This is a genomic window from Nocardiopsis ansamitocini (assembly GCF_030268225.1).
In the GTDB taxonomy this organism is placed as follows: domain Bacteria; phylum Actinomycetota; class Actinomycetes; order Streptosporangiales; family Streptosporangiaceae; genus Nocardiopsis_D; species Nocardiopsis_D ansamitocini.
The window spans coordinates 57,497-115,167 of sequence record NZ_BSQG01000008.1 but is presented as its reverse complement, the minus strand read 5'-3'; the positions used below and the strand labels follow the sequence as shown (position 1 = coordinate 115,167).

Genomic DNA, 57,671 nt, shown 5'->3' with positions numbered 1-57,671 from the left:
GATGATCACGATGAGCACCGCCGGGATCACCCAGCCCTGCGACAGCACGGGGTCGTCGACGGGCTGGTTCTGCTGGAAGTTCTGTTTGGCCGGCACGCCCTGGGGCGGGGGCATCCGGTTGTAGATGGTGTTGGGGCCGGTCGCCGGCGGCCGGGCCACCCCCGGGGGCAGGCCGCCGGTCATGTTGGGGTGCTGGGGCTGCTGGTGGTGCGGCCTGGGGGTGAAGCCCCCGCTGACATGCTGCGGACCGGACTGGGGCCGGGCAGCGGGACCGCCCTGGTTGGGGAAGGGCGTCTGCGGACCGGTGCGCGGCGGGGCCAGGTAGGCCGCGGCGTTGGGTCCGCTGCCCGTGTTGTGCTGGGCGACCTGCTCCCCCTCGGCGACCACCTGCTCCGTGGACGCCTCGGCCTCGTCGTGGCCGAGCAGGCGCATGAGGAGCCGCTGGGCGCTGGGGCGCTTGTCGGGGTCCTTGTCGAGGCAGTCTTCGACGATGCCACGGATCTCGGCGGGAACGCCGTCGATGCTGGGCGGAGCGCTCACGACCCGGTGCACGACAGCGGGAACGCTGTCCGCTCCGAAGGGTGCGCTGCCGGTGGAGGCGAACGCGATCACGCAGCCCCAGGCGAAGACGTCGACCTTGTCGGTGATGTTCTTGCCCGCGATCTGCTCGGGCGCCATGTAGGAGGGGGTGCCCACGATCGAGTTGGTCATGGTGGCGGTGCTGTCGGAGACCCGGGCGATACCGAAGTCGATCACCCGGGGGCCGTCGGGGCCGAGGAGCACGTTGCCGGGCTTGAAGTCGCGGTGCACGATGCCCGCCTTGTGGATCGCGACCAGCGCAGTGGCGGTGGACACCGCGAGCCGTTGCAGGGAAGCGCCCTTGCGCGGCCCCTCCGTGGACACCGCTTCCTGGAGGTCGGGCCCCGGCACGTACTCGCTGACCACGTAGGGCGGCTCGGCTTCGAGGTTGGCCTCGTGGACGGCAGCGGTGCAGAAGGAGGCGACCTTCTGCGCCGCGCGGACCTCCTTCTCGAAGCGCTTGCGGAGGTCGGTGTCCTGGGCCCACTGGTCGTTGAGGACCTTGATGGCGTACTCGTCGCCCGAGGAGTCGTGCCCGAGGTAGACGATTCCCTGGCCACCCCGCCCGAGACGGCCGACAACGCTGTAGTCGCCGAACGAGGTGGGGTCGCTCGGCAGCAGCGATTCGGGACCGGGCATCGATCTCCTCCAGAACGGTCGTGGACGGCGCTATCGCACGACCAGAGTATTTGTCAGCGGTTCCACGGCATATGCCACGGCCAGATACAGACTGGCGTAATCGGTTAGAGCGATCAAACCAGCCAAACGTTCCATTGGTCCGGCCCCCTTCGCGGCGATCTCCGTCACCGCGGCCCCCGCGCCGAGGGCACTGAGCCGCGCACCGTCCAGCGCGGCTGCGTCCTGAGGCGCGGCGTGGTCGTCCTTCAGCAGGACCACCCGCGGCCGGAGTCCGGCCCCGGTCTCGGGGTCGTCGAAGATGCTGCGCTCGCCGGCCGGGAACAAGGGGCCCGACAGGGTCGCGGCCTGCGTCTCGACGGCGCCCGGGGTACCGGCGGCCAGCGCGGGATAACGCGCGTCGGCGGCCAACTGGGATGCGAAGCGTCGGGCCGCCAGGGCGGTGACCGGTGAGGTTCCCCAGATCACCGGCAACGAGCCGGCGAGTTCCAGCGCCAGGACCTTGGCGGGGTTGGTGGAGGTGTCGACCCCCGGGGCGCAACGGTGCGCGGCGTCCTCCAACGCGACCGCGGTGGCCTCGTAGCCGTCCTCGGGCACGGTGCGCAGCCCCGCCGTGCCCACCGCGGTGAGCAGCGCGGTGGCGACCGCCCACAACAGCGTGCGCGGCTCCCCCGACAACGGGACGGCCGCATAAGGGGCGCGGACCTGCTCCGCGGGACCGGCGAGAGGACCTCCGGGAACACCGACGGCGAGGAGGCGGCAGCCTCGGCGAGCCGCCTCGACCACCACGGCCACGGCACCGGCGTCGTCCTGTCCGGAAGCGACCGCGACCACGACCACGAGGTCGTAGGCGCCGACCCAACCGGGCAGCCTTGTTCCCTCCACGGTGGTCACCGGTACCGGCAGCCCCGTGCCCAACAGGACCTCCAGGACGTCACCACTGAACGCGGTGATCCCGGTTCCCACGATGACGACGGAACGCGGTCGCCCCTCCTGGGCGAGAACGTCCAGACCTGCTTCCAGTACGGCCGACCTGGACCGGCGCACCTGGGCAGCCCCCGTGGCGGCCTGGCGCAACAGCCCTCCAGGATCGAGGCGGGGGTCGGTCGCGACGTCGTCGAGCCGGTACTCCTCGAATTCCACTGGCTTCTTTCCTCGTGTTTCACGGCGGGGACGGGGCCCCGGGTGCTCATCGGTGTGCCCCGGGTGCCCGTCGTTATGCCGGTGCTAGCCGATCTGGCGTGCCTCGTCGACCAGCAGCACCGGAATGCCGTCCCGGATCGGGTAGGCAAGGCCGCTCTCGTCGCAGACGAGTTCGCCGGCTTCAGCGTCCAACCGAAGCGGGGCCTTGCTCTTGGGGCAGGCCAGAATGTCCAGCAGCCACTCGTCGATCTTGGTGGTCATGTCCTCGGTCACTTCCTCGATGGTGGTCGATGGGGAGCGGGTACGGCGCGGTCTAGGCCCGGACGATGGCCAGGACCTCGTCGCGCAGCCGTGCCATCGCCGCGTGGTCGGGGCCCTCCGCGTTGAGCCGCAGCAGCGGTTCGGTGTTGGAGGCCCGCAGGTTGAACCACGAACCGTCGGAGAGGGTCACTGTGAGGCCGTCGAGGTGGTCCACCGAGGCGACGTCCTGGCGGTCGGCGTAGGCGGCCTCGACGGCAGCTGCGCGCTCGGCCTGGTCGGCGACCTCGGAGTTGATCTCACCGGAGTCCGCGTAACGAGCGTACTCCGCGGTGATCTGCGACAGCGCCCGCTCGTCGGTGCCCAGCACCCGCAGCACGTGCATCGCGGCGAGCATGCCGGTGTCGGCCTTCCAGAAGTCCCGGAAGTAGTAGTGCGCCGAGTGCTCGCCGCCGAAGATGGCACCGGTCTCGGCCATGGTGGCCTTGATGAAGGAGTGGCCGACCCTGGTGCGCACCGGGACACCGCCGTGCTCGCGCACGACCTCGGCGACCGCGGAAGAGGTGATCAGGTTATGGATGATCGTGGCGCCCGGGTCCTTGGCGAGCTCCTGGACCGCGACCAGCGCGGTGATCGCCGAGGGCGAGACCGGTTCCCCGCGCTCGTCCACCACGAAGCAGCGGTCGGCGTCGCCGTCGAAGGCCAGCCCCAGGTCGGCGCCGCTCTCGCGCACCCTCGCCTGGAGGTCCACGATGTTGGCGGCGTCCATGGGGTTGGCCGGGTGGTTGGGGAAGGTGCCGTCCAGCTCGAAGAACAGCGGCAGGATCTCCAGCGGCAGTGCCTTGAGGATCTGGTCGCCCAGCACCGCGGGCACGGTGTAGCCCCCCATTCCGTTGCCGGCGTCCACGACGACCTTGAGGGGGCGGATGCCGGACAGGTCCACCAGGGAACGCAGGTGAGCGGCGTAGTCGGCGAGCATGTCGCGCTCGGTGACGGTTCCGACGGGACCGTCGTGGGCGGGGACTCCCTGCTCGGCGAGGCGCCGGATGTCGTCGAGGCCGGTGTCGGAGCTGATCGGCGCCGCACCCGCCCGGCACATCTTGATCCCGTTGTACTGGGCCGGGTTGTGGCTGGCGGTGAACATGGCGCCGGGAATGCCGAGGCTTCCGGAGGCGAAGTAGAGCAGGTCGGTCGAGCCGAGTCCGGCCATGACGACGTTCACCCCCTGCGTGGTGACGCCCTCGGCGAAAGCCTCGGCCAGTTCCGGCGAGGAGGGACGCATGTCGTGGGCGATGACGATCTGCTCGCCACCCACTGTCCGGGCGAAAGCCGCTCCGATCGAACGGGCGATGCCGGCGTCGAAGGTGTCCGGGATTACTCCACGGATGTCGTATGCCTTGAAGATCTGACCGAGGTCACCCACAGCAGCTCCGGATGTGTCGATGTGCGCCCGTTGAAGAGTCCGCGGACCGCGGTCGGTCCACGGAGACAAACGTACAAGACCCGGATGACGGCAGCCGTGCGCTCCGAGCGGCGGCACCGGGTTCAGGCGTCGCGGGACGGCCTGTGGACCGACGGTCGGGGACGCTCTTCCGGGCGCGGCGGATCGGATTTGACGACACGCAGGTGGCCGCGGCGGTTGGTCTCGACCCCCTGACCGGTGGGGGCGGGCGGCCTGATCGCGGGCGGGCGGCCCGCCTCGCGCACGGCGTTGGCCAGGGCTTCGAGATCATCGCTGCCCGGACCACCGCTGGTGTTGTCGGCCGGCAGGCGGACGACCTCCCAGCCGCGCGGGGCGGTGAGCCGGTCGGCATGCATCGCGCACAGGTCGTAGCAGTGCGGTTCGACGTAGGCGGCGAGCGGGCCGAGCACCGCGGTGGAGTCAGCGTAGACATAGGTAAGCGTGAAGACGGCTGGCTGCCTGCACGCTGTGCGTGAGCAGCGTCGGACAACGCTCACGAGGACAGACGGTATCCCTTTCCGGGCCGCTGCGCTAGCTTCTACGCCCCTCCCGTGCCGGTTGTGCACGCTCCGGGATGGATCAGACACGTCGATGCCTCCCCGGGGCTGCGCTTTGGTGTGTCGATGGCATAGTCTCGATATGTGCGACGACTGCACCTTTCCCACACCGAGGCCGGACGAGTTCGGCGCAGAGACCGCCGCGGACGTGGTGTGCGCGGCCCACTGACACAACCCGAACTCCCGATCACCAGAACCCGCGCCCAGGTCTTCGACGACCTCGTCCTGGACGCCGTCGAACGGCTCGAACGCGTTTGGGCCCGGGAACTCGCCAACGTCGAGTTCCTTGTCGAGGACGTCCCGCGTGTGCCGCCCGGCGTCACCTCGGAGGACGGTATACCGTTCTCCCGCTTGGAGGCGTCCGCGTCCGGACAGGCCCGGATCATCGTCTACCGACGCCCCGTCGAGATCCGCACGAAGGAACCCGAGGAGATGGCACTGCTCGTCTACGACACCGTTGTCGAGGAAGTGGCCAACCTCTTGGGCCTGGAACCGGAGACGGTCGACCCCGAGGCGTGACCCCCCTCGCCCGGGCGCGGGGCCCGAACTACCGCGATCAGGCAGCGGGTGCACCGTACTGCTCGACCATGGGGCCGCCCGGCGTTGTTCGCTCGAAGGACCGACGCCGGGTGACCGGATCGGGCCGCGCCCTTCCACCGATCGGCACCGCGCGCCCGCGACGGGTCGCGGTGCCGAGCCATGGAGCCGGGCGTCCTCCCCGAACCCGGGACACCGCTCCGGACGGCCGTTTCACCCCCGGGCGGGTCAGGGCACGATGCTCGTGAGGCTGTCCGCGACCCTGGGCAACGGAACCTCGGACGGGGCGGGCGGGAGCGGCAGGATACTCAGGGATCCGTCATGGGCGAGACTGCGGGCGGCATGGACCGGACCGCCTTCGAGGGCCTCGACGACCCAGGTGGTACCGCCCCCGGTGGGGTCGAGCTCCGGTTCGACGGTGGTCGCCGCTTCCACGGTCAGGACCACCGGCTCCCCGGCGACCCCGTCCTTGTCGATCGGGGTGAGGCGTACCACTGCGGCCTCCTGCGGAGCCCCCAGCAGCAGTGAGGTCGTCCCCTTGCCCGTTGCCGGGGCGACGGCCCGGGCGTTGGGGCCGCTCTCCAACGGATCGACGGCACTGGAGTAGGCGACGTCATCGCCCCCGGACCGTTCCACCGCGATCCCTGCGACCACCGGCCGATCGCTCTCCACCACCACGGTGGCCGGCCGCTTGTCCAACGGCCCCTCCAGGCTCAACCGGGCCGACGCCGCCGGAGGCACGTCCAGCGACGTCAACGACTCGTCCTCGACGACGCCGTCCGGGGTGGTCAGCCGGACCTTCACCGTCGCCGGGTCATCACCGGGGGCGGTCACGATCAGACGCTTGTTGCCTCCCCCGCCTACGACACCCGGGATGACGTGCCGGGTGGCGGGCTCGGCGGTGGCGGGCACCCAGGCGGCCCCGCCCTTGCTTCCTTCGGCGAAGAGCGCCGCGGCGACCCGACCGGAGTTGGTGCGTACGTGCACCGCGACCGCGCCGGTGGTCTCCACCAGCGGCATGAGGGACAGCTCCAGGTCGTCGGCGGGGCCGATCTGGACACCGCGGGTCTCGGGAGCGAACGCGGGCCCGTCCGTGGCGAACAGGTCGACGTTGACCGTTGCGGCGCTGGCGTCGGCGTTGGACAGGTGCAGCCGCAGTTCGTCGAGGTCCCTGCCCCCAGGCGCGACGAACCAGGTGCTCAGCGAGGGTTCCACGCAGCGGACCTCGGTGACGGCGGAGCCACCCGTGCTGGTCTGGGTCACCTCAAGCCCTGCCGCAAGCACACCGTCGGCGCGCACGAGGGTCCCGGACGCGTCTTCGTCGTCGGCCGCGACATCGGTGGACGACCACGGCACTCCGGCCTCCAGCAGCGGCTCGGTGGGCTCCGCGCCGGGCCGGTTGGGCGCCGCACCGAGGCTGCCCGCCTCGTCGGAGCCCTCGGCACCGGGCGCGAAGGCTGCCACCTGGGTGGCACCGCTTCCCTGGGGAGGCGGACAGACCCGCAGCGCCGACTCCACCCTCGTGAGCACGGGGGCGGCATCGGCGGGGGCCACGACGTTGAGCGACAAGTGGGCCGCACCGAACAGCGCCGCCAACGCGACCATGACGAGGCCGAGCAGCGCGAAACGGTTCTCGACGATCAATCTCACGTGGAGCTCCCTCGCTGTCGGGCGCGGCGTCCGCCGCGGTGGCCGCGGCCATGGGTGCGGCGGGGGGCCTCTGCTGCCTCGTCGTTCTCGGTCTGCTCCGCGGAGGTGTCCTTGGCGGGACGGCGGCGGGCACGCGGTCGACGCGGACGGGGGGTGGACTGGGCGGCCTGCTCGCGCAGGTCGTCCTCGGTGCGCGCGCCGGGCAGCGCGAGCACGAGGACGACGAGGACGAGGAGTCCTTGGACGAGCAGCCATACCTGGCGGGCGATCCCGACCCGGGTGATCTCCAACCGCCCCCCGGCATCGGACAGCTCGAACTCCTGCATTCCGAACTCGTTGGCGGAGCCCTTGAGTTCGACGCCGTCCACGGTCGCTCTCCAACCGCCGTCAGCGGGTTCGGCGAGCACCAGGCGGCTTCCCTGCTGCCCGCCGGGGACGGTGGTGGAGACGTTCACCGGGCCGGACTGTAGAACGGTCGCCCCGCTGTCACCGTCACCGTCGGTGGCGGTGAGCAGGCGCAGCCGTCCGGTCTCGGCGGTGAGCCGCCACAGCGCGAAGTCGTCGCCGAGTTGGAGCCGGCGCACCCCGGGCAGCGCGTCCACCGTGTCGACCAGCGTGAGGTCGGTGGTCGTCCCGACCTCCGGGGAGGCGACGAGCACGAAGCGGATCCCGAACTCCGACAGCAGGTCGGCACCGTCACCGCCCCGGCCTGCGACGAGCGCGGCCACCACTTCGTCGAGCTGGGCGCTGGAGGCCGGGTCCGCGGGGATCTGGGGTTCACCCAACCGGGGCTCGCGACCGCGCAGGACACTGTAGGTGACGGTCCGATCCTCGGCCGGGGTGATCACCAGGGTGCGGGGCTGGGTGCCGTCATCGCTGTAGGAGGCGAGGAACGGTGGGACGGAGGGCGGCGCGTCGCCGCTGAGCGGCCCCTGTACTCCGTTCCACATCCAGACCCCGGCCGAGGCGATCGGCGTGGCCAGGGCGAGGGCCGCCACTCCCCCGGCGAAGAGCCGGCGGGTCCCGCCCAACGACCACAGGTCGCCGAAGGACTGCGCTGCGGTGGCCGCGGACAGCAGCATCGCGGTGGCCGCGAAGGCCAGGGCGACACCGGGCCAGGCGGTGGCATCCTGGGTGCTGTAGGGCAGGGTGATGGTGATACGGCTGAGCACGATGGCGATCAGGATGCCGAACAGCGCGATGCACCAGCCGACTGCGACCAGCATCCGGCGCCGGCGCAGCAGCAGCGCGCACAGTGCGGCAGCGACGAAGCCCCCGGTGATCCAGATCGGCGGCAGACCCGGGCCTCCGGGGGAGAGCAGCAGCAGGGCTTCCGCCGAGATCCGGGGATCGGCGATGTCGGCCCGGTTGAGGCCGGCCTCCAGCAGCCACAACGAGGGGTGCGCGAACAGGTCGAGGGTCCACGGCAGCAGGAGCACCAGCGGCACGGCCAGGACGATGCCCAGGCTCGCGTAGAGCCGTCGGCCGACGTGGCCGAAGGTGATCGCGATCAGCACCGCGGTGACCAGGGCGAGTATCCACACCAGTGGGACGAAGGCCGTCGCGAGCGCCAGCAGCAGGGCAAGGGCCCAGGCGGCGCGGCGCGACCGGCGCGGCGGGCGGGTGAGGATGTTGGTCGCCAGAAGCCCCAGGACCGGGAACAGTGCGTGCACCAGGGCGGTACCCAGGCGGCCTTGGGCGACGGCGCCGGTGGCCACCGGCAGCAGGGCGTAGGAGGCCGCCATCCACAGTTGGGCCGGCGGGTAGTTGAGGACGCGGCGGGCCAACAGGTAGGCGGTGAGCCCGGCGAGCGGTACGCAGCCCAACAGGATGACGGTGACCGCGAGCCAGGGCTTTCCCAGGGCGATGGTGGACAGCAGGGCGAGGATGCCGATGTAGGGCGGGGCGATGGCGTCGGAGCCGATCCCGACGTCGTGCCAGGTGGCGGTATACATCGCCCAGAGATCGGCGGCTCCGCCGTTGACCGGTGGCAGCGCGCCGCCGGCGAGCGTGCCGCCCAGCAGGAGGGACCGCTCGGCAACCAGGGCGATCACGGTGAGGCCGACGACCAGGAGGACGCCGGGGTGGGTGATCGCGCGCCGCAGCAGACCGGAGTCGTCGCGGAGCGGATCGTCGTCCGTGCCGGGTGCGACGGTGACGGCCTGGTGACGTCCCGCCGTGTCCAATGCCTCGGTGTCGCCGCCCAGCAGGTTGGCGACGGCGTCGGTGAACTGGCGCATGGCAACGCCGTGCGCCAGGTAGGGCTGGATGGCGCTGTAGGTGCGCCGTCGCCCCTTGCGGCGTCTGGCCCGGGCCATCATGAGCCGGAACGGCATCACGAAGAACACCGACGTGATGGCCAGTGCCTCGTCCAGGGCGTTGGCGGGCTGCTTGGCGACGATGTAGGTCAGAACGCGCAGCGCCGACCCGAAGGAGTTGCGCAGCAACGCGAACAGCATCGCCCCGAACGGCAAGTTGGCGAGCAGGACGTAGAGGGCGTTGCGGCGGTCGACGCGGCGCGGGTGGTCGACGGTCGCGTTGATGCGGCGGCGCCGGCGGGCGGCGGCCTCCGCGTGGTAGGCGACGGCGTCGGTGACGATGCGGACCCGATGGCCCGCTCCGCCCACCCGCCAGCAGAAGTCGATGTCGTCACGGAACAGGCGCAGCGCCGGGTCGAAGCCGTTGAGGTCCTCCCAGACGTCACGACGCACCAGCATCCCGGCACTGGAGACCGCCAGGACCTGGCGGTTTCCATCGTGCTGGCCGTGGTCGAACTCGCGGGGCTCCAGACCGGTCTCGCGACGTCCAGCACCGTCGATGGTGACGCCGACCTCGATGAGCCGCCGACGGTCGAACCAGTCCCGGAGCTTGGGTCCGAGGACGGCGGCGCGCGGGTCGTCGGCGGCTGCGAGCAGGAGTCGCTGCAGCGTCTCGGGCTCGGGCGTGCAGTCGTCGTGGATCAGCCAGACCCACTCGACGGCGTCCTTGGAGGAGGGGAACTCGGTTCGGGAGCGCGGATGGTCCAGCGCGGCCTGCACGGCTTCGCCGTAACCGGCGGCGCGGTCCATCCGGATGATCGACTCGGGCGCGATGAACTCGGCCAGGATCTTGTTGCTTCGATCGCGGCTTCCGTTGTCCACTCCGACGACACGCTGTACCGGGCGCGTCTGGGAGCGCACCGCCTCCAGGGTCTCGGGCAACCAACGGGCACCGTCATGGGTGACCACTACGGCCGTGACGATGTGGCGTGTGGGGTCCAGGGGTAGCACTGCTGGTGTTCGCCTCGAAGTAGCAGGGAGAGAGGACACAAACGGTCATTGCGGGCAGACCACTAACGGCTGATCACGATACGCCAGTCCGGGAGCGGCCATGGTGGTCGCCGTCGTTTTGGGCCCATCGGGACACCTCCCACCCCCTCCGACCGGTCACTCAGCGTGCTGTTCGCACACCAGGCGCACCCGATCAAGGATGGCAAAGAGAAGATAAAAAAGACGTGCGCCCTGGACAAAGCTCCCAGGGCACACGCCTACGCACTGACGACCCGTTACAGCATGTCAATCAGAAAATCGAAATCCTGTCCGGCGGCTTTCTTCAACCTCCGGCGCTCTCGTTCGGAGAGTCCCCCCCAGATACCGAACCGCTCATCATGCTCAAGCGCGTATTCCAGGCACTCCGTACGTACCTCGCACGAGTGGCAGACCTTCTTGGCCTCCCGCGTCGATCCGCCCTTCTCGGGAAAGAACGCCTCGGGATCGGTCTGCGCGCACAAGGCACGCTCTTGCCAGCCCAGATCTTCATCCGAACCGTGCGTCAGCGGGATAACCTCGCTCACGCGCACCTCCTATTGCCCCCCTAGATGTACCTTCCCATTCGGCCCCCGGGAAGGTGGAATCACACCTTGAAATTACACGCGCGCGTCTTGCTATACGTCAAGCGCGTTGCGTGGTAATCCCCTGAATATCATGTAACGAACAGTCACTTCGCTTCGCGGTGACCGGATCCAGCGGATTACCACGCCCTATTCGCGGTGTTCTGGGAGCCTGCGGGCGTCAGCGGGGGTCGCCGTCGCGATACGACCCCTTCCAGTGGTCATCCCCTTCGGAACCAGGGCGTCGCTGCTGGTCAGAAGGGTAATTGTCACCATAGGCGCTCGGGGCCTCCGAACCCCGCCCCGGGTACGCACTCGCCCCGTAGGACCCCTGCTGTCCCGATTCGGACCTCGCTGAGGCTTCAGGACCGTTCTGGTCGTCGGAACGGAAAAATGCGTCCAACGGCGTGTCGCGGCGCTGGTTGGCGGCCGGTTGGTCGGTGGGCGGCTGGTCGGAGATCGGGGTCTGCTGGTACCAGCCGTGCTGGATGGCGTCCTGGGCGGCCCGCTCGACCGAGCGGTCGTCCGCCCCAGGGTAGGAACCGGCCGGCGGCGGACCGGGGACCGCGTCCTGCACGATCGTGGCGTCGGCATCTCCGTACGCACCCTGGCCCGTGTCGTAGCCGGGGTAAGCGGGCTTCTGGTCGCCGTATCCGGCAGAAGGGGCCTGCTCACCGTATCCGGGCTGCGCCGACGGCTGGTCCCCGTACCCCGGCTGGGCCGGCTGCTGATAGGCGTCGTACGACTGCTGCTGGCCGTAACCGGCGGGCTGGCCACCGCTCTGGCTGTAGCCGCCGGTCTGGTCGGGGCCGTAGGCCTGCTGGGCACCGGTCTGGGGGTAGCCCCCCTGCTGCTGCTCCCCGTACCCCTGCTGGCCGTAACCGCTCGGCGGCTGCTGCCCCGCACCATAGGCCGGCTGAGCACCACTGGGCTGCGCATACCCCGGCTGCTGGGGCTGCTGGTACTGCTCCCCGTACCCCGGCTGGGCCGGCTGCTGGTAGGGGTCATAGGGCTGCTGCTGGGCGTAGCCGCCGGTCTGGTCGGGGCCGTAGGCCTGCTGGGCACCGGTCTGGGGGTAGCCCCCCTGCTGCTGCTCCCCGTACCCCTGCTGGCCGTAACCGCTCGGCGGCTGCTGCCCCGCACCATAGGCCGGCTGAGCACCACTGGGCTGCGCATACCCCGGCTGCTGGGGCTGCTGGTACTGCTCCCCGTACCCCGGCTGGGCCGGCTGCTGCTGCGGTGCCACCGGGTACCCCTGACCGGTCAGGTTGGGGTTCTGCGGGGCGAAGGACTGCTGGGCCCCCGTGGCGGGATAGGCGGCCGGGGGCTGCATCGGGACACCGGGGTGAGCGGCCGGAGCGTTGCGCGGGACCAGGTCGGTGTCGCCGAAGACCCGGAACACGAACAGGCCCACGACGGCCAGGAACGCCAGGTAGCCGGCCATCAGGAAGAAGTGGCCAACGCCATCGGCGAAGTTCGCGGAGGCGATGAACCCCATGATCAACGAGATGAATCCGAACACCGCCCCTGCTCCCAGCAGGATCATGGCGGTCAGCACGATCTGGAAGGTGCGCGGCGACCTGGTCGGCGCGGTGACGGCGAGCAGCACCCCGCCCAGGAGCAGGGCGACCGTCACCGGGTTCGCGAAGTGGTTGCGGCCGATGTCGCGCATCACCCAGGTGGCGTCGTAATCGGCACCGAATATGGAGACGAGCGCACCGAGCATGATCGCGCCCGCGGCGCCGATCAGCGCCCAGGCTGCGGGCTCGCGCAACCGCTGGATGGCTTCGTTGTTCAAGAGGTTCCCCTCCGCTGCTGCTTCTCTGTCGCGTCGGTGGAAGCTTTGCATATCGTTGGTTTCTTAACTGAATCGGACAAGATCCGATAGGAGAAATGGCCAAAAATTGCGAATCAGCAATCCAAGCCAATGGGTCTGCACAGGTTCGACCGACACGCGCAACAGCCGCGCGGCTCGGCCAGGGCACGCATTGATGGGCCTGCGCCGCCTCGCGCGGATCCGGTCTTCGGCGCAGACGCGACGCCCCGAGCACCGGGGCGCGCTTCTCAGCCACCCCGTCACCGTGTCCTGCGACCAGCGGAGCCGGGGCACGACACGCATACCCCACCACCCTGCCAGACTTGTCCCCATGCGGATAGTCGTGCTGGCTGGTGGGATCGGAGGCGCGCGGTTCCTGCGCGGCCTCAAGGACGCGCTGGACAATCGGGAGGCCCCGACCACAACCGGAACCGAGATCACCGTCATCGGCAACACCGGTGATGACATCACCCTTTTCGGTCTGCGAGTGTGCCCGGATCTGGACACGGTGATGTACACGCTGGGCGGCGGCATCAACGAGGAACAGGGCTGGGGACGCGCCGACGAGACGTTCTCCGTGCGGACCGAACTGGCCGCGTACGGGATGCAGCCGCAGTGGTTCGGGCTCGGCGACCGGGACATGGCCACGCACATCGTGCGGGCGCAGATGATGGCGGCCGGCTACCCCCTCTCCGCGATCACCGAGGCGTTGTGCGACCGCTGGCAGCCGGGTGTCCGGCTGCTGCCGATGAGCGATGACCGGGTGGAGACGCATGTTCTCGTCAACGAAGGCGAGGGGCAGCGCGCCATCCACTTCCAGGAATGGTGGGTGCGCCACCGGGCCGCGATCGACGCGGAGTCGATCGTGAGCGTGGGCGCGGCGGACGCCAAGCCGGCGCCGGGTGTACTGGAGGCGATCGACACGGCGGACTTCGTGGTGCTGCCCCCCTCCAACCCGGTCGTCAGTGTCGGCTCCATCCTGGGCGTGCCCGGCATCAGGGAAGCCGTGGCGGCCACGACCGTGGTCGGTGTCTCCCCCATCATCGGGGGCGCCCCCGTGCGGGGCATGGCCGACGCCTGCCTGAAGGCGATCGGCGTGCGGACCAGCGCGGAAGCGGTCGCCGCGCACTACGGGGCCGACCTCCTGGACGGCTGGCTGGTGGACGAGGCCGATGCGCACACGCGGGTACCGGGCATCGAGGTGCGGGCGCTGCCGCTGTACATGAGCACCCCCGAGACGACCGAGGCCATCGCGGCCGCCGCGCTGGACCTCGCCGGGGAACTGTCCGGCGTCGACACCGGGCGGAGCACCCGATGATCGCGATCGAAGGAATCACCGGGCTGCCCGAGGTACGACCGGGCGACGACCTGGCCGCGCTGCTGGCCGACGCCGCCGACCTGCGCGACGGTGACGTGCTCGTGGTCACCTCCAAGGTGGTCAGCAAGGCCGAGGGGCGCATCACCACGATGGACCGCGATGCCGCCATCGACGCCGAGACCCAGCGGGTGGTGGCCAGGCGCGGACGGACCCGGATCGTGCAGACCCACCACGGACTGGTGATGGCGGCGGCCGGCGTCGACTCCTCCAACGTGGAGGCCGGCCACGTACTGCTGCTGCCGGAGGATCCCGACGGGTCCGCGCGGCGCATCCGGAGCGGTCTGTGGGAACGGTCCGGGGTGAGCGTCGCGGTCATCGTCACCGATACGTTCGGGCGCCCCTGGCGGGTGGGCCAGACCGACATCGCGATCGGCGCTGCGGGGATCGACGCCCTGGAGGACCTGCGCGGGACCACCGACACCCACGGCAACGTGCTGGAGGTGACGCTAAGCGCGGTGGTCGACGAGATCGCGGCGGCGGGCGAACTGGTCAAGGGCAAGGCCACGGGTGTCCCCGCAGCGATCGTGCGGGGCCTGTCGCACCTGGTGACCGAGGACGACGGCGACGGGGCCCGGGTCCTGGTGCGCAGCGCGGACCAGGACATGTTCCGCTACGGTTCGCGCGACGTACTGCACGCCCGCCGCACGGTCCGCACGTTCGGCGAGGCCCCGGTGGATCCCGAGGCCGTGCGCCGCGCGGTGGCGGCGGCGATCACCGCACCGGCCCCGCACCACACGACCCCGTGGCGGTTCGTGCTGGTGGAGTCGGCCGCCGAACGGACCCGGTTGCTGGACGCGATGGCGGACGCATGGATGGCCGACCTGCGTCGCGACGGCTTCACCGACGCCTCAATCGCGCGCAGGGTGCGCCGTGGCGACGTCCTGCGCCACGCCCCGTACCTGGTGGTGCCGTTCCTCGTCGCCGAGGGGGCCCACTCCTACCCCGACGAGCGGCGGGCATCGGCCGAGCAGGCGATGTTCCTGGTGGCGATGGGCGCCGGCGTGCAGAACCTCCTGGTGGGGCTGGCCATGGAAGGGCTGGGGTCGGCCTGGGTGTCCTCCACGATGTTCTGCCCGAACGTGGTGCGCGAAGTGCTCGACGTCCCCGCGCACTGGCAGCCGATGGGGGCTGTCGCGGTAGGCCACCCGGCAGCTGCCCCAGCCGAGCGCGCTCCCAGAGACCCCGAGGAATTCATCCAGGTCAGGTGAGTGTTGCAGGTGAGGACGCCCCGGTAGCGGCCTCACCTGTGACACGACAGCAGCATGGGAGAGTGGAGGCCTTCGGCCACGACGGAGGTCCGGATAGTTGAGTGCAGAGCACTACGTCCTCGCCGGCCTGGTCATCGTGCTCATGGTGTTGGCCGGCCGGGTGATCGCACCTCGCCTGCGACTGCCGGACGCGATCGTTCTGGTCCCGCTGGGGTTCGCGGTGAGCTTCGTCCCCGGCATGGAGAGCATCCATGTCGATCCCGACGTGGTGCTGTTGGTCTTCCTCCCCCCACTGATCTACAACGCGGCGTTCTTCTCCGCGCCGAGGGAGATGCGCGCGGAGGCGCGGCCGATCGTGGCCTTGGCGGTGGGAATGACGCTGGTGACGGCGTTCGCCGTGGCGGCGGCAGCGGTCTACCTGCTACCCGACACCGCCTGGCCGGCCGCGATCGCGTTGGGCGCGGCCGTCGCGCCCACCGATGCGGTGGCGTCCTCTGCGGTGCTCAAGCGGGTGGGCGCGCCCAAACGGGTGATGACCATCCTGGAGGGCGAGAGCCTCATCAACGACGGTGTGGCCCTGACCCTGTTCAGCCTCGCCGTGACGGCGATGGCCGTGCCGCTGACCCCGGTGGACGGCGTGGTGGAACTGGTCAAGGTGGTCGCGGGCGGGCTCGCGTACGGGTTTGTCGTGGCGGTCGCGGTGACCTGGGTGCGCACCCGGCTGCACGACGACAACACCCAGCTCGTTGTCGCGCTGCTGACCCCGTTCATCGCCTACGTCCCCGCCGAGCTGATGGGTTTCTCGGGGGTACTGGCCGCGGTGATCGCGGGCTTCTACCTGGGCACCAGGGGCTCCGGTCTCCTGCCGCCACGCGTGCGGGTGACCGGGCAGACCGTCTGGAAGGGCCTGGTGATGCTGCTGGAATCCGTGTTGTTCGTACTGCTGGGACTGCAGCTGCACGAGGTGCTCACCGACGTTGCGGGGCTGCCGTTCGGCCAGCTGGCCGCGGCAGCGGTGGCGGTGATCGTCGCGGCCATCGGGGTGCGGATGCTCTGGGAGGTCGTGGTGTCGCCGGTGATGCGGCGCCTTCCCGGTCGCCTGCGGCTGGACTCTGGACCGCTGGCCCAGCGGGTGGTAATCGGGTGGAGCGGGATGCGCGGGGCGATCTCGCTGGCCATCGCGTTGTCACTGCCGTTGACCCTGGAGGGCGAGGAGTTCGGCGACCGCAACCTGTTGATCTTCATGGCCGCCTCGGTCGTCCTGGCCACCCTGATCGGACAGGGGATGACGCTCCCGCTGCTGCTGCGCCGCCTGGGGGTCAGGACCGACAGTCGGGTGCTCCAGGAGATCGCCTCGGCGGAGACGGCGATGGGCCGCGCCGCAATGGACAGGTTGGACGAGCTCATCGCGGACGAACGGGTGGACGCGGACACCGCCCGGGCCCACCGGCAGATGCACGAGCTCTTGGTGACCCGGGCGCGGGAAGTACTGGCGGATGCCGACACCGACCCCTCCACGCTGGACCGGGCCAAGGAGACCTTTGTGGTGCGCCGGGAGGTCGGCGCAGCCCAGCGGTTGGCACTGACCCGGCTCTACCGCAAGGGCGAGATCGGCCACGACGTCTACCAGAACCTCCAGCGCGAGCTTGACCTGAAAGAACCGCCGCTCCCCTAGGCCGTCGCCGGGCCCCTGGACCGGCCGCGGGCCGGCCGTCCCTACTCTTCGCGAGCGCGCCGAGACGGCTCCGGGCCGACGCCCTGCCGGGAGGCCCGAGGAAGCTCGCTAGCCTGGATGACGTGGCCATACGAGATCTCCGACCGACCTCCGCGGGCGAACTGTTCATCGGCGGGGCGGCGCGGCGCGGCACCGTCGACAGCCGCCGGCTCCCCCTCTACGCGGCCGGTGAGATCGATGTGCCGTTCGTCATCAGTGGCCAGGACGAGGTCATCTCCCGCGACACGCTGTGGGAGAAGCATTCGCATCCGACGCACGAACTGCTCTGGAACCAGCGGGGTGCGTCCTCCGCGGCGATCGGCATGCGGGTCTGGACGATCACTCCGACGGTGGGTCTGTGGATCCCGGCGGGCATCCCCCATTCCGGATGGACGCCCACAGGAACGTGGCACCGGGCCGCGCAGTTCAGTATTCACGCGGTGCCGTCGATCTCCGACGATCCGGTCGCGGTGGACATCACACCTTTGCTGGGGCTCCTGCTCGGCCGGCTCAACACCGACGGCCTCACCGCGGATTCACGGGCGAAGACCGAGGCGATCGTCCTCGACCTGATCGCTCCGGCCCAGCATGAGCTGTTCCTGCAAATCCCCGAATCGTCACTGCTGGCACCAATCGTCGCCGCCGTGCGCGCCGATCCCGCCGAGACGACGACCCTGGCCACGTGGGCGACGCGGCTGGGCGTCAGCACCCGGACCCTGACCCGGGCGTTCCGTTTCGAGACCGGCCTCGGATTCAGCCAGTGGCTTGCCACGGCCCGCGTGCAGCACGCGGTGTCGATGCTCACACGAGGGGACGAGATCGACGAGGTCGCGGCGTGTGTCGGGTACCACTCGGTGAGCGCGTTCAGCACGGCGTTCCGGCGGATCGTGGGGATGAGTCCCGGGCGGTTCCGCGCGCAGTGACGCACCGGTCGTGCCCCCTCGCGGGCAATTTTTGTCCGTTTCGCGAAAAAAATGTCACATCTGCGTGATTGCGCAGCAACCAAATGCACCCTAAGTTCGGTTAGGCAACCCTTATTTTCGCCATCGTCTTGGTCGCGGAAGCACCTGCTTCCATGCACCGCATCGAGGCGTTTCGCCCGACCGGTCTCTCACCGCCGCATGCCGTTCCTTGTTCGCCCCGGGCGTCACGAGGCTCCGGCCACGTCAGTGCTGTGCCTGCGGCCAGACGGTCAAAAACGGAAGGAAACCATGCCCCGCGTTTCAAGGCTGGCCGCGCTCCCCACCGCTGCGCTGCTCATCGTCGGGATCGCAGCCTGCTCGTCCTCCCCTTCCGATTCCGGTCAGGAGGGTGGCGGCTCCGACGACTGGGCGGCCATCACCATCGAGCACGCTCTCGGCACGACGACCATCGAGTCCAAGCCCGAGCGGGTCGCGACGGTGAACTGGGCCAACCACGAGGTCCCCCTGGCGCTGGGGGTCGTACCGGTCGGCATGGCAGCCGCCAACTTCGGCGACGACAACGACGACGGCATTCTCCCGTGGGTCGAGGAAAAGCTCGACGAGCTGGCCCCGGACGAACAGCCGGTGCTCTTCGACGAGACCGACGGGATCGACTTCGAGGCGGTCGCCGACACCCAGCCGGACGTGATCCTCGCCGCGTACTCCGGGTTGACCCAGGAGGACTACGACACGCTGAGCGAGATCGCTCCCGTCGTCGCCTACCCGGAGACCGCGTGGGGCACCCCGTGGCGGGAGATGATCGAGCTGAACAGCCAGGCCATCGGCATGGCGGACGAGGGAACCGAGCTCATCGCCGACCTCGAACAGCAGATCGACGAGTCCGTCGCGGAGTACCCGCAGATCAAGGACAAGGCGACGATGTTCCTCACGCACGTCGACACCACGGACCTGAGCGAGGTCAGCTTCTACACGACGCATGACACGCGCACCCTGTTCTTCGAGGACATCGGCCTGAAGACCCCCGAAAGCATCGCCACGGCCTCCGCCGAAACCGACCGGTTCGCCCTTACCCGCAGCGCCGAGCAGGCGGACGCGTTCAACGACGTCGACATCATCGTCACGTACGGCGGCGACGAACTCGTGAGCGTTCTGAACGACGACCCGCTGCTGTCCCAGATGCCGGCGGTGGAGAACGGTTCGGTCGTCAACCTCCCCGGGGACAGCCCCCTGGGCACGGCCGCGAACCCCACTCCGCTGTCGATCGCCTGGATCCTCGAGGACTACCTGTCCCTCCTCGCCTCGGCAGCTGACGAGGCGCAGTGACGAGGAACGGTTCCCTGTCCGTTTCGGGCGCCGCACGACGGCGGCGCCCGAAACGCGGCAAGACCCTTTGGCTGATCGTGGTGCTCGGTGCGCTGGTCGCGCTCATGTGCGCCTCGGTCACCGTCGGATCACGCAACGTCGACTGGTCCGACATCGTGGCGGCCTTCGGCGGCTCGGTCGAAGGCTTCGGCCAGGCCGCGGTCGCCAAGCGCATCCCCCGGACACTGCTCGCCGTCATCGCCGGCGCGGCGCTGGGCGTGTCGGGTGCGGTCATGCAGGGGGTGACCCGAAACACCCTGGCCGACCCGGGCATCCTCGGCGTGAACATGGGGGCCTCCCTCGCAGTCGTCACCGGTATCGCCTCCTTCGGGCTGGCGTCCGCGACCAGTTTCATCTGGGTCGCGATCGTCGGCGCGGGGGTCACCGCGGTGTTCGTCTACGCGATCGGATCATTGGGCCGGGGCGGCGCGACACCGCTCAAGCTCGCCCTCGCCGGAACCGCGACCTCTGCCGCCCTCGCATCGTTCATCAGCGCGATCGTGCTCCCGCGCAACGACATCGTCGACGGGGTCCGCTCCTGGCAGATCGGCGGTGTCGGCGGCGGGACGTTCGACAGTATCTCCCAGGTCCTTCCCTTCCTCGCGGTCGGTTTCGCCATCTGCCTGCTCTCGGCACGGGGGCTCGACCTGCTCAGCCTCGGCGACGAACTCGCCGCCGGCCTGGGAGAGCGCGTCGCGGTCGCGCGGGCGAGCGCGGCCCTCGGTGCCGTCGTCCTGTGCGGCGCGGTCACCGCCGTCACCGGACCGATCGCCTTCGTCGGCCTCATCGTGCCGCACGTGTTCCGCCTGCTCGTCGGTGTCGACCACCGGTGGCTCCTGCCCTTCTCGGCGCTCGGCGGTGCCGCTCTCCTGACAGCCGCGGACGTGGTCGGCCGTATCGTGGCGCGGCCCGGACAGGTCGACGTAGGGATCGTGACCGCGTTGATCGGCGCCCCCCTCTTCATCTACATCGTCCGCCGGCAAAAGGTTCATGAGCTGTGAGCATCGCAACCGTCGAGACTGTCGCCCACGGCCGGAAGCGCAGTGCGCGCCGACGGCGCGTCGTGATCGGAGTTCTCGCCACCCTGATCGTCCTCGCGTTCGCCGCGACCCTGATGATCGGAAAGACGTTCTATCCTCCCGGCGACGTCGTGCGGGTGATCCTCGGGGAGAACGTGCCGGGCGCTTCGTTCACCGTCGGACGGCTCCGGTTGCCCCGCGCGGTCCTCGCGGTGGTGGCCGGGGCGTGCTTCGGACTCGCCGGCGTCACCTTCCAGACCATGCTGCGCAACCCGCTCGCCAGTCCGGACATCATCGGCATCAGCTCGGGCGCGAGCGCGGCCGCGACCTTCGCGATCGTGATGCTCTCGCTCGACAAGACCGGCGTGTCGGTCTTCGCGATCGTCGCCGGGCTGGCGGTCTCCTTGCTCGTGTACGTACTGGCGTTCAAGGACGGAGTCGTCGGGACGCGCTTCATCCTGATCGGCATCGGTATCGCGGCGATGCTCGACAGCCTTACCACCTACATCCTGGACCAGGCGGCCGAATGGGACGTCCAGGAAGCGATGCGGTGGCTGACCGGCAGCCTCAACGGAACCAAGTGGAGCGAGGTCGTCCCGGTCGTCATCGCGCTGCTGGTGATCGCTCCGGTGCTCCTCTCCCAGGCGGGCAACCTCACCATGTTCCAGCTGGGCGAGGACACCGCGTCGGCGCTCGGGGTCCGGGTCGACCGCACCCGGCTCGTCGCGATCGTCGGAGCGGTCGGGCTCATCGCCTTCGCGACCGCCGCTGCGGGGCCGATCGCATTCGTCGCCTTCCTCTCCGGCCCGATCGCGGCGCGCCTCGTCGGCCCGAACGGCTCCCTCCTCGTTCCCGCCGCACTGGTCGGAGCGCTCCTCGTACTGGTGGCCGACTTCGCCGGACAGTTCCTTTTCGGCACCCGTTACCCGGTCGGGGTCGTCACCGGCGTACTCGGCGCTCCCTACCTCGTGTACCTCATCGTCCGGACCAACCGCGTGGGAGGCTCCCTGTGACCACGGCTCATTCACTCCTCGTCGAGGAACTGACACTCGGCTACAAGGACCGGGCCGTCATCGACTCCCTCGACCTCGCCATCCCCGCCGGGCAGATCACCGCGATCGTCGGGGCCAACGCGTGCGGGAAGTCGACCCTGCTCCGCTCGATGTCCCGACTCCTCGCGCCCCGGAGCGGACGGGTGCTCCTCGACGGCAAGGAAGTCCACCGCCTTCCGTCGAAGCAGGTCGCCCGGACCCTCGGCCTGCTGCCGCAGTCGCCGATCGCCCCGGAGGGGATCACGGTGAGCAATCTCGTGGGCCGGGGGCGGCACCCCCACCAGAAAATGCTGTCCCGCTGGAGCAAGGAGGACGACGAAGCCGTCGCCGCCGCCCTGGAGGCGACGCGGACGGTCGAGCTCGCCGACAGGCCCGTCGACGAACTCTCCGGCGGGCAGCGCCAACGCGTCTGGATCGCCATGGCCCTGGCCCAGCGCACGGACCTTCTCCTGCTCGACGAACCCACCACGTTCCTCGACGTCAACCACCAGGTCGAGGTCCTCGATCTGCTCACCGACCTCAACCACTCGTCCGGAACAACGATCGTGCTGGTTCTCCACGACCTCAACCTCGCCGCACGCTATGCCGACCACCTCATCGCACTCGCGTCCGGCCGGCTCCACGCCGCGGGCCCGCCCGAGGAGGTACTCGTCCCCGAAACGGTGCACGCCGTGTTCGGGCTGCACAGCCAGGTCATCACCGACCCGACGTCGGGGAAGCCCCTCATGCTGCCCATCGGCAGGCATCACAACGCGGTCGGGGCCGGTCGCTGAGGAGCAGGAGGCACCGGCCCTGACGTCCCGGCCCCGGGCAGCGCTTGAGGCGCTGCGCCGGGGCCGGTGTCCGTCCGGCCCTGACGGGGCCGACAACCGCCCGGTGGGGGATGAGAGACGTACGGCACAAATATTGAAAACTTTCCTTCCAATTGCATTGACCGCACAGCCCTGTTTCTTTTACGTTTATTGACAATTCGAGACTGTCCGAATCTGGACGCCCTGCGAAGACAACCGACGGCGCTCGGATGCGTCCGCCCCGGCCTCCCACCGGCGGCCCGAACCCGCATCGCGCCGTCGTCGACCAGATCACGTCGTACCCGCCCGACGATGAGGAGTAAGCCGTTGCCCCCCAAGGCACTACGCTCAGTAGTCGCAGTAGCCGCTTCCGCATTAATGGTCATGGCCGGGCTGTCCGCGCTCTCGGCGCCTGCCCACGCGGCTCCCGCCCCGCAGGAGCCCGTCACCACCGCGGCCGACGGCCCGTGGCTGACCGGCTACTGGCACAACTTCAACAACGGCTCGACCGTGATGAAGCTCAGCGAGGTTCCCGAGGCCTACAACCTGGTTGCGGTCGCCTTCGCCGACAACCTGGCCGGCACCCCCGGCGGCATCACGTTCAACCTGTCCAGCGGTGAGCTCAACGGTTACACCGACCAAGAGTTCAAGAGCGACATCGCCGCCGCCCAGGCCCAGGGCCGCAAGGTGATCATCTCGGTGGGCGGTGAACTCGGCAACGTCAGCGTCAGCAACGCCACCGAGGCCACCAACTTCGCCGACACCACCTACGCCCTGATGCAGGAATACGGGTTCGACGGCGTCGACATCGACCTCGAACACGGCATCAACGCCCAGTACATGACACAGGCGCTGAACTCGCTGTCGGACAAGGCCGGCCCCGAGCTGATCATCGCCATGGCACCGCAGACCATCGACTTCCAGTCGGAGTCGGCGCAGTACTACCAGTTGGCGAGCAACATCAAGGACATCCTGACCATCGTCAACATGCAGTACTACAACTCCGGCTCGATGCTGGGGTGCGACGGCCAGGTCTACAGCCAGGGCACGGTGGACTTCCTGACCGCCCAGGCGTGCATCCAGCTGGAGATGGGGCTGAGCCCCGACCAGGTCGGCCTGGGCCTGCCCGCGGTACCGTCGGCGGCCGGCGGCGGCTACCAGTCCGCCGACAACGTGGTCAAGGCACTGGACTGCCTGGAGAACGGCACCAACTGCGGTTCCTTCACCCCCTCCACCCCCTACGGTCCGATCGGCGGAGCCATGACCTGGTCCGTCAACTGGGACGCGACCAACAACTACACCTTTGCCACGACGGTCGGCCAGCGCCTGAGCACCGGCGGCGGACAGCCCAACCCCGGACCCGGCCCGGACCCCGAGCCCAGCCCCGAGCCTGAGCCTGAGCCCGGCGACTGCACCGCCCCCGCGTGGAGCGCCGGAACCATCTACGTCGGCGGCGACCGTGTCTCCCACGGCGGCAAGACCTGGGAAGCCCGTTGGTGGACCCAGGGCGAGTCCCCCGCCCCCAGCGAGTGGGGCGTCTGGAAGGACCTCGGCGCCTGCTGACCAGAGGCCGCCGAAACCCCGGTTCGGACCCGGCCTGCCATCCAGGTCCGAACCGGATGAGACCCCGCCGTGGCGCGCCGAGCCCCTAGGGCCCAGCGGCTCGGCGAACGCGCCCCCCTCCTCCCGGGGGGGCCCGCGCGGCGGGGTCGCCTTGATCGGCCCCTGGACTCCTCAATGGCCCTTGAGGAGTCCAGGGGTTCTTCGTGGACTCACACCACGGGCAGGCGGGTCCTGCGCACACTGGCGGCGACGCCGTCACTGGCCGCTGCGACGGCCTGCCGCTCCGCGTCGACCTCGCCGTACAGGGTGTCGCGCTGGCGCAGCGGACGCCCGGTCGGTTCGACCAGAGCGCGGATGTCGCTGATGGTCTTGAACGAACCGTTGTCGGAGCCCGCCATCCTGCTGATGGTCTCCTCCATCAACGTGCCGCCGATGTCGTTGACACCGCCGCCGAGCAGGCGACGGCAGCCGTCGTCGTCGAGCTTGACCCACGAGCACTGGATATTGTCGATGTGGCCGTGCAGCAGCAGCCTGGCCAGTGCGTGCACCGCGCGGTTCTCCCGCTCGGTGGGTCCGGTCCGGGCCAGCCCGGCGAGGTAGATCGGTGCGTTGGTGTGCACGAACGGCAGCAGCACGAACTCCGTGAAGCCGCGTCGGCCGTTGCGCTGGACCGCGCGTTCCTGTAGGGAACGGATCAGCTTGATATGGGCCACCCAGTGCTCGGGCGTGTCCACGTGCCCGTACATCATCGTGGAGGTGGTGGGGATGCCCAGGTCGTGGGCGGTGGTGATCACCTCGACCCATTCCCGGGTGGGCAGCTTGCCCTTGGTCAACACCCAGCGGACGTCATCGTCGAGGATCTCGGCGGCGGTGCCGGGGATGGAGCCCAGTCCGGCCGCACGGGCGCGGGTCAGCCATTCCGCCACGGGCAGGTTCGTCCTGGCCGCGCCGTTCATCACCTCCATGGGGCTGAAGGCGTGGACGTGCATATCGGGTACACGATCACGAACCGCGCCGGCGATGTCGAAATACGCGGTCCCCGGCAGGTCCGGATGGATTCCGCCCTGCATGCAGACCTCGGTCGCACCCGCCTGCCACGCCTCCGCCGCACGGTCGGCGACCTGGTCCAGCGAGAGCGTGTAAGCGTCGGCGTCGGTGCGGCGCTGGGCGAAGGCACAGAATCGACAACCGGTGTAGCAGACGTTGGTGAAATTGATGTTGCGGGTGACCACGAAGGTCACGTCGTCGCCGACGGTGTCGCGGCGCACCTGGTCGGCCAGACCCGCCAACGCCTCCAGTTCGGGGCCGTGGGCGTACAACAGGGCCAGCGCCTCGGTATCGGTCAGCCCGGCCGGATCGGTCTCGGCCCGGCTGAGCGCGGCTTTGATCTCGGGGTCGAAGCGGCGCGGCTCGCCCACCCCCAGCGCGGGCCGCGCGATGCGCCCGCGCAACTGGTCCCAGTCGCCGTAGACCGCGTCGAAGTCGCCGCGACGGTCGCCGGTGCGCCCTTCGGTGTCCACTTGGACGTGGAGTTCGGTGCGGCCGGTCGCGGTCATCCCGCTCTCCGGCTCCTGCCAGGGGCGGCCCTGGACCTGCGCGTCCTCGCGGGCAAGACCGGTGGAGGGGTCGGCCAGCGCCGCGACGTGGGCGAAGAGCCGCGGGTCCAGCCACGGCTCGCCCTGGAGCACGTACTCGGGATAGATCGTGAGACGCTCGCGCAGGTCGAAGCCCGCTTCCGCGGTGCGCTGGGCCAGTGATTCGATCTGGGGCCAGGGCCGCTCGGGGTTGACGTGGTCGGGGGTGAGGGGGGAGACCCCGCCCCAGTCGTCGATACCGGCGCGCAGCATCAGGGCGAACTCGTCGCCGATCAGGTTGGGCGGGGCCTGGATCCGGGCCTTCGGCCCCATGACGACGCGGGTGACGGCGATGGTCGCGGCCAGCTCGGCCAGCTCGGCGTCCGGCCGGTGCATCATCGCGGTGTCGGGTTTGGCCCGGAAATTCTGGACGATCACCTCCTGGACGGCGCCGTACTCGCGGGCGGTGGCGCGCATGGCGAAGATCGCGTCGGCGCGCTCCGCCACGGTCTCGCCGATCCCGATCAGGATCCCGGTGGTGAAGGGGACGGTGGAGCGGCCCGCGTCCTCCAGTACGCGCAGCCGCACCGCCGGGTCCTTGTCGGGGCTGCCGTAGTGGGCCTGTCCCCGCTCGGTGAACAGACGCTCGGAAGTGGTCTCCAGCATCATCCCCATGGAGGGGGCGACGGGCTTGAGGCGCTGGAAGTCGCTCCAGCTGAGCACGCCCGGGTTGAGGTGGGGAAGGAGACCGGTCTCCTCCAGCACCATGATGGACATGGCGCGCACGTAGGAGAGCGTGTCGTCGTAACCCTGCTCGTCGAGCCACTGGCGGGCCTGGGACCACCGGTCCTCGGGGCGGTCCCCCAGAGTGAACAGGGCCTCCTTGCACCCCATGGCCGCGCCCTGGCGGGCGATGTCCAGGACCTCGTCCGGGGAGAGGTACGGGGCGGGCAGCCGTCCCGGGACGGTGGCGAAGGTGCAGTAGTGGCAGCGGTCACGGCACAGGCGGGTCAAGGGGATGAACACCTTGCGGCTGTAGGTGACGATCCCGGGACGCCCCACAGCCTCCAGTCCGGCGTCCCGGACACGTGCGGCGTGCCCCAGCAGCGTCTCCAGATCCGCTCCCCTGGCGTGCAGCAGGACCTCCGCCTCGGCACGGTCCAGTGCCTTTCCGTCTCTCGCCCGGGCCAGCGCGCGCCGCATGGCCGAAGGGGACGGGGCGTCTTCGATTTTGGCGTTTCCAGCACCACTCATAGGCGCACGATACGTGGCAGGGGCCGACGACGCGCGCCGCAACCCCATCTCCCGGACGCCTGATTGCCCACACCGACGCCCCGGGCCCGGGCGGGGCGCCGATCGACCGCGGGCGGTTCGTTCGGGGCCGCCGGGGGCCGGTGGAGCCGGCCCGCCCCCCGCGTGCAGGCGGCGGTCGCGGGGGCCGCCGCCCAACCTGCCCTCAGTCCTGCGCCGCGGCCTCGACCTTCCCGGCCAGGGCCGCGGCCTCGGCAGGCTCCAGGACGATCCCGAAGACGTCGGCCAGGACCGTCGACACCTCGGCCGGCGCGAGCTCGACGGCCTCCTCGCCACCGGCGCGCGACGTCACCAACCGCGTTCCGCGCAGGACGCTGCGTTCCCCGGCGCTGGTGCGCTGCGCCGTGAGGCCGCGCACGAACGGCGAGTCGGGGTGGGTGGCGGTGTAGTAGTTGCCGACCTCGTGGTCGACGCGGTAGCGCGGCTCCAGCGTGAAGGAGTAGAGATCGGTCGTCTGCTCGTCCGTGGTGGTGCGCAGCACCCACTCCCCGGCGTCCACGCGGTGCACCGAGAAGCCCCGATCGCCCTGCTGCTCCCGGGCACCGTCCGCGAGCCTGATCGGCTCCAGCAGCCCGGTGCCGCCGAAACCGACGTCCGCGACCCAGGCCATGCCCTGGAGGTCCACGACCGCGAGTACCACGTGCGTGGCAGGACGCAGCCCGTGCGCGCCCACGCTCACCCGCGCGGCGAGGCAGGCCACACCGAACCCGACCCGCTCGGCGACGGCGGCGAAGAGGCCGTTGTGCTCGTAGCAGTAGCCCCCGCGCTCCCTGCGCACCAACTTGTCCTGCACCGACTTCAGGTCGAGGCGGGGCTGCTCACCCAGGAGCACCGAGACGTTCTCGAACGGAATGGCGGCCAGGTGGGCGCGGTGCAGCCCGCGCAGCGTCTCCTCGGTCGGGGCGAGCGGGCCCCGGTAGCCGATCCTGGCCAGGTAGGCGTCGAGGTCGAGGTCGGCCCCGCCCCAACTCCGGTCGGGGTCGGGGGCAGGGGTGGAGCGTGCGGTCACCAGGTTCTCCGTACACGACGTAGTGTCAGCCGGACGGCGATCCGGCCACCTCCAAACGGTAGTCGGCCGAGCGCGTGAAGCGGCACCGCGGCCACCGGGTCGCGGTGACCCGCTCAACCGGGGATCGACGGGCACCGCCGGAACCCGCCGCCCTTGCTACGGTTTCGTGTGTCGTGCGCGCCGACGCCCAGTCGTACCCGGCGCCCGCTCCCACCCCCGAATCCGAAAGCCGCCCATGCGATCTCATCCCCCCTCCCCCGCCGCCCGGTGCGCCCTGGCCGCCGGTGCCTTCATGGTGGCCGGCTCGCTGCTCACCGGATGCAGCACGATGCCCTTCGACCTGGACTTCTTCGACGGCGCATCAGCGGAGCCCTCCGGCGAGGCCGCCGCGCCCTCCACGGAACCCAGCGCAGAGGAGGCCCCGTACGCGGTACCCGAGTCCTGCGCCGATGTCGGCGCCACGGAACTGGTCGGCTCGCTGGTGCCGGAGAACACGACCGTCGAGGAGGAGGCGGGCGAGGTGTCCGGCGCGGACGAAGCGCGGCAACTGTCGTGCGTGTGGTCCGGCGGCCAGGCGGCCGACCCGTCGGGAGCGGCGGAGGAAGAACCCGGCGACGAGGCGGCGGTGACCCGTGTCGAGTCCATCGCGCTCGTCTTCACCATCAACGTCGACCCCAGCGACCGGGCCGAAGTGGTGCAGGCAGCCGGCGGCGAGGAGGAAATGAACTGGGAGGTCGACGTCGACGTGGACGTGGACACCTACCGCACCGATGACACCGACACCCTGGGCGGGGAACTGAAGTCCGTCTCGACCGTGGACGGCTCCAACCGGCAGCTGCACCTGTCGCTGCCCGGCGAGTTCCACGTGTCGGTCATCGCGGTGTCCTCCGACGCCACCCAGGAGGACATGGAGCGGATCCTCGTCCAGGCGGTGGAGCAGGCCCGCCGTTAACGACAGGCCGGTTCGGGTCGGCCCCCGCGCGGGGGCCGACCCGAACAGCGGGATCACTCGCCGACGGGGATCTCCGGGATCTCCCCGAAGGGACCGGCCCGCAGGGTGAGCTCCTCGACTCCCTCACCGGGTGCGGGGAAGACCGCCACCAGCTCGTAGGTGTTACCGGGCTGGAGTTCGTGCACCTCTTCGGCGAAACCGTCGTACTTGCCGTTGCCGAAGTTCATCTGTGCGACGTAGCGCACCAGGCCGGTGTCGGGCTCCAGGAGCTGGAAACCGCCCAGGGTGCCCTTGCTGAACTTCTCCGGGCCGCCCGCCTGGAGGGACTCAAGCCCGCCCATGTCGGGGTCGGCCGGCTCATTCGTGGTGTTGGTCAGGGCCACGGTCCCGATCAGGTAGGAACCGTCGCGGCGCAGCGGGTAGACGTCCAGGCGCACCCCCTCGCGTTCCACACTCGCCACGATGTCGCCGTTGTCGTCGGTGAAGGGCGCGGGCCAGCCGACGGTGCGCTGGGCGACGCCCAGTCCGTCGTCGTCGGACTCCTCCTCCACGTCGGGTGCTCCACCGAGCTTGTAGGCGAACTCCACCCGCCGGTTGCGGGCGCGTGCCTGCTCGTCGTCGGGGCCGCCCTCCCGCGCGACCGGCTCGGTGCTGCCGCGCCCCTGCACCTCGTAGTCGTAACCCGGACCGATCTCCTCGGCCAGCAGGTCGCGCACCGTCTCGGCGCGCCGGACCGAAAGCGCCTTGTTGTAGGAGTCGCTGCCCAGTCCGTCGGTGTGCCCGATCACGGTGATCTTCGGGTCGTCGGGGTCGACGTTGCGCACCAGCGACTTCGCCGCCTGGCGCACGACATCGGCGGCCTCCTCGGTGAGGTCGGATTCGTCGAACTCGAACATCACGTCGGAGTGCAGCGAGATCGTCTCGGTGTCCCCGTCACGGGTGATCGAGGCGATCTCGGAGTCCACGAAGCTCTCCACCCACCCCTCGTCGGCCACCGCGTCGTCGTCGGGGCGGCGGTTCTCGAAGGTGAGGTTCTCCCGTGCCGGGGGCGGTTCGGCGAGCGAGAGATGGTCGGCTCCGTTGGGCGCCTCGGGGTCGGGGCGCTCCTCCTCGACGTCCTGGATCGGGATGCCCGTCATGGCGCCCAGTCCGCTGCCGATGAAGGTGACCTGCTCGACCCGTTCGGGGATCGGCGGGAAGTACCTGCGGTACTCGTTGACCGCGCCGTCGTGCACCGGGTACAGCCCGGGCGGGCCGGGGCTGACCGAGCCGTACTTGAACCCGTCGCCGTCGTGGTACTGGCGGTAGACCCGGCCGGTCATCGGGTCGACGAGGGTGTGGGCCATGCTGAGGTTGCGGTTGCTGCCGGTGAACCCGTCGGGATAGTCCACCTCGTAGTGCATGACCGTGTAGTCGGGGGTGCGCTCCAGGCCGGTGATGGAGAAACGCATCACCTCGTCCTGGCCGGTGTCCTGGAAGATGGTCCCTTCCTTGACGTAGGGGAAGTTCTCCCGGACCTGCGGCGGGCCCGAGTCTTCGAAGAGGCTGCACCCGCTGAGGAGCAACGCTCCCGACAGCAACAGGGCGATGGCCGGCGTCGTGCGCGCCATGGGGGAGGTACTCCGATCGTTGGGGGAGACGTACCGGGGCGCGTCCTTTGACGCGCGGAGGATGCGCGGGCAGGGGGTGGGGTGGGGCGTCAGTCCGAACGGCGCCGGGCACGCAGCAGGACGATGCTTCCACGGGTATTGGGTTCGCGGCGGTCGCTCAACGACACGAAGGGGATGAGGGGTGCGGCGAGGTTGAAGCCGACCCGGCCGCCGTGCGCCGAGAGACCGAGGTAAGTGCGTTCTGCCGCCTTGCCGCGGAACTGGTAGCTGTGCTCGGCCACGTCCAGTCCGCACTCGGCCAGCAGCACGCCCAGGTCCTCGTGTGTGTAGGTGCGCTGGACGTGGTAGCGACGGCGGTGGGCGTCGAACAGTTTCGGCCAGGATTCGCGCCGGGACAAGCAGTCGGCCGACATCACCAGCTCGCCGCCCGGCTTGAGCACCCGGGCCATCTCGCGCAGTGCGGCCGGACCGTCGTCGAAGTGCTCGATGGCGCAGATCGACATCACCTTGTCGACGGTGGCGTCGCCCATGGGCAGGCGCAGGGCATCGCCCTCGATGAGCGCGGGGGCGTGGCCGAGCCGGCTCCCCCGCACCATCTTGGCGCGCGCGAGGTCCACCGAGATCGCGCGCGCGCCGCGTTTGCGGGCCTGGGCAGCCCAGTAGCCGTCTCCACCGGCGACGTCGAGGACGACCTGACCGGTGAGGTCGGGACCGAGCCAACGGAGCAGGGTCCCTGCCTCGCGATAGCGGCAGACGTGGATCTGGTGGCCGGCGAAGGCGACGACATCAGGCAAGAGCACGCCAACACCCTAGTGCGTCAGTCATACGTCTTCGTCTCGGTCGGGCGCGGCTGCCGGCCCCGAAACGGTCCGTGGACGGCGCGGGCGGGGCTAACCTGACCGGGTGCTGAGCCGCCTTCGCGCAAACCCCTGGGTGCGCACCGGGATCGTCCTGCTCGTCCTCGGATGTGCGGGGCTGGCGCTGTACGCGCGTTGGGACGAGGCGAGTCAGGCACTGGCCGCACTCCCGACCTGGGTGATCGCGGGATCGCTGGTCGCCGCACTGGCCGGCCTCGGCGCGCAGATGCTGGCCTGGCGCGCGCTGCTGGGCGACCTCGGATCGCCGCTCCCCCTTCCCGTGGCCGCACGCGTCATGTTCGTGGGGCAGCTCGGCAAGTATCTGCCGGGGTCGGTCTGGGCGTTCGTGGCCCAGGTGGAACTCGCCAAGGACTACGCGGTCCCCCGTCGGCGCGGCGTGAGCGCGACCGTGCTCGCCGTGGGAGTGACACTGACGGTGAACCTGCTGGTGGCCGCGGTGACTCTGCCGTTGGCCTCGGCCGAGGCGGCGGCCCGCTGGTGGTGGGTATTGGCCTGCGCACCGGTGCTGTTGGCGGCGCTGCACCCGCGGGTGGTGACCTGGTTGCTGCATCGGGTCCTGCGCCTGACCGGCCGGGGCAAGGACGTCCCCGAGTCGGAGCTGGAACGGATCAGCGGGCGCGGAATGGCCGCGGCGGTGGGCTGGTCCGCGCTGTCCTGGATTCCGTTGGGGCTGCACGTGTGGACCCTGGTGGCGGGGGTGGGCGGCGGCGGGGCCGAGTCGCTTCCGGTGGCCGCGGGCGCCTACGCACTGGCCTGGACGCTGGGCCTGCTCGTCGTCTTCGCACCGGCCGGGCTGGGGGTCCGCGAGCTCGTACTGGTGGTGGCGCTGGCTCCGGTCCTGGCTCCGGGGGCCGCCCTGGTGGTCGCGGCCCTGTCGCGGGTCGTGATGACGGCAGCGGACATCCTTTGGGCCCTGACCGCCCTGGCGACGACGCGTTCTCCCGCCCGGCCCCGGCCGTGAGCCGGGCGGCTCAGTTGGGCAGCAGCGCCGTCAGGTAGCGCTTCCAGTAGGGGCCGGGGTCAACCGGGCGCACACCCGCGCGCAGTCGCTCGGGCTCGCCGGAACGGTAGAAGTCGGTGATGGCGCGGGCGAGGTCAGCGGGATCGCCGGGTTCGCACAGGAGGCCGTCCGCCCCCTCGGTGACGTGGCCGGGGATGGTGCCCGCACGGGTGGCGATCACCGGCAGTCCGTGCTCCTGCGCCAGCCAGACGTTCTGGGTGGCCGTCGCGGAACGGTAAGGCAGCACGGCGGCGTCGGCGTCGGCGAACAGGGCGGCGAGCTGCGCGGCCGGAACATAGCCCTCGTGCCAGCGGACGCGCTCGCCCACCCCCAGTTCGGCGGCCAGGGCGCGCAACTCCTCCGAGCCGCCCCAGAACTCTCCCGCCACGGTCAACGACACCTGCGGGGGGCCGGCCGCCAAGGCACGCAGCAGGACGTCCACGCCCTTGTAGGGCCGCACGATCCCGAAGAACAGCAGCCGGTGGCGTACACCGCGCGGCTCCACGGCACTGGGGGGCGGCGTGTCGGGCAGGTGGGGCGGGAGCTCGGCCAACCGGACCGAGGCGATGGCTCCCGGTCGCAGCTCCCTGGCCAGTTCCTGCTGTTCCGGCGAGTGGGTGAGCACGGCGTCCACCCGGGCCAGCAGACTGCGCATCAGGAGCGTGTCGATCCGCCCTCGCTCGTGCGGGAGGACGTTGTGGCACAGCGCCACCGTCTCGGCGTCACGGCTCGCCCCGGCCAACAGGGTGAGGTAGGGCGGCACCTGGACCGGCGAGAGGACGGTCACCACGACCAGGTCCACCTCCCGGCTGAGAGCGCGACCCACGCGCCACCAGCCGTCCGGCCGATACCAGGCGAGCCGGTGCCGGGTGCCCGGGAACAGGGCGCCCTCGGGGACGTCGATGGTCTGGCGCCCCGGGTAGAGGGCGGCCGGGTACTGCGCGTGCCACGACTCGATGACCACGTCGTGGCCCGCTGCGGTCAACCGGTGCGCGAGCTCGGTGGTGTGGCGGGCGCCCCCGCCCTTGTAGGGGTAGGCCGGACCAACCAGGGCGATGCGCATGGACCCCTCGTCAGACGCCGTTGCGGGAGCGGACGATCAGGTCGGCCAGCAGCGCCATCGACGCGACCATGAATCCGGTCATGAGCAGCATGATCGTGTTGTTGCGGATGTAGACGGGGTCGGTGACGACGTCGTAGACGACCTTGACCGCGCCGATGCCGATCAACCACAGCGCGGGCGGCATCAGCACCTTCAACGGGTTGAAGTACATGACCATTCGCAGCACCTGGAGGATGTAGCGGTAGGCGTCGTGCACGAAGTGGAACTTGGACGTGCCGGCCCGCTTGGCGTAGGTGATCGGCTCGTAGTGGACGTGGTGCTGGTTGGACAGGAAGGCCAAGGTGATCGTGGTGACGCAGGAGAACCCCGGCGGCAGCAGCCGCAGGTAGGGCAGCGAGACCTCACGACGAAACGCCCGGAGCCCTGAGTTGAGGTCGGGGATCTTGGTGTTGCTGAGGCGCTCGGCGATCTTGCGGATCAGCCACTTGGTGGGCACCCGCAGGAACTTGTGGCTGCCCATTTCCTGGTGGCGCGCACCTACTACCTGGTCGACCTCTTCGTCCTTCTCCAGGATCGAGACGAACTCGGGGATGCGCTCGTTGGGGTAGGACATGTCGGCGTCGGTCCACACCACGATCTCGCCACGCGCCCGCTGGGTCCCGATCCGCCGCACGGTCCCGGAACCGCCGTTGGTGCGGAACGGGATGATGCGCATGCGGGGGAACAGGTGCTCGACCCCCTGGAGTCTGGCCAGGGTGGCATCGGTGGAGGCGTCGTCGACGGCCAGCAGCTCGTAGGGGTAGCCGCTGGTGTCCATCGCCGCGCAGATCCGCTCGACCTCGGCCACCACGTGGTCCTGCTCGTTGTAGCAGGGCAGCACGATCGTGACGTAGGGGTCGGCGTCGGGTTCAGGGCTGATTTCGCTCACGGTAGGCAAAGGATAGCGATGATGGCGGTACTGCGTCATGACTCCGGCACGGGCAGGACGGCGACCCAGACGTCGCCGTTGAACGCCCAGGCGCCCGTGGGCGGCTCCATGAGGGTGCTGGGGTCCTGCTCCGTGTGCACGTCGAAGGGGTGGGTGGGCACCGTCCCCGCCGGAAGGTAGGGCTCGATGAGTTCCGGGCCGGCCGCGGCGAGCACAGCGGTCCGGTTCCTGGAATGGATCTGCTCGACGACCTCGCGCACGGACACGGGGTCGGGATCGTTGAGGTGAGCGGTGGGCACCCCGCACATTCCCCTGATGAGCTGCATGAACTTGCTGGCGGTCGAGGGGTCGACGATGACCACGCTGGAATCGGGGCCGATGGCGGCGCAGGTCCGCTCGGTGGCGGCGACCGAGCCCACGTCCGTCCGGTAGGTCATGATCCCGCCGGCGGTGACGGCGGTGGGCACGAGAAGCGCGATCGCGCCCACCGCCGCGACACCGCTGACCGCCCACTCCGGCACCCGCGCGGGGTGCTCGCGCAGGTAGCGCGTCGCCCAGGACAGGAACCACACGGCGAACAGGATGAACGCGGGGATCACCAGGACGATCAGGCGGCGGCTGGCCCAGGGGTGGTCCGGAGTGATGGCCGGACGCGCAAGCGTCGTGGCCACCGTCCAGAGCAACACCATGAGCGGTAGAACCCACTGCGGTTGCCCGCGCATGGCGACCCGGCGCAGCAGCAGGGCGACCCCCAGGGTGGCGAGCAGGACCGCGGCCAGGCCGACGTACCACCCCACCCAGTACAGGCTCATTTCCTCATAGGTGCGGTGGGGGTCCACGAGCAGCCCCTCGATCTCCTGGACCTGGCCGATGTAGAGGCCCGTGGCGTCGTCGCCGTGCCCGCGCTGGGTGAACAGCAGCGGGCGCACCGCGAAACCGGTCATGACCACGATGACCGCCACCGCGAGGCCGGTGGGCAGCCATCCCGGACGGTCGAATCGGGGCACCCCTCTACGCCACAGCACGATCGTGGCCAGGACGGTCAGCGCGATGACACCCCCTGCGAGGAGCAGGAGCGGGTCGAGCGACGCCGACAGGTACTCCAGGTAGGGACGGGACAGGACGAACCCGGCGACGAGTCCGTACCCCGCTCCCACGGCAAGGCCGATCGCCATGGGCAGGGCCTGTCCCCGGCGGGCGAGCAGGAGAAGACCCAGGAAACCGATCACCGGCAGGATGTCGCGTATCCCGTCGATGCGGACGAGCAGCGCGAGCCCGAAGGCCAGCCCCGCCGCCAGGGCGAGCGCATGGGGGGAACCCCAACGCCCGCGCGCCGGGGTGCGGCGGGCCAGGGCCTCGTAGGCGAGGACGAGCGCGCCGAACAGCAGGACCTGGGCGACGGGCTCGGAGTAGGTGGAGCGGCTGACCCACTGCTGGGGCAGGGTCACGGCGAGCAGGAGCGCGGCCAACGGCGCCCACCGGGCGCCCACGAGACGGGCGGTCAGGCCGGCCAGCGTGAGCACGCCCAGCGCCCCGATGATCGGGGGGACGACCACCATGCCGTTGAGACCGCCCGCCCAGTAGCCGAGCGCGTAGACCAGTGGGGCCCCGGCCAGGAACTGCGGCCACACGACGTCGTCCACCTGGTAATAGGCGAGGCTGTTGTAGCTGAGGCCGGGGTAGTCGCCCGCGATGAGCTCGCGGTGCTGCGGGATCGGCAGGAACCCGTTCTGGGCGATCCACGCCGTGTACTGCGCGTAGGACGCCGCGTCGCGTCTGATCACGAACTGTTCGGAGTGGTAGACGATCTGCACCACGGCGAACGCGACGACGATCACCAGGACCAGGACTACGGGCCACCAGGGGGTGTCGTCGGATTCGGGTTCCGGGACGAGCCTGGGTGCCAGCGCCAGCGCCGCCACGACCGCGGGCAGCCCCAGTACCAGTCCGGTGACGGGGGTGAAGACACCCAGCAGGAGCAGCGGGAACGCCACTGACAGCCATGCACAGAGCGCGACGACGGGGGCGAGGGTGACGCGGGAGAGGAGGCGTCCAGGAGTCAGGCGCATGGGGTAACGATGTCAGTTGGACGCCCCGCGTGTGGCGCGGAGATGCCACCGCGATCGCACGAGGTGACCGAAACAGGGAGGGCTGTGCCACTCGACGCCCGTTACCTCGGGTCCAGCGGGCCGAGCGGAGAACCGGTCCACGACGCAGGGTCGGTAACATGTGGCCGAATCCCTCTTCTCCACCACCTGGCAGGAAGGCAGCCGTGTCAGCTCAGACCCCGCTGGAGTTGTGGCGCACCGCAAAGGCCGCGGACTCCGCGCGCCCGTTCGTGACCGCCTACGACGAGGCGACCGGCGGTCGGGTGGAGCTGTCCTACGCCACCTTCGACAACTGGGTGTCCAAGACCGCGAACATGCTGGTGGACGGACTGGCCGCCGAACCCGGCGACCGGGTGGCGATCGCGTTGCCCCTGCACTGGCAGAGTCTCGCCTGGGTACTGGCCTGCTGGTCGACCGGGCTGACCGTGGTCGCGGCCGAGCCGGGGACCGTCCCCGAGGCCGACATCGTCGTCGCCGACGCCGCCCGGCTGGAGGCAGCACTGGCGACCGGGGCGCGTGAGGTCGTCGGATCGTCCCTGCACCCGCTGGGGTTGCCGCTGGCCGACTGCCCGCCCGCGGCAGTCGACTACTCGGTCGAGGTCCGGGGGTACGGCGACCAGTTCTTCGCCGGCTCGGTGGATCCCGCCGGAAGCGCCCTGGAACACGGCGCGGCACGTTTCACCGGTGCCGAGATCGCACAGGCGGCCCGCATCCGAGCCGAGGAGTGGGAGCTGACAGCAGTTGACCGAGTGGCTATCATCGCTTCCACGACAGACCCCCTTTTGGCGCTTGGCCCCGATCTGTCCCGCTTTTCCGCCGTGCTGGCCGGTGCGGCGGCGGTCGTGCTCACCCCAGACCTCGATTCGGCTAGCCTGCAATCGCGACTGGGCATGGAGCGTGTCACGGCCGTTGTCGGCCGCCGGTTCCCCTCCGGCTCCCCTCTCAAGTCACTGACCTGACGCCTACCCCCTTTGGTGTTCGATGCCGACACGATCTTCCTCCCGCCGATCCTCCAGAGCCCGGGCTGCGCAGCGTGGACTCACCGCCGGCGGATGGGTGGCCGTAGCCACGACAGCCCTCGTCATCGGCAGTAGCCTGACCGCCTACGGCGCCTACTACGACATCTACGGCAACATCAGCCAGGAGAACATCGACACCGATGCCTTCGGCGACCGCCCCGGCAAGGTCGAGGGCGCGCTCAACATCATGATCATCGGTTCCGACGTCCGCAGCGGCGACAACGGCGACTACGGCAAGGCCGAGGGCGAGCGCCCGGACTCGCTGATCATCGCGCACATCTCGCCCAACCAGGACGGCGCGACCCTGATCAACCTGCCCCGCGACTCCATGGTGAACCTGCCGGCCTGCGAGGCCAACGGCGACAAGCCCGGGATGGCCGCGCAGTACGGGATGGTCAACTCCGCGATGACCTTCGGCGGCGTGCAGTGCCAGTGGAAGGCAGTCGAGCAGACCACCGGTATCCACATCGACCACTTCATCAGCCTCGACTTCACCGGCTTCAAGGGCATGGTGGACTCGATCGGCGGCGTGGAGATGTGCATCCCCAGCGCGGTGGACGACGACAAGGCCCACCTGGTCCTGGAGGCCGGCAAGCAGGTCCTCGACGGTGAGCAGTCCCTGGGCTACATGCGCTCGCGCTACGGCCAGGGCGACGGCAGCGACCTCAGCCGCATCGACCGCCAGCAGGACTTCCTCGGCGCGATGCTGCGCAAGGTCACCAGCGGCGAGATCATGAGCAGTCCCGCCAGTATCTACGGTTTCCTCGGCTCCGTCACCGACTCCATCACCACCGATGACGAGCTCACCCTGGACAAGATGACCGACATCGCCATCTCCATGCGCGAGGTCGACATGGGCAACATCCAGTTCGTGACCGTTCCCAACGGCCAGGACCCCGCCGACCCCAACCGGGTCGCCTGGACCCAGCCCGACGCCGACCGTCTCTTCCAGGCGATCGCCAACGACACCGAGATCGCGGAGAAGGACGACGACAAGGAGAAGGAAGAGAAGGACGACAGCGCCGCGGACGACTCGGTGAGCGCGGTCCCCGCCGAACAGGTCGCGGTCGAGGTCCTCAACGGCAGCGGCGTCGACGGACGCGGCAGCGAGGTCGCCGACGCCCTGGGCGCCAAGGGCTTCCAGATCACCGGGACCGGCAATCCCGCCGAGGGAACGGTCCCCGCGAAGACCACCGTCTACTACGGTTCCGGCCAGGAGAGCCACGCCAAGTCGGTCGCCGCGGAACTCAAGACCGCCATCGTCGAGGAGAACCCGCTGCTGGCCGGTTCAACGACGGTACAGCTGGTCATCGCAGCCGACTGGGACGGCATCAAGGGCGGGGGCGGTGCGCTCCCCTCGTCGGTCGAGGGCAAGACCGCCGAAGCGACGGAGGACGTCTGCGGCTAGGACCTGTTCCCAGGTCCGCTGCGTGACGGGGCGTCGTTCCCGCTGAGCGGCGAGGTCTCCGGTAGAGGGTTCATCGGCCAGGAAGAACCTGGGTCCCGGGGACCTCGTGGCCGCCCTGGCGGCGACTGGACGGTTCGACCCGGCCGATGAGCAGTGGGCACGGCCCGTACCGTTACCGGCCGTCGCCGCGGACCCGGGTGGACCGCCACCGGAGTTCTGCGCGATCGGCCACCGGCGGCGTCACACCCTCGGGCACGGCATCAACCGGCCCGAACACCACAACGGCGTCGCTGCGCGATCCGACACGCTCGCCAGCCGCTACGGAGCCGCCCCGCCCGACCTGGCCGGGCGAGAGCCGAAGGGCGCGCAACAGGGCGGCGGGCCCGGCGCGCGCCCCGGGCCCGCACGGGCCCTCAAGGCACGCGGCCCACGCGTCGTACCGACGCGCGGGCCGCATCGGCCGGGGCTTTGGGGTCAGGGCTGGGTGAGCGCGCCGCCCACGTTCTCCAGGCGCACCGGCTCGGGGTGCTCGCCCGCGACGATCAGGCGGGTCCACGCATGGCTCACCCCGCGCAGCGAGTAGTTCTCGGTGATCTCGGCACGGGCCGCGTCCCTGGCCGCGTCGAACCGGCCCTCGGTGACGATCGCGTGTACGGCGTCGGCCATCGCCTCGGTGCTCTCGTGCACCCAACGGCGCGAGTAGATGGTGTCCGCGCCCGGCCAGCCCAGCACCACGGGGACCCCGCCGGACGCGGCGCACTCGGCGGGCGCCAGGTGGAAACTCTCGTCATCACTGGTGGAGAGCATGAACCCGACCCTGCGCAGCCAAACGGCGACATCGGGGCCGAACGGGTCGAACACCACACCTTCGGAAAGGGCCTCCGAGCGCTGGATCCGACGGTAGGCGCGCTCGTAGTAGTCACGCTCCTCGGGCCGGTTCCAGATCCACCAGTAATCCCACGGCTGCTTGGTCTTGATCGCCAGCGTGTAGCGGGGGTCGCGCTTGCGCAGTTCGGCGAGCACGTCCAGCCCCCGGTCGAGGCGCTTGCGGGAGGGGGCGATCCCGATCATCCCCAGGGTGTACTCGGCCCCGGGCAGTTTGGGACGCGCCAACTGCTCCACGTCCACCCAGTTGGGGACCACCACCACCTTGTCCGCGGGCCAGCCGGCGAGCTCGCGGGTGAGGTCGGCGTAGTAGGGGCTGACACAGATGATCGCGTCGACCTTGTCGATGTCGAGCTTGCGCGGCCACTCCGCGTATAGCTCGAACCGGTGCAGCCGGACGAGCAGTCGCTGCCCGGGGCGCTTGTGCTGGGCGTAGAACAGCGCGTTGGGTCCGCACCACTCGCAGATCACCACGTCGGCCCAGGCCGCGAGCTCTCGGCTGCGGTACTGGTCGTGGGTGCGCAGTCCCTCCCATTCGTCGAGCCGGACCTCCAGGCCGGGCAGGGAGATCAGGTGGTCGGCGAGGCGGGTGAAGAACTTGAGGTCGTGGCCGGCGATGACCACTTTCAACGGAAGCGCGGCGTCGGTGCCCTCGGGCCGGGGCGGGAAGGCAAGGCCCAGGTAGGAGCGCAGTCGCTCGGCCGCGCGGTCCAGGGTGAAGCGGGCCGAGGCCTCCGCGCAGCGTCGCGCGGCCGTGCGGTAGGTGTCGGGGTCCGCGGCCAGGGCGATCGTGTCGGCGACGGCGTCGAGGTCCCCGTCCGCGAAGAGGGGGTAGTCGGCGCCCAGCAACGACTCGTGCATGGGGGTCCGGTTGAGGACGACGGGCAGCCCCAAGGCTCCCAGTTCCAGCACCTTGGTGGACAGCTCCAGGCTGGCGTCGAGTTCGGGGGCGCGCCAGGACAACCCGATGTCGCACTGGGCCGACAACTCCAGGGCTTCGGCGCGCGGGCGCCCGCCGTGCCACACCACCCCGGGCGTGTTCTCCAGCGCCTTGCCCATCTGCTTGGCCCACTCGGGCGAATCGCGGTGGATCTTGTCGCCGATCATGTGCAGTTCGGCGGGGGTGCCACGGGCTGCGAGGGCGGCGGGCAGCTCGGTCATCTCCAGGGTGTTCCACGCCTGGGCGAACTTGCCGGTGTAGACGAGCTTGAGCGGGGCGTGCGCGGTCCCTGAGGCGGTGAGCCCGTCGGGCACGACCACGGTCGGCGGGAACAGCACGCTCTTGCCACAGGCAGCGGGAACCGCCGATTCGAGGAAACCGCGCAGCTCCTCGGTCTGGCAGAGCAGGAACCGGGAGGCCAGGGCGATATCGGTCAGCTCGGTGACGGCCGTGACCGAGAGGTCGGGGACGTTTTGGGGGACGTCGGTCAGGTAGGTCCACAGCCGGCCCTTGAGGGCGTCGGTGTGGGCTGCGACCGAGGCCAGGCGCTTGCCGCGCACCACGATCAGGTCGAAGCGCTGCCGGCCGTCCAGGGTGGTGATCAGTTCGATCGCCTGTTCGGGGGTGAGCCCCCGCGGGCCGAGGTCGCGGGCCAGCGATTCCTCGTAGGGGCGGCGCACCGTGACGTCGGGCAGCCCCACCAGGGGCGCGACCAGGCGGTCGGTCCTGACCGGGGACTTGAGCAGCAGCGTGGTGTCACATCCGGCCGCGGCCAGGGCCTGGGTCATGGACTGCGCCCAGATGGCCGACCCGTCGATGATGTTGAGGTCGACATCGCCGTAGACGAGTGCGCGGATACTCACGTGGTTCCCTTCGGTCTTTCCCGTGTGTGCCCTCCCCGGTCGGGGCGGCCCACGGGGCCGGTACTGGCCTGCCGACCTTCGAGAGGGTCGGGGCGGCGGGTTCTCCACAAGAGGAGTTGTCCCGCCGTGCGGGCCTGGCGAAATCTGATCTGATTGTGAGTGGGGGCAGAAAACCTCCCCCTACCCCCGGGGCGCTCCGGGGCTAGGGGCGTGTGCCCCTACCCCCTGCTCTCTAGCCCGCTCAGGCCGCGTGGGCGTGGTCGGGTTCGTTGTCGCGGCCTGCACTGCGCAGCCGACCAAGGGCCAGCAGTCTGGCGCCGTGGCGGTTCCACACCCCGGGGTGCAGGGCCTTGCGCACCAGTTCACGCCGGGCGACGTCGGGTCTGATCTCGCTGACGAACACGTACTCCTGTCCGGCGACCGCCCAATCGAGGTCGTCGGGGCGCGCCCCGTCCTCGACCGCTCCTCCGGGGGTGACCGCCGGGCCCACGGCGTCGGCTCCAGAGCATTCTGCCGCGCACAGCGCGTCAGCGAGGAACGCCTCGCCGACCGGTCCGGTCCACAGTGCCACCCACGGAGTGGTGGCCGTTTCGGCGAGCCGGGCCCAGTCCGCACGGGAGCGGCCCACGGTCGCGTCGGCCACGGTCCGCACGGTCAGACCGCGGGCCTGCAACCGCTTGACCCCGGCGAACTCCGTGCACGCCTCGGGCACCACGACCTCGGTGGGTGCATGCAGTTGGCGGAGCACGTCGTCGGCGAAGGCCAGCGAAGCGATGTCGTCGGCGGGGGCGGCCAGCACGGCCACCGCACGTCCGGTCAACGGCAGGGTGTCGGCTCCGGAGCCGGGTGCCAGGTGCACCTGGCCGAGGATCTCGGCCAGGCGTACCGGCGTGGCCCTTGCCAGGAAGATCGCGCGCAGTGCCCGGCGGGTCTCGCCCGGGGTGAGCGGTCCGTCGGCGACCACGCCGGCCAGGTCCTGTGGGGTGGCCCCCGTTCGGGTCGCCTGTTCGGGCAGACCGGATTCGGGGCGGGCTCCCACAAGCAGGGCGCGCGCTCCGCACGCCAGTGCGCGATCGGCCAGCCACGCGGTGCCGACGACTGCCGTGGAGGCCGTACGCAGCGTCTCGGGCAGACCGTCCCAGCGCACCGTCGCGCGGGTGAGGTCCTGCTCGGCGAGCGCCGGCGGCAGCGGGACGGGACGGCCCGCGGAGGGCACGTGCACGGGCGTGGGCACGCGTTCGGGCTCGGCCGCAACCGGGTTGAAACGGTGCAGCGGCACGCCGAGGTCGTCGTCGTGGACGTGGTCGAACCCGAGTGTGGCGAGCGCGGGCGGAGCCGGCGCGTCCTGGACCAGGACCGAGGGAACCCCTCGGGAGGCGGCCGCATCGATCACCCAGCGCAGCGCGCGGGTGCGGTCGGCCGCGGCCGGGTCTCCTATGTGCGCCCACGCGGTTCCCGGCTCGGCTGCGGAAGCCGTGACCAGTACGAGGTCGACGTCCACGGAGTCGAAGACGACCTGGGCGTCGTGCGGGCGGAGCGGGACGATGCGCGCGTAGGGCTCGATGGCCGCGCGTGCTTCGGGCGAGAGCACTCCGGCGACCACGATGCGGCTGTCGTGAGTGCCGGGCGTTCCCGAGAGCAGCCGCGCCTCCTGGCGCTCGGCGTCGTAGGACCGCGACGGTTCTGCGGTCCGACGGCGACGCGCACCGATCTGGTTGGTCCGGGTGCTGCCGCGCCACAGACGGTAGAGCTCGCGGGGCAGCCGGACGAGCCCGCGCGCGGGCCGCTTGGCGGCCCCGGTGAGCGCCCGCCCCACCTGGAGCGAAGTCGACCCCTCCAGTGCGGCGAGTCGGGTCTGGGCCTCGTGGAGCTGTGCCTCCCGGTCGGCGAGTGCCTTGCGCAGCTGCTCGGTCTGGCTCTGGTCACGTCGTTTCATAGCGTTGTCGGCGCGCGTCCCGCCCGCAGCGGCGGGGTGCTGGCGCCGAACCTCCTTTCACGTGCCACTGAGAGATACGGTCCGGCCCTGGCCGGTCCATCCTCGTGCTCCGGACGGGGGTGGTGTCCACAACCGGGGGTGCTTCTCCTGCGAGTGTCGCGAAAACCGCGCCGCCTCGGCGCGCGTCCGGCTCAGCCACGGCGGTCCAGTTCGCCCACCATGACCGCGGCGATGCGCTCGCCGGCGCGGCCGTCCCACAGCGGCGGGATCGAGTCGACCGCCCCGTTGGGGCGGTCCCCGGCGAGGATCTTGGCCATGAGACCGGGGAGTTCGGTGTCGGTCACCAGCCGGTTGGTCCCGTGGGTGATGGTGATGGGCCGCTCGGTGTTGGGGCGCAGCGTGAGGCAGGGCACCCCCAGGATGGTGGTCTCCTCCTGGACGCCGCCGGAGTCGGTGATGACGGCGGTGGAACCGCGGACCAGGGTGACGAAGTCCAGGTAGCCCAGAGGGGGCAGCAGGCGTACGCGCGGGTGGTCGGCCAGGCCGGCCGCCTCGAACGCCGCCTGGCCGCGCGGGTGGACCGGCATGACCACGTCGACCCCGTCGGCGACCTCGTGCAGGCGCGCCACCAGGCGCGCGACGATCGCGGGGTCGTCGACGTTGGCGGGGCGGTGCAGGGTCGCCGCGGCGTAGACGTCGGGCAGCCCCAGGCTCTCGCGCAGGGCCGCGGTGTCGAAGCGGTCGAGGTTGCCCAGCAGGGTGTCGATCATCGGGTTGCCCACGAGATGCACCCGGTCGACCGCCACGCCCTCGTTGACCAGGTGGCCGACCGCTTCGGGGCTGGTTGCGAAGGCGAGGTCGCTCAGCTGGTCGGTGACCCGGCGGTTGACCTCCTCGGGCATGGTCATGTCGAACGAGCGCAGTCCCGCCTCCACGTGGGCGACCGGGATGTGCAGCTTGGCGGCGACCAGGGCCGCGGCGAGCGTGGAGTTGACGTCGCCGTAGACGATGACGAAGGCGGGTGAACGGGAGATGAACTCCGCTTCCAGCCCTACCAGCAGTGCTGCCGTCTGCTCGGCGTGCGATCCCGAGCCCACTCCGAGGTCGACGTCGGGCCGTGGCAGACCCAGTTCGCGGAAGAACACCGCCGACATGCGGTCGTCGTAGTGCTGACCGGTGTGCACCACTGCCTGGCGCACACCCCTCTCCCGCAGTGCGGCCACCACGGGGGCGGCTTTGACGAAGTTCGGGCGGGCGCCGACGATATGCACGACCTCGTTGGACATGCGGGATCTCGCCTCTCAGGAAGTGAATCCGACCGTCCCGTGCACGACGCTTGTGCGTCACCGGGTGGTCATCATCGGGTGCTTTCATTCCGGACCGTGTACGACATCGTGAAAGCGGCCACCTTCACCGCGTCCCTGACCCTGCGCCACCTGCGGGACGAACCCGCCCGGCTGCCGCTCCTGGCCCTGCGGCTGCTCCCCGGGCCGATGCGGCGCGGTGCGCGCCGTACCGGTTCGGGGCTGGGACCGCTGCCCAGGGCCTACGCCCTGTGGGACGCGGGCCGCCGCACCGATGCCGAGGCCGTGGTGCGCGACGCCGCGGAGTCGGCCGGGCCTCGCCGGCTGGCGCGCCTGACCGCCTTCGCGATCGCGGTGGAGCGCCCCGGTCTGGCGGACCTCCTGTTGGCCCGGCTCCCGGAGGGGCCGCGCCGCGCCGCGCTGGCGCACCGGTTGAGCGTCCGGACAGGACGGACCATTCCTGTCCAAACACCTAGCCGGTGGGTCGACGCCAGCGTAGACCGGGTGCGGAGAACTCCGAGCTACCAACCGGTGAACGCTCGGGTACTGCATATCGTCAGCAATGCCCTACCGCACACGAACGCGGGTTACACCCAGCGCACGCACCGGATCGTGCTGGGCCAGCGCGCGGCCGGGCTGGATCCGCACGTGGTCACGCGGGTGGGTTTTCCTCTCACCAAGGGGGTGCTGGACGCGCGGACCACAGTGGAGGTGGACGGGATCCCCTACCATCGGCTGTTGCCGTGGCGGGCCCCGGCCGGCGACGCCGAGGCGCTGGCCGCCGGTCTGCGGCTGGCGGAGCCCTTGGTGCGGCGGTTGCGCCCGGGGGTGCTGCACGCGGCGAGCGACTACCGCAACGCGCGGCTGGCCTTGGAGTTGGGCCGCAGATTCGGTCTGCCGGTGGTCTACGAGGTGCGGGGGTTCCTGGAGGAGTCGTGGCTGTCCCGGGACCCCTCGCGCAGCCCCGACGACGCGTTCTTCGTGGCGGAGCGGGAACGCGAGACCGCCTGCATGCGTGAAGCCGACACGGTGGTGACGCTGGGCGAGGCCATGCGCGCCGAGATCGTGTCCCGTGGGATCGATCCGGCCAAGGTGGCCGTCGTGGCCAACGCAGTGGACGAGGCGTTCCTGGCCCCGCTCCCCGATGGGGCGGACCTGCGACGGGAGCTGGGTATCGGGCCCGACGACTTCGTGGTGGGCACGACGACCAGTTGCTACGGCTACGAGGGACTGGAGTCGCTGGTGGACGCCACCGCGCTGCTGCGCAAGCGCGGGGTGCCCGCACATGCCCTGGTGGTGGGGGACGGCCCGGAGTTGGGTGCGCTGCGCGAGCGGGCCGCGGCAGCGGGGCTAAACGGATACGCGCACTTCCCGGGCCGGGTCCCGGCCGAGCAGGTTCGGGTCCACCACGCGGCGTTGGACGTGTTCGCCGTCCCCCGCCGGGACGACCGGGTGTGCCGCTTGGTGACGCCGTTGAAACCGGTGGAGGCGATGGCGAGTGGGCTTCCTGTCGTCGCAAGTGATCTTTTGGCGCTCAGTGAAATTGTGAAACCCGGAGTGACGGGAGAGTTAATTCCCGCAGGCGACTCGGAAACCCTGTCGAATTGCCTGGAAAGACTGTTTTACAGTCCTGATGTACGAGAGGCGTACGGCTTAGCAGCACGTGAGAGTGTGGGCGCGCATCGCACATGGCGTGCGGCCGCATACATCTACATCGATGTGTACACCACGGTCAATCGTGGATTGTCCGAACCAGGCCATACCTCCTGGACACCGGCAACGCAGAACTAACCTCAGACGTCTAGTTCACTGAATTGCCGTTTCGACCTCTCCGGCAATCGCGAATTCACCACAAGGGAGAGAACTGTGGGCGTCTCGACCGCACCATCAGATCTGGTCGTCATCGGCCTCGGTTACGTGGGGCTGCCTCTGGCGCACGAGGCCAGCAAGGTCGGTTTGAAGGTCACCGGACTCGACGTGAGCCCACGGGTGATCGAGGGGTTGAACGCCGGCCGGTCGCACGTCGACGACCTCTCCGAGGCCGACATCGCCGTCATGCGCGCCGCGGGCTTCCAGGCCACGTCCGACCCGACCGTTCTGGGATCGACCCAGACGATCGTGATCTGCGTTCCCACGCCGTTGTCGGCGGAGGGCGGACCGGACCTTGGCGCGGTCACCGCCGCCGCCGAGGCGATCCGCGCGGAGCTGAAGCCCGGCACGCTCGTGGTCCTGGAGTCGACCACCTACCCGGGCACCACCGACGAGATCGTGCGACCGATCCTGGAGCAGTCGGGCCTGGTGGCCGGTGAGGACTTCTCCCTGGCGTTCTCACCGGAGCGTATCGACCCGGGCAACCCGGTCTACGGTGTGGCCAACACCCCCAAGGTCGTCGGGGGGCACACCGAAAGCTGCGGCGCCGCCGCCGGCGCCTTCTACGGCAAGTTCGTGCAGACGGTGGTCCAGGCGCACGGGACGCGCGAGGCCGAGATGGCCAAGCTGCTGGAGAACACCTACCGGCACGTCAACATCGCGCTAGTCAACGAGATGGCGATCTTCTGCCAGGAGCTCGGGGTCGACCTGTGGGACGCGATCGCGTGCGCGGGGACCAAGCCGTTCGGCTTCCAGGCGTTCTATCCCGGCCCCGGGGTGGGCGGGCACTGCATCCCGATCGACCCGAACTACCTGTCCTACAAGGTCAAGACGCTGGGGTACCCGTTCCGGTTCGTCGAGCTCGCGCAGGAGATCAACGCGCGGATGCCCTCCTACGTGTTGCAGCGGGCCCAGGAGATGCTCAACGACGCCGGTCTCGCGCTGTCGCGCTCCACGGTGCTGCTCCTGGGCGTGACCTACAAGGCCGATATCGCCGACCAGCGCGAGTCGCCGGCGCGCCCGGTGGCGGCCAAGCTCGCCGGCAAGGGCGCCACGGTGAGCTACCACGACCCCCGGGTCGCGGAGTGGACGGTGAACGGCGCAGCGGTGCCCCGCACCGAGGACCTGGAGCGGGCGTTGGCCGAGGCCGATCTCACCATTTTGCTCACCGACCACTCCGAGTACTCGGCGGAGCTGTTGACCCGGAACGCCAAGCTGCTCCTGGACACCCGGGGCGTGCTGCGCCGGCTGGGACCGGACGCGCAGCTGGACCACCGGATCACGACGCCGATCGCGCGCGAGGGCATCCAGGTCCTGTGACCTGAGCAGTGCCTGCCGGGAGGGGCCCACCACAACGGATGGTCGTGGTGGGCCCCTCGCGGTGGACCGGTCCGAGGTTCACTCAGCCAACGCCCCCCCGTAACCCTGCTTTTCACCGGCTGTTTCCCCCATTCCTTAGCGTGGGGCCGCACGACGGGCTGGCAGAGAGGCAGGCGACGGATATGCACGTGCTCGTGGCAACGGTGGTGCACCACCCGGAGGACGCCCGCATTCTGCACCGCCAGATCAGGGCGCTGCTGGACGCGGGACACACGGTCACCTACGTCGCTCCGTTTCGGGCTCGGGGTGTGACGCCCTGGCCGGAGCTGGTCGCGGTGGACGTGCCCAGGGCGGCCGGGCGGCGGCGGTTGGCCGCGCTGCGCGCGGCGCGGCGGGTGCTGGCCGAACACACCCCGGAGGCCGACGTCCTGCTCTTCCATGATCCGGAGCTCCTGCTCGCCCTGCCGTCGAACCGACCGGTGACGGTGTGGGACGTGCACGAGGACCCGGCCGCTGCCCTGCTGACGAAACCATGGGTACCGCGCTGGCTGCGTCGACCACTGGGGCCGGTGGTGCGCGGTTTCGAACGCCGGGCGGAGCGCAGGATGCGGCTGCTGTTGGCCGAGGAGGGCTACCGGGGTCGGTTCCGCGGTGAGCACCCGGTGGTACCCAACACGACCTACGTGCCGGGGCAGCCCGGACGCGAGCCAGGTGCCGATCGGGTCGTCTACCTGGGGCAGCTTTCCATGGCGCGCGGCGCGGCCGAGCTGGTCGAGCTGGGGCGGCGGCTGCGCCCGCACGGGGTTTCGGTGGAGGTGATCGGCGCGGCCGACGCCGAGGTCAGGCCGATGCTGCGTCAGGCGCAGCTGGAGGATGCGATCCGCTGGTACGGGTTCGTCCCCAACGACCAGGCGCTGCGGTTGGTCGGGGGCGCGTTGGCGGGACTGTCCCTGCTGCACGACACCCCCAATTACCGCCACTCCCTGCCGACGAAGGTCGTGGAGTACATGGCGCACGGCCTGCCCGTGGTGACCTCGCCCAATCCCGCGGCCGCGGCACTGGTGACGGACCAGCCGCAGGGCGAGTGCGGGATCGTGGTTCCGTTCAACGACGCGGATGCCGCGGTCGAGGCGGTGTTGCGGCTTCGCAAGGACGCCCGACTGCGCGGCGACTACGCCCGTACCGGGCACACGATCGCGCGGGACCGGTTCCACTGGCCGGTGCAGGCCGAGGCGTTCGTGCGGACGCTGGAGGAGTGGGCGGGGTGCGAACGTCCGACGCAGCCCCAGGTGTTCGTGCGCCGGGAACGCGGCGAGTCGGCGGGCGAGCCCGAAGGCCCGGAGGTTCCCGGGTTGCCACAGCAGGCGGGGACACAACAATGGCGGGGGCCACGCCGCGGGGCCGGAATCACCGCCTCGGACAGCGATTTGTGAATCGGGAAGCAGAAGATTTCGCTTTCCCGTCCGATGAGGTGGTCATGTTCCACCCCGCCCCCCTGGAACTGGCCGGAGAAGCCCAGAACCCGCTGTTCGGTGAAGCCCGCAGCGCCAAGACGTTCACCGGTGAACCGGTCACCGACGGGCAGGTGCGCGCGATCTACGAGCTGGTGAAGTACGGGCCGCAGGTCTGGCCGCAGGTCTGGCCGCAGGCCCGATGACCGGCTCCGATTTTGCCGGCGTGGACGCGGAGTTCCATCCCGACAAACGGCTGCGGAACCTGGTCGTGGTGAACATCGGCCGCCCCGGCCCCAACGCCTGGCAGGCACGGCTCCCCGCTTGGAATACGACGAGATCGTCGCCGAGCTTTGAGGCGTCGAGGAGCCGGGCCGGATCAGATGACGGGGGGCCGGCCGTCCTTGGTCATGCGCCAGGCGGTCGACCATCGAATGGGGGTACGGGGTCCGGCATCGCTGCGCCAGCCCTCGCCGAACCCTGAGAACCAGGAGCGCAGCGCGGGGCGGGAACGCTCGCGCAGCACCGTCATCCCCACCCACGTGCCCAGGTAGGCCAGTGCCAGCGGCCAGGGGAGGTTGCGCCGTGCCAGCCATACCCGGTTGCGGGCGTTGAGGCGGTAGAAGTCTGCGTGCCGGGTGGGGGCGACCGCAGGGTGGTACATAACCGCTTCGGCGTCGTACTCGATGTGGAAACCGGCATCGAGGATGCGCCAGGCGAGGTCGGTCTCCTCATGGGCGTAGAAGAACGCTCCGGGCAGCCCCCCGCCCATGTCGAAGGCGGTGCGTCGAACCGCTGAGGCGCCGCCCAGGAAGGTGGTGACCCTGCTGGAACGCCGGGGGTCGCCCACGCGCAGCCGGGGGACGTGTCTGCGCTGGTCGGGCCCGCCGTCGGGGTCGGCGATACGGAACGACAGCGCCCCCAGCTCGGGGTCGGCGGCGAAACGGTCGTGCACGTGACGGGCGAGATCACGCGATCGGTACCAGCCGTCGTCGTCGAGGAAGACCACGATGTCGCCGGTACTGATCTTGACGCCCTCGTTGCGCCCCGCCGGGATTCCGATGTTCTCGGGCAGGCGCAGCGTGACAACGCCCTCTCCGAGTTCGGGGAGGTCCGAGCCGTTGCCGACGACGATGACCTCGGTGTCGACGTCCTCCTGCTCGAAGACGCTCTGGATCGCCCGGCGCAACTCCGCCGGGCGATTTCCCATGGTCAGCAGGATCACCGAGATCTTCAACCGCTGCACACCTTCACGATCCCCCGAACCGGCCTGTTCTCCTGCGACCGGATGCGAAACCTCTGCGGCGTCCTGGATGGACACTCCCGCCACGACGGACTCGTCGGTCTGCCGAGGGGCGCTCGAGGGGACAGAACTGCTCATCTGCAACCGTTCGTCGAGTTGGATGGCCAAGGGTAGCGAGATAGAGGGAGTCTACGCTCGCACACAGCGGGTAACGATCGAATAAATCGAGGATTGACTTTCGGCTTTTGCGGGCACATCGGCGCGTTCTAGTGCAGTCGGCGCGAAGCGAGCACGCTGACCAGGTGCAGCACCGTCTGCAGGGCCGCCACGGCGACACACACCACGACCAGCACCTGGGTGGCGAGCAGGTCGCCGCGGAACTGGTCCACGACGGCCACGACCACCACCAGCAGCGACAGTTCGACGGCCTGGATCACGCGGTGGAAGAGCAGCGCGGAGGCGATCTTGCGGGCCAGGCCCAGTCCGGCCGAACGCGGTTGCATCGCGGAGTCGGCGATCTTCTCCGGAAGTCCGGCCTTGGCGCGGGCCACCACCACGTTGTCGGTCTCGACCTTGATCAGCGCGGCACCAATGGCGGCAGCCATGCCGGCGATGACCCAGATCCCCGCCTCGAACCCGCCCTGGGCACGGATGCCAAGCCCGATGAGCAGCGCGATCTCGGACAGGTAGTGACCGATACGGTCCAGGTAGATGCCCGCGACGCTGGTGCGCCCGGTGTAACGGGCCACCTCGCCGTCAGAGCAGTCGAGCAGCAGGTAGATCTGGATCAGCACGGCGGCGAGGATCGCCGACCACAGGCCGCCGAAGGCCAGGGCGACCCCGGCCAGGACGCCGAACGCCATCATCAGGTAGGTGATGGGGTTCGGCGGAACACCCATGCGCACGAAGACGGTGCTCAGGTAGGGCGAGAGGTCGCGCATGTAGAGCCGACCGGCCCAGTGCTCCTCGTTGACGCGCTCCTTGATCCCTTCCGGCTGGCCGCCGGAGCGGACCTCAGCGACTGAGGGCTTGGACATAGTCACGGACGCTCCGGGCGATCTCGTCTTCGGTCAGGTTGAGGTGCTCCAGGACCGTGAAGCGTCCCGGGCGGGTGGCGGGTGCCAAGGCGATCGCGCGCGCGAAGTCCTCCTCTCCCAGACCGACGTCAGCGGGGGTGGTGGGGAGGTCGTGGCGCAGCAGGCAGGCGCGCACGTCGGCGAAACGCTGGTGGCCTTCGTCCAGGCGGGTGGTGCACAGGAAGGTGGCGAACAGCGCGCCCAGACCGGCGAGCTCGCCGTGGTTGCTGGTGCCGGGGTAGAGCTGGTCGATGGCGTGCAGGATCTCATGGCAGGCGCCACTGGCGGGCCGGCTCGACCCGGCGACCGACATCGCCATACCCGAGAGCACCAGTGCCTCCGCCAGGACGGTGAGGAACTCCTGGGACTCGATGGAGTCGGGGCGGTGCAGGATGGCCTCGGCCGCGACCCGGGCGAAGGTGACGGCCATGCCGTCCACCGGCTCGCCCTGCTCGCGTCCGGCCAGTTCCCAGTCGGCGATGGCCGAGAGGTTGCTGACCACGTCACCGATACCGGAGCGGACCAGGCGCGGGGGCGCCGCACGCACGTAGTCGACGTCGACGATGACCGCGATGGGCATGACGACGCCGTAGGAGCCCTTTCCGCTCTCGTGCTCCAGCGAACTGACCGGTGAGGCGATGCCGTCGTGGGAGAGGTTGGTGGCCACGGCCACCATGGGGATCCCGGCCATGGAGGCGGCGAACTTGGCGACGTCGATGGTCTTGCCGCCGCCGATCCCCGCCACCGCCTCGAACGCGCCGGCGCGCAGTTTCTTGCCCAGTTCGTTGGCGACGTCGACGCTGCCGCCCTCGACCTGGAAGATCTCGCAGTGCGGGAGATCGAGGTCGGCGGCGATCTGGGCCCCCTGGCCCGGACCGACCGCCACGGCGATGCGGCCCTCGTTGGCGATGCGGCGGTCCGCCAGCAGCACCCCGAGGTCGGCGATCGCGCCGCGGCGCACGTCGATTGCCAGGGGGGAGGAAACCATCCGGGCTAGTAGCGGCATGCGATCTCCCGCGCGCGGGCGAGGTCGTCGTGGTTGTCGACCTCGACCCAGTCCACCTTGCCGATGGGGGCGACGGCGACCTTGCCGCCACGGTTGACGAGCTCCTGGTAGCCGTCCTCGTAGTACAGGTCGGGGTCGCGCTCCCAGGTGGCCTTCAGAGCGTCGGCGAGGCGACCCGCCAGCGAGCCCTCGATGAGGGTGGCCCCGATGTACTCGCCGGCGGCGGTGGCCGGGTCCATGAGTTTGGTGATCCGCGCGACGTGGCCGGCCTCGTCCAGGGTCACCTTCATCTCCTCTTCGGCCAACGTCTTCACGTTGTCCACCGCGAGGAGCAGTTCCGGTCCGCGTGCGGCGAACAACGTCTCTTCGACGCTCACCGGGTGCACGGTGTCGCCGTTGACGAGGAGGACGCCCTCGGCGAAGTGGTCGCGGGCCGTCCACAGGGAGTAGGCGTTGTTCCACTCCTCTGCCTTGTCGTTGTGGACGAGGGTGATGCTGACGCCGTGGCGCTGCTCCAGCGCCTCCTTGCGCTGCTCCACCGCTTCGGAGCGGTAGCCGACCACGACGACGACGTCGGTGAGACCCGAGGCCGCGAGGTTGTGCAGCGAGATGTCCATGATGGTGGTCTCACCATCGACAGGGACGAGGGCCTTGGGCAGGGTGTCGGTGTAGGGGCGGAGCCGTCGGCCCGCTCCCGCAGCGAGGACCATACCGAGCATGGAGACGCCTTCCTTCGTTTTTCAGATCGCGGAGGCGTCAATGCCTCCTGCTTCGTTGCGCGGCTCGCCGGCCTCCGTGGGAACGGGGGCGTCGAGCCAACTGGTAGCGGACTCCCACACGAGCAGGACCACCAGGTATCCGGCCAGCAGCCCGTAGGTGAAGGGGAGCCAGCCCAGGACCCCGCCCATGGCGATGAGCAGCATCCGCCCGTCCCAACCGAGCATGGCGCGCATGGTCCGCCGGGAAGGCCGCACACCACAGGTCGCTCTGCGCACGGCCGAACCGTGATGCACGACGACCACGGTCATGAGTGCGAACACCAGCGGCCCGGGTACGCCTGCACCGTAGCCCAGCGCGAAGAGATATAGGTACTCCGCTGCGCGCAGGAGGGGGGGCACCAGCCAATCAAATCGTCCGTCATGGGGGTGCCCGGAGGCAACTCCGGACAGCAGGAGTGCTGCGGCAGGTGCGAACAGGGTGGCCCCGGCGAGGTCGCCCAACCCGGCGACGAGGAGTGCCGCCAGCACGAGGGAACCCGCCAAAACGGGAAGCAGCGGAGGAAGCGCCCCCTGGACGAGGGTACCGATTCCACTGCTCAGGTGGCCGTCGTCGCGAAGAAAACGCAGGTCTGCACAATTCCGTGGCGCAACCAAAGGCTTCGAGGTCATATCCGCCTCAAGAGGTAGGACGAACCGGATCCGCGAGCTCACCGGCGACAGCCAGGACGGACCCTACGATCAATGCGATAAAGGTCACGCGAACGTCCCAAATCGTTACCGTAACGGCGATGAGGAAGAAGCGCTCGGACTGCGCGAAGCGCCCCAGGGCACGCAGAGGACCCAGTGGGGTCGGGGGCGCGATCCCCGCCCGTGCCCGCGGCGGGGCGGGACGGTCAGGACCGGCGGCCAACGGCCGCAGCCCTTCGCCGCGGGTGGGCGGCGTGGTCCGGATGGGGATCACCGGATTGCCCTCGGCACCGGGACGGTCGTCGTTCGATACCCGTTTGCCCAGGAGTTCGTCGGTGAACGAGGCGTCCGCGGGAACGCGTCCGTGCCGGCTCGGATCCACGGCGTCGATGGGCGAGGGCCGACGCTGCCCCGGTACCCGGCCGGGCGCCTGCCGGACCTCGCGCGAGGGACCAGAGGCCAGAGCGGCTGCACGGGCCGTACGGACCGCCTCGCGCAGCGCCAGGGCGATGAGAGCTCCCGCGGCCCAGGCCCAGGCGTCGGCGATTCCGGCCACGACGCCGCCGATGGCCAGTCCGACGCAGAGCACGCACTCGCGCAGCTGGGCGAGCAGGGGAACCGCCCAGGCGGTCAGTGGATCCCACGGGCGGCTCCGGGCCAGGCGCAACCCCACCGCGTCGGTGAACAGCACAGCAGCGAGCAGGACGGATCCCACCAGGCTGCTCCGCACTCCCGGCGCGGTGAACCAGACGGCGGCCGCAACGGTGATGAAGAGGCCGATTCGCGCCGCGCCCGCAGGTGTGACGCCCCTACGGCGGGACCAGCGCGCGACGGGACCCGCGAGCGGCGCGAAACCGCGGAGGGTGAGTACACCGGTCTCCGTCACCAACCGTGTCCCCCTCCGCGCGCCACTGCGCAACCGTCTCCCAGTGGGGGACGGTTGGCAAGTATCGACGCGCGGAGGAGAGGGGTGGGCTGCGGACTCAGGCGGCCTTGCCGCCGTCCTTCTTCTTGCGGGCCGCGATCTCGGCCTTGGTGTCGACGTTGTAGGCGTTCAACGCCTCGGTGATGTCGCTGTCCAGCACGAGGTCGCCCTGCTTGACGTAGAGGCCGCGGTTGCAGAACCGCTTGAGGTCGCCCTCGTTGTGCGAGACCAGGACCATGGTGCGCTCGTTCTCGAGCATCTTCTCGATGGCCTTGTAGCACTTCTCGCGGAAGGATTTGTCCCCGACCGCAAGGACCTCGTCGACAAGCATGATGGGGTGTTCGAGCTGGGAGATCAGCGCGAACCCCAGCCGGACCTTCATGCCGCTGGAGTAGTGGCGCACTGGAGTGTCGATGAAGCCAGGCTTGATCTCGGCGAAGTCGACGATCTCCTCGAAGCGGTCCTCCAACATCTTGGGGGTCATCCCGTGCAGCGACCCCACCAGGTGCACGTTCTCCCGGCCGGTGAGCTGGTCGTTGAAGCCGGCACGCAGTTCCAGGAGCGGGGCGACCTTGCCGCGCACGGTCACGGTGCCCTCGTCCGGCAACAGCACGCCCGCGATCATTTTGAGAAGCGTGGACTTACCGGTTCCGTTCTTGCCGACGATGCCCACGCAGTCGCCCTTGGCGACCTCGAAGGACACGTTGCGCAGCGCCCAGAAGTCGCTGGCGGCCTTGTTGGGGTCGCGCTTGGTGCCGTGGATGAACATCTCGCGGATGCTGCGCTTGCGTCGGCGGTTCATCGCGAACTTGACGCCAAGCCCCTTGGCCTCGATGACCGGCTGGGCCATTACAACTCCTTCAGGACGGCGCTCTCGAGCCGCCGGAACGTGAGGTACCCGATCAACAGCATAAGGAAGGCCCCACCGATGGTGGTGCACAGGGACAGTGTGCCTGGGGCCTCGCTGGGATACCACACGGCGTGATGCAACTGGAAGATACCGACCAGCGGGTTCAACTCGTAGACGAGCTTGAACCAGTCGGGCAGTCCCGAGTTGAGCACCATGGAGAGCGGATAGAGGATCGGCGAGCTGTACATCAGCACCCGGGTGAGGATGCGGATGACCCGTTCGACATCGCGCATCAGCACGTTGATGCAGGACAGCAGCAGCGTGAAACCGAGGGTGATGGCGAACTGCAGGACGATGGCCAGCGGAAGCCACAGCAGGCTCCAGCCGGTCTGGCCGCCGAGGACGAACACGAACACCAGCAGGATCGGCCAGGTGAGCAGGTACTCGACGAACTTGGTCTGCACGATGGCGAGCGGGAAGATCTCGCGGGGGACCTTCATGGTCGTGATGAGTTTGGCGTGCGTGATGAGCGCCTTGCACGCATCGGTGAGGGCGCCGCTCATCCAGAGCCAGGGAAGCAGCCCCGACAGCAGGAAGAGTGCGTAACCGCCTGGTGCGTCGGGGCCTCCGGGTGCCGAGCGGGCACTGCCCTCCCCTGGCACGAAGAGGACACCAAAGACGAAGAAGTAGATGCTGGCCATGGCCAGCGGTTCCAGAAGCGACCAGGCGTAGCCCAGGATCGATTGCTGGTATTTGACCTTCAGGTCACGGCGAACCAGGAGTCCTACAACTTTCCGGTTCTGCCAGACGGCCAGCGCCCTAGACGCCACCGCCACCTCCTCGGGGTGTGCAGTCGTATTGAGTCGATCGCACCGCGTGCATGCCACGGCGAGGTCGCGTTCTTCTCGCGTGCCCTGACCATGTCGGGTGCGTCTGGGGGCGACCACGACGCGCTATCGAGCACGAGCGGCCGTGCGCCGCAACAGGGCGTCGCCATGACGGCTGACTTTTCGGAAACCCGGCTGTGTCGCCGGTTGACCAGCCGAGCCTTGAGCCGGCGTCGCGCGCTGGGGGTGCGGGTCTCGGCGACCGATCTTTTCACAATTCGTCGACCGGTCACCGCGCCGGGCGCCTATCAGGGTACCGGGACGGCGGACCGACCGGCCCATTGCATGGCGGTTGTTCGGGAATTGTTGGCTTTTGGGCACGTGGGACCGAGGACGAGGTCCGCTAATGTCGACAGTTGTTCTCAGCTGAGAAGGGAGTCCCGCACATGGAGGGGCACGTGGGACCGACCGGTCCGCAGCCGGCCGGGCGACCGCGGGTGACAGCGGCGGTGCTCGCGGGCGGGGTGGGCGTCCGGATGGGCGCCCCCGGCCCCAAGCAGTTGATGCGGCTGGCCGGACGGACCATCATCGAGCACTCCATCGCCGCGTTCTGCGCGGCCCCCGAGGTCGACGAGGTGGTCGTGCTGATGGTCGCCGACAGGATCACCGAGGTGGAGCAGATCGTGGCCTCCGGCGGTTACACCAAGGTCGCCCGGATCGCTGCGGGCGGGACCGACCGCACCGGCACCTCTGCGGCGGCTCTGCGGTTGCTCCAGGACCGTCCCGGCACCGACCTGGTGCTCCTGCACGACGCCGTGCGCCCGCTCGTCGCCCCCGCCACCATCGCAGCGTGCGTGAAGGCACTGGGACGGTTCGGCGCGGTCGGGGTCGCGGTGCCGTCGAGCGACACGGTGGTGGAGGCGGAGTTCGGCCCGGACGGTGCGGAGGTCATTCGGCACGTCCCGCCGCGCGCGTCCTTGCGCCGCATGCAGACGCCGCAAGGGTTCCGGCTGGACGTCATTCGCAGCGCCTACGCGCTTGCACTGGCCGACCCCGCTCTGGTGGCCACCGACGACTGCGGGGTGGTCCTTCGCTACCTTCCCCGGGAACCGGTGCGGCTGATCGCCGGCGAGGAGTCCAATATCAAGGTCACCCATCCGGGTGACGTCGCCGTGGCGGAGTCGCTGCTGCGCGAGCGTGAGGGGGCATCGTGATCTTCACTCCGACCGAGGTCATCGGGCATCGCGGTGCCGGCCGCGGAATCGTCGCCGGCGCGGTGGAGAACACCCGGGAATCCTTCACCGCGGCCGTGGCCGCGGGAGTCGACTGGGTGGAGGTGGACGTACGGCGCAGCGCCGACGACGTGCTGCTGGTCCACCACAACGCGGCCCTCG

Annotated in this window: 46 protein-coding genes and 1 pseudogene (2 of these 47 running past the window's edge); 20 read left to right on the top strand and 27 right to left on the bottom strand. The window is 70.0% G+C overall.

What is annotated here, in order from left to right; all coding sequences use genetic code 11:
* The 5 genes from QSJ59_RS19725 to QSJ59_RS19705 form a co-directional block, all read right to left on the bottom strand.
* A protein-coding gene (locus tag QSJ59_RS19725; protein ID WP_285761192.1) for a serine/threonine-protein kinase crosses the window boundary here: on the bottom strand, positions 1 to 1,218 show its 5' portion. Its footprint begins 39 nt before the window's first position; 1,218 of the gene's 1,257 nt are visible here — the first part of the coding sequence; the start codon lies at positions 1,216 to 1,218; its stop codon lies off the left edge, out of view.
* A 30-nt stretch (positions 1,219 to 1,248) separates the two neighbouring features.
* Complete coding sequence (locus QSJ59_RS19720; RefSeq protein ID WP_285761191.1) at positions 1,249 to 2,358, bottom strand: SIS domain-containing protein; 1,110 nt, start codon at positions 2,356 to 2,358, stop codon at positions 1,249 to 1,251.
* Positions 2,359 to 2,442: 84 nt separating this feature from the next.
* Positions 2,443 to 2,619: a Trm112 family protein gene (locus tag QSJ59_RS19715; protein WP_285761273.1), complete on the bottom strand. Its 177-nt coding sequence runs from the start codon at positions 2,617 to 2,619 to the stop codon at positions 2,443 to 2,445.
* Between the two features lie 52 nt (positions 2,620 to 2,671).
* A complete protein-coding gene (locus QSJ59_RS19710; protein WP_285761190.1) occupies positions 2,672 to 4,039 on the bottom strand; it encodes a phosphomannomutase/phosphoglucomutase in 1,368 nt (455 codons plus the stop codon).
* A 122-nt stretch (positions 4,040 to 4,161) separates the two neighbouring features.
* Positions 4,162 to 4,575 carry a DUF3499 domain-containing protein gene (locus QSJ59_RS19705; protein ID WP_285761189.1) on the bottom strand — a complete coding sequence of 138 codons (414 nt, stop codon included), beginning with the start codon at positions 4,573 to 4,575 and terminating at the stop codon, positions 4,162 to 4,164.
* 144 nt (positions 4,576 to 4,719) lie between these two features.
* Between QSJ59_RS19705 and QSJ59_RS19700 the strand changes: the two genes are divergently transcribed.
* Positions 4,720 to 5,154: a metallopeptidase family protein gene (locus QSJ59_RS19700; protein ID WP_285761188.1), complete on the top strand. Its 435-nt coding sequence runs from the start codon at positions 4,720 to 4,722 to the stop codon at positions 5,152 to 5,154.
* A gap of 246 nt (positions 5,155 to 5,400) precedes the next feature.
* On the opposite strand, the gene QSJ59_RS19695 is transcribed toward QSJ59_RS19700, so the two are convergent.
* The 4 genes from QSJ59_RS19695 to QSJ59_RS19680 all read right to left on the bottom strand — a co-directional run bounded on the left by QSJ59_RS19695 (position 5,401) and on the right by QSJ59_RS19680 (position 12,488).
* Positions 5,401 to 6,822, bottom strand: a complete 1,422-nt coding sequence (locus QSJ59_RS19695; protein ID WP_285761187.1) for a DUF5719 family protein — start codon at positions 6,820 to 6,822, stop codon at positions 5,401 to 5,403.
* Positions 6,819 to 10,091, bottom strand: a complete 3,273-nt coding sequence (locus QSJ59_RS19690) for a glycosyltransferase (RefSeq protein ID WP_285761186.1) — start codon at positions 10,089 to 10,091, stop codon at positions 6,819 to 6,821. Before QSJ59_RS19690 ends, QSJ59_RS19695 begins: the two co-directional genes overlap by 4 nt.
* 275 nt (positions 10,092 to 10,366) lie before the next feature.
* Positions 10,367 to 10,654: a WhiB family transcriptional regulator gene (locus QSJ59_RS19685; RefSeq protein WP_285761185.1), complete on the bottom strand. Its 288-nt coding sequence runs from the start codon at positions 10,652 to 10,654 to the stop codon at positions 10,367 to 10,369.
* Between the two features lie 217 nt (positions 10,655 to 10,871).
* A complete protein-coding gene (locus QSJ59_RS19680; protein ID WP_285761184.1) occupies positions 10,872 to 12,488 on the bottom strand; it encodes a hypothetical protein in 1,617 nt (538 codons plus the stop codon).
* Between the two features lie 349 nt (positions 12,489 to 12,837).
* Here QSJ59_RS19680 and cofD point away from each other — a divergent pair, with 349 nt between their 5' ends.
* The 9 genes from cofD (at position 12,838) to QSJ59_RS19635 (ending at position 23,516) form a co-directional block, all read left to right on the top strand.
* On the top strand, positions 12,838 to 13,824 hold the full coding sequence (gene cofD, locus QSJ59_RS19675) for a 2-phospho-L-lactate transferase (protein ID WP_285761183.1): 987 nt from the start codon (positions 12,838 to 12,840) through the stop codon (positions 13,822 to 13,824).
* Positions 13,821 to 15,092: a coenzyme F420-0:L-glutamate ligase gene (locus QSJ59_RS19670; protein ID WP_285761182.1), complete on the top strand. Its 1,272-nt coding sequence runs from the start codon at positions 13,821 to 13,823 to the stop codon at positions 15,090 to 15,092. The genes cofD and QSJ59_RS19670 overlap by 4 nt, the downstream gene beginning before the upstream one ends.
* A 97-nt stretch (positions 15,093 to 15,189) precedes the next feature.
* Positions 15,190 to 16,767, top strand: coding sequence for a Na+/H+ antiporter (locus tag QSJ59_RS19665; RefSeq protein ID WP_285761181.1), 1,578 nt, complete (start codon positions 15,190 to 15,192; stop codon positions 16,765 to 16,767).
* A 122-nt stretch (positions 16,768 to 16,889) separates the two neighbouring features.
* Positions 16,890 to 17,729: a helix-turn-helix domain-containing protein gene (locus QSJ59_RS19660; RefSeq protein ID WP_285761180.1), complete on the top strand. Its 840-nt coding sequence runs from the start codon at positions 16,890 to 16,892 to the stop codon at positions 17,727 to 17,729.
* A 288-nt stretch (positions 17,730 to 18,017) separates the two neighbouring features.
* Complete coding sequence (locus QSJ59_RS19655; protein ID WP_285761179.1) at positions 18,018 to 19,052, top strand: iron-siderophore ABC transporter substrate-binding protein; 1,035 nt, start codon at positions 18,018 to 18,020, stop codon at positions 19,050 to 19,052.
* On the top strand, positions 19,049 to 20,092 hold the full coding sequence (locus tag QSJ59_RS19650) for a FecCD family ABC transporter permease (protein ID WP_285761178.1): 1,044 nt from the start codon (positions 19,049 to 19,051) through the stop codon (positions 20,090 to 20,092). Before QSJ59_RS19655 ends, QSJ59_RS19650 begins: the two co-directional genes overlap by 4 nt.
* Positions 20,089 to 21,123: a FecCD family ABC transporter permease gene (locus QSJ59_RS19645; protein ID WP_285761177.1), complete on the top strand. Its 1,035-nt coding sequence runs from the start codon at positions 20,089 to 20,091 to the stop codon at positions 21,121 to 21,123. The genes QSJ59_RS19650 and QSJ59_RS19645 overlap by 4 nt, the downstream gene beginning before the upstream one ends.
* A complete protein-coding gene (locus QSJ59_RS19640) occupies positions 21,120 to 21,935 on the top strand; it encodes an ABC transporter ATP-binding protein (RefSeq protein WP_285761176.1) in 816 nt (271 codons plus the stop codon). The genes QSJ59_RS19645 and QSJ59_RS19640 overlap by 4 nt, the downstream gene beginning before the upstream one ends.
* Positions 21,936 to 22,331: 396 nt before the next feature.
* Positions 22,332 to 23,516, top strand: coding sequence for a glycosyl hydrolase family 18 protein (locus QSJ59_RS19635; protein WP_285761272.1), 1,185 nt, complete (start codon positions 22,332 to 22,334; stop codon positions 23,514 to 23,516).
* Between the two features lie 209 nt (positions 23,517 to 23,725).
* Here QSJ59_RS19635 and QSJ59_RS19630 read toward each other — a convergent pair whose 3' ends face one another.
* Together QSJ59_RS19630 and QSJ59_RS19625 are read right to left on the bottom strand one after the other, a co-directional pair.
* On the bottom strand, positions 23,726 to 26,344 hold the full coding sequence (locus tag QSJ59_RS19630; RefSeq protein WP_285761175.1) for a bifunctional FO biosynthesis protein CofGH: 2,619 nt from the start codon (positions 26,342 to 26,344) through the stop codon (positions 23,726 to 23,728).
* Between the two features lie 202 nt (positions 26,345 to 26,546).
* Positions 26,547 to 27,410: an arylamine N-acetyltransferase family protein gene (locus QSJ59_RS19625; protein WP_285761174.1), complete on the bottom strand. Its 864-nt coding sequence runs from the start codon at positions 27,408 to 27,410 to the stop codon at positions 26,547 to 26,549.
* Between the two features lie 235 nt (positions 27,411 to 27,645).
* Here QSJ59_RS19625 and QSJ59_RS19620 point away from each other — a divergent pair, with 235 nt between their 5' ends.
* Positions 27,646 to 28,362: a hypothetical protein gene (locus tag QSJ59_RS19620; protein WP_285761173.1), complete on the top strand. Its 717-nt coding sequence runs from the start codon at positions 27,646 to 27,648 to the stop codon at positions 28,360 to 28,362.
* A gap of 53 nt (positions 28,363 to 28,415) precedes the next feature.
* On the opposite strand, the gene QSJ59_RS19615 is transcribed toward QSJ59_RS19620, so the two are convergent.
* Positions 28,416 to 29,972: an OmpA family protein gene (locus tag QSJ59_RS19615; RefSeq protein ID WP_285761172.1), complete on the bottom strand. Its 1,557-nt coding sequence runs from the start codon at positions 29,970 to 29,972 to the stop codon at positions 28,416 to 28,418.
* A gap of 89 nt (positions 29,973 to 30,061) precedes the next feature.
* Positions 30,062 to 30,772, bottom strand: a complete 711-nt coding sequence (locus QSJ59_RS19610) for a class I SAM-dependent methyltransferase (protein ID WP_285761171.1) — start codon at positions 30,770 to 30,772, stop codon at positions 30,062 to 30,064.
* A gap of 103 nt (positions 30,773 to 30,875) precedes the next feature.
* Here QSJ59_RS19610 and QSJ59_RS19605 point away from each other — a divergent pair, with 103 nt between their 5' ends.
* Positions 30,876 to 31,811, top strand: a complete 936-nt coding sequence (locus QSJ59_RS19605; protein ID WP_285761170.1) for a lysylphosphatidylglycerol synthase domain-containing protein — start codon at positions 30,876 to 30,878, stop codon at positions 31,809 to 31,811.
* A 10-nt stretch (positions 31,812 to 31,821) separates the two neighbouring features.
* Here the strand turns inward: QSJ59_RS19605 and QSJ59_RS19600 are convergent, their stop codons facing one another.
* Genes QSJ59_RS19600 through QSJ59_RS19590 form a run of 3 tightly spaced genes read right to left on the bottom strand, consistent with a single transcriptional unit; the run spans position 31,822 to position 35,910 of the window.
* A complete protein-coding gene (locus QSJ59_RS19600; RefSeq protein WP_285761169.1) occupies positions 31,822 to 32,913 on the bottom strand; it encodes a glycosyltransferase family 4 protein in 1,092 nt (363 codons plus the stop codon).
* A gap of 10 nt (positions 32,914 to 32,923) precedes the next feature.
* Complete coding sequence (locus QSJ59_RS19595; protein ID WP_432707511.1) at positions 32,924 to 33,880, bottom strand: glycosyltransferase family 2 protein; 957 nt, start codon at positions 33,878 to 33,880, stop codon at positions 32,924 to 32,926.
* Positions 33,877 to 35,910 carry a hypothetical protein gene (locus QSJ59_RS19590; RefSeq protein WP_285761167.1) on the bottom strand — a complete coding sequence of 678 codons (2,034 nt, stop codon included), beginning with the start codon at positions 35,908 to 35,910 and terminating at the stop codon, positions 33,877 to 33,879. The genes QSJ59_RS19595 and QSJ59_RS19590 overlap by 4 nt, the downstream gene beginning before the upstream one ends.
* Positions 35,911 to 36,113: 203 nt before the next feature.
* Here QSJ59_RS19590 and QSJ59_RS19585 point away from each other — a divergent pair, with 203 nt between their 5' ends.
* Both QSJ59_RS19585 and QSJ59_RS19580 read left to right on the top strand, forming a co-directional pair.
* Positions 36,114 to 36,908 (top strand): TIGR03089 family protein, encoded by a 795-nt coding sequence (locus tag QSJ59_RS19585; protein WP_285761166.1) that lies wholly within the window; start codon positions 36,114 to 36,116, stop codon positions 36,906 to 36,908.
* Between the two features lie 22 nt (positions 36,909 to 36,930).
* Positions 36,931 to 38,376 carry an LCP family protein gene (locus tag QSJ59_RS19580; protein WP_432707510.1) on the top strand — a complete coding sequence of 482 codons (1,446 nt, stop codon included), beginning with the start codon at positions 36,931 to 36,933 and terminating at the stop codon, positions 38,374 to 38,376.
* 474 nt (positions 38,377 to 38,850) lie between these two features.
* On the opposite strand, the gene QSJ59_RS19575 is transcribed toward QSJ59_RS19580, so the two are convergent.
* The 3 genes from QSJ59_RS19575 to wecB all read right to left on the bottom strand — a co-directional run bounded on the left by QSJ59_RS19575 (position 38,851) and on the right by wecB (position 44,286).
* A complete protein-coding gene (locus QSJ59_RS19575) occupies positions 38,851 to 40,989 on the bottom strand; it encodes a glycosyltransferase (protein ID WP_285761271.1) in 2,139 nt (712 codons plus the stop codon).
* A gap of 316 nt (positions 40,990 to 41,305) precedes the next feature.
* A complete protein-coding gene (locus tag QSJ59_RS19570) occupies positions 41,306 to 43,000 on the bottom strand; it encodes a hypothetical protein (protein ID WP_285761164.1) in 1,695 nt (564 codons plus the stop codon).
* A 191-nt stretch (positions 43,001 to 43,191) separates the two neighbouring features.
* Positions 43,192 to 44,286, bottom strand: coding sequence for a non-hydrolyzing UDP-N-acetylglucosamine 2-epimerase (gene wecB / locus QSJ59_RS19565; RefSeq protein WP_285761163.1), 1,095 nt, complete (start codon positions 44,284 to 44,286; stop codon positions 43,192 to 43,194).
* Positions 44,287 to 44,382: 96 nt separating this feature from the next.
* On the opposite strand from wecB, the gene QSJ59_RS19560 reads away from it, so the two are divergent.
* The 4 genes and pseudogenes from QSJ59_RS19560 (at position 44,383) to QSJ59_RS19545 (ending at position 49,301) form a co-directional block, all read left to right on the top strand.
* Complete coding sequence (locus tag QSJ59_RS19560) at positions 44,383 to 46,095, top strand: glycosyltransferase family 4 protein (protein WP_285761162.1); 1,713 nt, start codon at positions 44,383 to 44,385, stop codon at positions 46,093 to 46,095.
* Between the two features lie 75 nt (positions 46,096 to 46,170).
* Positions 46,171 to 47,493, top strand: a complete 1,323-nt coding sequence (locus QSJ59_RS19555) for a nucleotide sugar dehydrogenase (protein WP_285761161.1) — start codon at positions 46,171 to 46,173, stop codon at positions 47,491 to 47,493.
* A 182-nt stretch (positions 47,494 to 47,675) separates the two neighbouring features.
* Entirely contained in the window at positions 47,676 to 48,926 is a 1,251-nt protein-coding gene (locus QSJ59_RS19550) for a glycosyltransferase family 4 protein (protein WP_285761160.1), read from the top strand.
* 44 nt (positions 48,927 to 48,970) lie between these two features.
* Positions 48,971 to 49,301 (top strand): annotated as a pseudogene (locus QSJ59_RS19545) (nitroreductase family protein).
* 22 nt (positions 49,302 to 49,323) lie between these two features.
* Here QSJ59_RS19545 and QSJ59_RS19540 read toward each other — a convergent pair.
* From QSJ59_RS19540 to QSJ59_RS19505, 8 genes are all read right to left on the bottom strand, one after another.
* Positions 49,324 to 50,154 (bottom strand): glycosyltransferase family 2 protein, encoded by an 831-nt coding sequence (locus QSJ59_RS19540; RefSeq protein WP_285761270.1) that lies wholly within the window; start codon positions 50,152 to 50,154, stop codon positions 49,324 to 49,326.
* A 299-nt stretch (positions 50,155 to 50,453) separates the two neighbouring features.
* Positions 50,454 to 51,224, bottom strand: a complete 771-nt coding sequence (locus QSJ59_RS19535) for a CDP-alcohol phosphatidyltransferase family protein (RefSeq protein WP_285761159.1) — start codon at positions 51,222 to 51,224, stop codon at positions 50,454 to 50,456.
* Positions 51,202 to 52,251 carry an iron-containing alcohol dehydrogenase family protein gene (locus QSJ59_RS19530; protein ID WP_285761158.1) on the bottom strand — a complete coding sequence of 350 codons (1,050 nt, stop codon included), beginning with the start codon at positions 52,249 to 52,251 and terminating at the stop codon, positions 51,202 to 51,204. The genes QSJ59_RS19535 and QSJ59_RS19530 overlap by 23 nt, the downstream gene beginning before the upstream one ends.
* A gap of 5 nt (positions 52,252 to 52,256) precedes the next feature.
* Positions 52,257 to 52,988 (bottom strand): phosphocholine cytidylyltransferase family protein, encoded by a 732-nt coding sequence (locus QSJ59_RS19525; protein WP_285761157.1) that lies wholly within the window; start codon positions 52,986 to 52,988, stop codon positions 52,257 to 52,259.
* A gap of 21 nt (positions 52,989 to 53,009) precedes the next feature.
* Positions 53,010 to 53,657: a DUF5941 domain-containing protein gene (locus tag QSJ59_RS19520; protein ID WP_285761156.1), complete on the bottom strand. Its 648-nt coding sequence runs from the start codon at positions 53,655 to 53,657 to the stop codon at positions 53,010 to 53,012.
* A gap of 7 nt (positions 53,658 to 53,664) precedes the next feature.
* The gene (locus QSJ59_RS19515; protein ID WP_285761155.1) at positions 53,665 to 54,561 is read right to left on the bottom strand and encodes a hypothetical protein; all 897 of its coding nucleotides are present in this window, start codon (positions 54,559 to 54,561) and stop codon (positions 53,665 to 53,667) included.
* A 97-nt stretch (positions 54,562 to 54,658) separates the two neighbouring features.
* A complete protein-coding gene (locus QSJ59_RS19510) occupies positions 54,659 to 55,450 on the bottom strand; it encodes an ABC transporter ATP-binding protein (protein ID WP_285761154.1) in 792 nt (263 codons plus the stop codon).
* Positions 55,450 to 56,280, bottom strand: coding sequence for an ABC transporter permease (locus QSJ59_RS19505; protein WP_285761153.1), 831 nt, complete (start codon positions 56,278 to 56,280; stop codon positions 55,450 to 55,452). Before QSJ59_RS19505 ends, QSJ59_RS19510 begins: the two co-directional genes overlap by 1 nt.
* 443 nt (positions 56,281 to 56,723) lie before the next feature.
* On the opposite strand from QSJ59_RS19505, the gene QSJ59_RS19500 reads away from it, so the two are divergent.
* Together QSJ59_RS19500 and QSJ59_RS19495 are read left to right on the top strand one after the other, a co-directional pair.
* Entirely contained in the window at positions 56,724 to 57,491 is a 768-nt protein-coding gene (locus QSJ59_RS19500) for an IspD/TarI family cytidylyltransferase (protein ID WP_285761152.1), read from the top strand.
* Positions 57,488 to 57,671: the start of a glycerophosphodiester phosphodiesterase gene (locus tag QSJ59_RS19495; RefSeq protein WP_285761151.1), read on the top strand. It continues 590 nt past the right edge of the window; only the first 184 of its 774 coding nucleotides appear in the window; its start codon is at positions 57,488 to 57,490; its stop codon lies off the right edge, out of view. Before QSJ59_RS19500 ends, QSJ59_RS19495 begins: the two co-directional genes overlap by 4 nt.

What these genes read in the sequence shown, in the direction of transcription:
- QSJ59_RS19630 (WP_285761175.1), bottom strand. Translation starts at nt 26,344, where the DNA reads ATGAGTGGTGCTGGAAACGCCAAAATCGAAGACGCCCCGTCCCCTTCG.
- QSJ59_RS19500 (WP_285761152.1), top strand. Translation starts at nt 56,724, where the DNA reads ATGGAGGGGCACGTGGGACCGACCGGTCCGCAGCCGGCCGGGCGACCG.
- QSJ59_RS19550 (WP_285761160.1), top strand. Translation starts at nt 47,676, where the DNA reads ATGCACGTGCTCGTGGCAACGGTGGTGCACCACCCGGAGGACGCCCGC.
- cofD (WP_285761183.1), top strand. Translation starts at nt 12,838, where the DNA reads ATGCGGATAGTCGTGCTGGCTGGTGGGATCGGAGGCGCGCGGTTCCTG.
- QSJ59_RS19615 (WP_285761172.1), bottom strand. Translation starts at nt 29,972, where the DNA reads ATGGCGCGCACGACGCCGGCCATCGCCCTGTTGCTGTCGGGAGCGTTG.
- QSJ59_RS19520 (WP_285761156.1), bottom strand. Translation starts at nt 53,657, where the DNA reads ATGACCTCGAAGCCTTTGGTTGCGCCACGGAATTGTGCAGACCTGCGT.
- QSJ59_RS19670 (WP_285761182.1), top strand. Translation starts at nt 13,821, where the DNA reads ATGATCGCGATCGAAGGAATCACCGGGCTGCCCGAGGTACGACCGGGC.
- wecB (WP_285761163.1), bottom strand. Translation starts at nt 44,286, where the DNA reads ATGTCCAACGAGGTCGTGCATATCGTCGGCGCCCGCCCGAACTTCGTC.
- QSJ59_RS19595 (WP_432707511.1), bottom strand. Translation starts at nt 33,880, where the DNA reads ATGACGCAGTACCGCCATCATCGCTATCCTTTGCCTACCGTGAGCGAA.
- QSJ59_RS19655 (WP_285761179.1), top strand. Translation starts at nt 18,018, where the DNA reads ATGCCCCGCGTTTCAAGGCTGGCCGCGCTCCCCACCGCTGCGCTGCTC.
- QSJ59_RS19510 (WP_285761154.1), bottom strand. Translation starts at nt 55,450, where the DNA reads ATGGCCCAGCCGGTCATCGAGGCCAAGGGGCTTGGCGTCAAGTTCGCG.
- QSJ59_RS19530 (WP_285761158.1), bottom strand. Translation starts at nt 52,251, where the DNA reads ATGGTTTCCTCCCCCCTGGCAATCGACGTGCGCCGCGGCGCGATCGCC.
- QSJ59_RS19525 (WP_285761157.1), bottom strand. Translation starts at nt 52,988, where the DNA reads ATGCTCGGTATGGTCCTCGCTGCGGGAGCGGGCCGACGGCTCCGCCCC.
- QSJ59_RS19535 (WP_285761159.1), bottom strand. Translation starts at nt 51,224, where the DNA reads ATGTCCAAGCCCTCAGTCGCTGAGGTCCGCTCCGGCGGCCAGCCGGAA.
- QSJ59_RS19590 (WP_285761167.1), bottom strand. Translation starts at nt 35,910, where the DNA reads ATGCGCCTGACTCCTGGACGCCTCCTCTCCCGCGTCACCCTCGCCCCC.
- QSJ59_RS19715 (WP_285761273.1), bottom strand. Translation starts at nt 2,619, where the DNA reads ATGACCACCAAGATCGACGAGTGGCTGCTGGACATTCTGGCCTGCCCC.
- QSJ59_RS19635 (WP_285761272.1), top strand. Translation starts at nt 22,332, where the DNA reads ATGGTCATGGCCGGGCTGTCCGCGCTCTCGGCGCCTGCCCACGCGGCT.
- QSJ59_RS19600 (WP_285761169.1), bottom strand. Translation starts at nt 32,913, where the DNA reads ATGCGCATCGCCCTGGTTGGTCCGGCCTACCCCTACAAGGGCGGGGGC.
- QSJ59_RS19540 (WP_285761270.1), bottom strand. Translation starts at nt 50,154, where the DNA reads ATGGGAAATCGCCCGGCGGAGTTGCGCCGGGCGATCCAGAGCGTCTTC.
- QSJ59_RS19575 (WP_285761271.1), bottom strand. Translation starts at nt 40,989, where the DNA reads ATGACCCAGGCCCTGGCCGCGGCCGGATGTGACACCACGCTGCTGCTC.
- QSJ59_RS19570 (WP_285761164.1), bottom strand. Translation starts at nt 43,000, where the DNA reads ATGAAACGACGTGACCAGAGCCAGACCGAGCAGCTGCGCAAGGCACTC.
- QSJ59_RS19620 (WP_285761173.1), top strand. Translation starts at nt 27,646, where the DNA reads ATGCGATCTCATCCCCCCTCCCCCGCCGCCCGGTGCGCCCTGGCCGCC.
- QSJ59_RS19580 (WP_432707510.1), top strand. Translation starts at nt 36,931, where the DNA reads ATGCCGACACGATCTTCCTCCCGCCGATCCTCCAGAGCCCGGGCTGCG.